The sequence below is a fragment of the Streptomyces sp. Ag109_O5-1 genome (assembly GCF_003814875.1).
GTDB lineage: Bacteria > Actinomycetota > Actinomycetes > Streptomycetales > Streptomycetaceae > Streptomyces > Streptomyces sasae.
In genome coordinates, this window is the sequence record NZ_RKQF01000001.1 from 1,247,795 (window position 1) to 1,304,815 (window position 57,021).

Annotated in this window: 51 protein-coding genes, 2 pseudogenes and 1 riboswitch (1 of these 54 running past the window's edge); of the genes and pseudogenes, 14 read left to right on the forward strand and 39 right to left on the reverse strand. The window is 71.1% G+C overall.

What is annotated here, in order from left to right; genetic code table 11:
- Both EDD90_RS05700 and EDD90_RS05705 read right to left on the reverse strand, forming a co-directional pair.
- Positions 1–912: a LysM peptidoglycan-binding domain-containing M23 family metallopeptidase gene (locus tag EDD90_RS05700; RefSeq protein ID WP_123972045.1), complete on the reverse strand. Its 912-nt coding sequence runs from the start codon at positions 910–912 to the stop codon at positions 1–3.
- A gap of 4 nt (positions 913–916) precedes the next feature.
- Positions 917–1,077: riboswitch (cyclic di-AMP (ydaO/yuaA leader) on the reverse strand.
- A 305-nt stretch (positions 1,078–1,382) separates the two neighbouring features.
- A complete protein-coding gene (locus tag EDD90_RS05705) occupies positions 1,383–3,455 on the reverse strand; it encodes an alpha-galactosidase (protein WP_123980934.1) in 2,073 nt (690 codons plus the stop codon).
- Positions 3,456–3,637: 182 nt separating this feature from the next.
- Here EDD90_RS05705 and EDD90_RS05710 point away from each other — a divergent pair, with 182 nt between their 5' ends.
- Complete coding sequence (locus EDD90_RS05710) at positions 3,638–4,435, forward strand: tyrosine-protein phosphatase (protein WP_123972046.1); 798 nt, start codon at positions 3,638–3,640, stop codon at positions 4,433–4,435.
- Positions 4,436–4,462: 27 nt separating this feature from the next.
- Here the strand turns inward: EDD90_RS05710 and EDD90_RS05715 are convergent, their stop codons facing one another.
- The 20 genes from EDD90_RS05715 to EDD90_RS05805 form a co-directional block, all read right to left on the reverse strand.
- The gene (locus EDD90_RS05715; RefSeq protein ID WP_123972047.1) at positions 4,463–4,585 is read right to left on the reverse strand and encodes a DUF6126 family protein; all 123 of its coding nucleotides are present in this window, start codon (positions 4,583–4,585) and stop codon (positions 4,463–4,465) included.
- Positions 4,582–5,205, reverse strand: a complete 624-nt coding sequence (locus EDD90_RS05720) for a helix-turn-helix domain-containing protein (protein ID WP_123972048.1) — start codon at positions 5,203–5,205, stop codon at positions 4,582–4,584. The genes EDD90_RS05715 and EDD90_RS05720 overlap by 4 nt, the downstream gene beginning before the upstream one ends.
- A gap of 256 nt (positions 5,206–5,461) precedes the next feature.
- Entirely contained in the window at positions 5,462–6,847 is a 1,386-nt protein-coding gene (locus tag EDD90_RS05725; protein ID WP_123972049.1) for an aspartate aminotransferase family protein, read from the reverse strand.
- Positions 6,844–8,880 carry a 1-deoxy-D-xylulose-5-phosphate synthase gene (gene dxs / locus EDD90_RS05730; RefSeq protein ID WP_123972050.1) on the reverse strand — a complete coding sequence of 679 codons (2,037 nt, stop codon included), beginning with the start codon at positions 8,878–8,880 and terminating at the stop codon, positions 6,844–6,846. The genes EDD90_RS05725 and dxs overlap by 4 nt, the downstream gene beginning before the upstream one ends.
- 27 nt (positions 8,881–8,907) lie before the next feature.
- Positions 8,908–10,065, reverse strand: a complete 1,158-nt coding sequence (gene ispG, locus EDD90_RS05735; RefSeq protein ID WP_123972051.1) for a flavodoxin-dependent (E)-4-hydroxy-3-methylbut-2-enyl-diphosphate synthase — start codon at positions 10,063–10,065, stop codon at positions 8,908–8,910.
- A gap of 4 nt (positions 10,066–10,069) precedes the next feature.
- Positions 10,070–11,092, reverse strand: coding sequence for an adenosyl-hopene transferase HpnH (gene hpnH, locus EDD90_RS05740; protein WP_123972052.1), 1,023 nt, complete (start codon positions 11,090–11,092; stop codon positions 10,070–10,072).
- A 5-nt stretch (positions 11,093–11,097) separates the two neighbouring features.
- Positions 11,098–11,739 carry a 1-hydroxy-2-methyl-2-butenyl 4-diphosphate reductase gene (locus EDD90_RS05745; protein ID WP_123972053.1) on the reverse strand — a complete coding sequence of 214 codons (642 nt, stop codon included), beginning with the start codon at positions 11,737–11,739 and terminating at the stop codon, positions 11,098–11,100.
- Position 11,740: 1 nt separating this feature from the next.
- A complete protein-coding gene (gene shc, locus EDD90_RS05750) occupies positions 11,741–13,732 on the reverse strand; it encodes a squalene--hopene cyclase (protein WP_123972054.1) in 1,992 nt (663 codons plus the stop codon).
- A gap of 117 nt (positions 13,733–13,849) precedes the next feature.
- On the reverse strand, positions 13,850–14,980 hold the full coding sequence (locus tag EDD90_RS05755; RefSeq protein WP_123972055.1) for a polyprenyl synthetase family protein: 1,131 nt from the start codon (positions 14,978–14,980) through the stop codon (positions 13,850–13,852).
- Entirely contained in the window at positions 14,977–16,449 is a 1,473-nt protein-coding gene (hpnE, locus tag EDD90_RS05760; RefSeq protein ID WP_123972056.1) for a hydroxysqualene dehydroxylase HpnE, read from the reverse strand. Before hpnE ends, EDD90_RS05755 begins: the two co-directional genes overlap by 4 nt.
- Positions 16,395–16,535 (reverse strand): DUF6380 family protein, encoded by a 141-nt coding sequence (locus EDD90_RS58875; protein ID WP_221305068.1) that lies wholly within the window; start codon positions 16,533–16,535, stop codon positions 16,395–16,397. Before EDD90_RS58875 ends, hpnE begins: the two co-directional genes overlap by 55 nt.
- A complete protein-coding gene (gene hpnD, locus EDD90_RS05765; protein WP_185148950.1) occupies positions 16,535–17,488 on the reverse strand; it encodes a presqualene diphosphate synthase HpnD in 954 nt (317 codons plus the stop codon). The genes EDD90_RS58875 and hpnD overlap by 1 nt, the downstream gene beginning before the upstream one ends.
- Positions 17,485–18,387, reverse strand: coding sequence for a squalene synthase HpnC (gene hpnC, locus EDD90_RS05770; protein ID WP_123972058.1), 903 nt, complete (start codon positions 18,385–18,387; stop codon positions 17,485–17,487). Before hpnC ends, hpnD begins: the two co-directional genes overlap by 4 nt.
- A gap of 382 nt (positions 18,388–18,769) precedes the next feature.
- Positions 18,770–19,549 (reverse strand): ABC transporter ATP-binding protein, encoded by a 780-nt coding sequence (locus tag EDD90_RS05775; RefSeq protein WP_123980936.1) that lies wholly within the window; start codon positions 19,547–19,549, stop codon positions 18,770–18,772.
- Between the two features lie 22 nt (positions 19,550–19,571).
- The gene (locus EDD90_RS05780; protein WP_123972059.1) at positions 19,572–20,501 is read right to left on the reverse strand and encodes an ABC transporter permease; all 930 of its coding nucleotides are present in this window, start codon (positions 20,499–20,501) and stop codon (positions 19,572–19,574) included.
- 164 nt (positions 20,502–20,665) lie between these two features.
- Positions 20,666–21,550, reverse strand: a complete 885-nt coding sequence (locus EDD90_RS05785; RefSeq protein WP_123972060.1) for a glycosyltransferase family 2 protein — start codon at positions 21,548–21,550, stop codon at positions 20,666–20,668.
- Positions 21,547–22,290, reverse strand: coding sequence for a CDP-alcohol phosphatidyltransferase family protein (locus EDD90_RS05790; RefSeq protein WP_123972061.1), 744 nt, complete (start codon positions 22,288–22,290; stop codon positions 21,547–21,549). Before EDD90_RS05790 ends, EDD90_RS05785 begins: the two co-directional genes overlap by 4 nt.
- A gap of 13 nt (positions 22,291–22,303) precedes the next feature.
- Positions 22,304–23,365: an iron-containing alcohol dehydrogenase family protein gene (locus EDD90_RS05795; RefSeq protein WP_123972062.1), complete on the reverse strand. Its 1,062-nt coding sequence runs from the start codon at positions 23,363–23,365 to the stop codon at positions 22,304–22,306.
- A complete protein-coding gene (locus tag EDD90_RS05800) occupies positions 23,353–24,105 on the reverse strand; it encodes a sugar phosphate nucleotidyltransferase (protein ID WP_123972063.1) in 753 nt (250 codons plus the stop codon). The genes EDD90_RS05795 and EDD90_RS05800 overlap by 13 nt, the downstream gene beginning before the upstream one ends.
- A complete protein-coding gene (locus tag EDD90_RS05805) occupies positions 24,102–25,868 on the reverse strand; it encodes a DUF5941 domain-containing protein (protein WP_123972064.1) in 1,767 nt (588 codons plus the stop codon). The genes EDD90_RS05800 and EDD90_RS05805 overlap by 4 nt, the downstream gene beginning before the upstream one ends.
- A gap of 437 nt (positions 25,869–26,305) precedes the next feature.
- Here EDD90_RS05805 and EDD90_RS05810 point away from each other — a divergent pair, with 437 nt between their 5' ends.
- Together EDD90_RS05810 and idi are read left to right on the forward strand one after the other, a co-directional pair.
- A complete protein-coding gene (locus tag EDD90_RS05810) occupies positions 26,306–27,247 on the forward strand; it encodes a cation diffusion facilitator family transporter (protein ID WP_123972065.1) in 942 nt (313 codons plus the stop codon).
- A 206-nt stretch (positions 27,248–27,453) separates the two neighbouring features.
- Positions 27,454–28,047 (forward strand): isopentenyl-diphosphate Delta-isomerase, encoded by a 594-nt coding sequence (gene idi / locus EDD90_RS05815; protein WP_123972066.1) that lies wholly within the window; start codon positions 27,454–27,456, stop codon positions 28,045–28,047.
- Between the two features lie 6 nt (positions 28,048–28,053).
- Here the strand turns inward: idi and EDD90_RS05820 are convergent, their stop codons facing one another.
- On the reverse strand, positions 28,054–28,545 hold the full coding sequence (locus tag EDD90_RS05820) for an ATP-binding protein (RefSeq protein WP_123980938.1): 492 nt from the start codon (positions 28,543–28,545) through the stop codon (positions 28,054–28,056).
- A 257-nt stretch (positions 28,546–28,802) separates the two neighbouring features.
- On the opposite strand from EDD90_RS05820, the gene EDD90_RS05825 reads away from it, so the two are divergent.
- Positions 28,803–29,558, forward strand: coding sequence for an enoyl-CoA hydratase/isomerase family protein (locus EDD90_RS05825; protein WP_123972067.1), 756 nt, complete (start codon positions 28,803–28,805; stop codon positions 29,556–29,558).
- Here EDD90_RS05825 and EDD90_RS05830 read toward each other — a convergent pair.
- Complete coding sequence (locus tag EDD90_RS05830) at positions 29,530–30,180, reverse strand: DJ-1/PfpI family protein (protein WP_123972068.1); 651 nt, start codon at positions 30,178–30,180, stop codon at positions 29,530–29,532. The two genes, EDD90_RS05825 and EDD90_RS05830, sit on opposite strands and share 29 nt — an antisense overlap.
- 7 nt (positions 30,181–30,187) lie before the next feature.
- Positions 30,188–31,159, reverse strand: a complete 972-nt coding sequence (locus EDD90_RS05835; protein WP_123972069.1) for a GlxA family transcriptional regulator — start codon at positions 31,157–31,159, stop codon at positions 30,188–30,190.
- Positions 31,160–31,284: 125 nt separating this feature from the next.
- Here EDD90_RS05835 and EDD90_RS05840 point away from each other — a divergent pair, with 125 nt between their 5' ends.
- The 4 genes from EDD90_RS05840 to EDD90_RS05855 all read left to right on the forward strand — a co-directional run bounded on the left by EDD90_RS05840 (position 31,285) and on the right by EDD90_RS05855 (position 36,439).
- Positions 31,285–32,154: an SCO6745 family protein gene (locus EDD90_RS05840; RefSeq protein WP_123972070.1), complete on the forward strand. Its 870-nt coding sequence runs from the start codon at positions 31,285–31,287 to the stop codon at positions 32,152–32,154.
- A gap of 648 nt (positions 32,155–32,802) precedes the next feature.
- On the forward strand, positions 32,803–35,184 hold the full coding sequence (locus EDD90_RS05845; RefSeq protein WP_123972071.1) for a Tex family protein: 2,382 nt from the start codon (positions 32,803–32,805) through the stop codon (positions 35,182–35,184).
- Between the two features lie 169 nt (positions 35,185–35,353).
- Positions 35,354–35,947, forward strand: coding sequence for a DinB family protein (locus EDD90_RS05850; RefSeq protein WP_123972072.1), 594 nt, complete (start codon positions 35,354–35,356; stop codon positions 35,945–35,947).
- Positions 35,948–36,022: 75 nt separating this feature from the next.
- Positions 36,023–36,439 (forward strand): hypothetical protein, encoded by a 417-nt coding sequence (locus tag EDD90_RS05855; RefSeq protein ID WP_123972073.1) that lies wholly within the window; start codon positions 36,023–36,025, stop codon positions 36,437–36,439.
- Positions 36,440–36,484: 45 nt separating this feature from the next.
- Here the strand turns inward: EDD90_RS05855 and EDD90_RS05860 are convergent, their stop codons facing one another.
- A complete protein-coding gene (locus EDD90_RS05860) occupies positions 36,485–37,054 on the reverse strand; it encodes a TIGR03086 family metal-binding protein (RefSeq protein ID WP_123972074.1) in 570 nt (189 codons plus the stop codon).
- Positions 37,055–37,161: 107 nt separating this feature from the next.
- On the opposite strand from EDD90_RS05860, the gene EDD90_RS05865 reads away from it, so the two are divergent.
- A complete protein-coding gene (locus EDD90_RS05865) occupies positions 37,162–37,476 on the forward strand; it encodes a helix-turn-helix transcriptional regulator (RefSeq protein ID WP_123972075.1) in 315 nt (104 codons plus the stop codon).
- Positions 37,473–37,910, forward strand: coding sequence for an SRPBCC domain-containing protein (locus tag EDD90_RS05870; protein ID WP_123972076.1), 438 nt, complete (start codon positions 37,473–37,475; stop codon positions 37,908–37,910). The genes EDD90_RS05865 and EDD90_RS05870 overlap by 4 nt, the downstream gene beginning before the upstream one ends.
- A 58-nt stretch (positions 37,911–37,968) precedes the next feature.
- Here EDD90_RS05870 and EDD90_RS05875 read toward each other — a convergent pair whose 3' ends face one another.
- The 4 genes from EDD90_RS05875 to EDD90_RS05890 form a co-directional block, all read right to left on the reverse strand.
- Positions 37,969–38,151: a lysylphosphatidylglycerol synthase domain-containing protein gene (locus EDD90_RS05875; protein WP_123972077.1), complete on the reverse strand. Its 183-nt coding sequence runs from the start codon at positions 38,149–38,151 to the stop codon at positions 37,969–37,971.
- Between the two features lie 300 nt (positions 38,152–38,451).
- Positions 38,452–38,928, reverse strand: a complete 477-nt coding sequence (locus EDD90_RS05880; RefSeq protein ID WP_123972078.1) for a DUF1003 domain-containing protein — start codon at positions 38,926–38,928, stop codon at positions 38,452–38,454.
- Positions 38,929–39,119: 191 nt separating this feature from the next.
- Positions 39,120–40,760, reverse strand: coding sequence for an ABC-F family ATP-binding cassette domain-containing protein (locus EDD90_RS05885; protein ID WP_123972079.1), 1,641 nt, complete (start codon positions 40,758–40,760; stop codon positions 39,120–39,122).
- Positions 40,761–40,795: 35 nt separating this feature from the next.
- Positions 40,796–41,818: an oxidoreductase gene (locus tag EDD90_RS05890; protein ID WP_123972080.1), complete on the reverse strand. Its 1,023-nt coding sequence runs from the start codon at positions 41,816–41,818 to the stop codon at positions 40,796–40,798.
- Between the two features lie 65 nt (positions 41,819–41,883).
- Here EDD90_RS05890 and EDD90_RS05895 point away from each other — a divergent pair, with 65 nt between their 5' ends.
- On the forward strand, positions 41,884–42,831 hold the full coding sequence (locus EDD90_RS05895; protein WP_185148951.1) for an FAD-dependent oxidoreductase: 948 nt from the start codon (positions 41,884–41,886) through the stop codon (positions 42,829–42,831).
- Positions 42,832–42,837: 6 nt separating this feature from the next.
- Here EDD90_RS05895 and EDD90_RS05900 read toward each other — a convergent pair whose 3' ends face one another.
- Complete coding sequence (locus EDD90_RS05900) at positions 42,838–44,793, reverse strand: Xaa-Pro dipeptidyl-peptidase (RefSeq protein WP_123972081.1); 1,956 nt, start codon at positions 44,791–44,793, stop codon at positions 42,838–42,840.
- 224 nt (positions 44,794–45,017) lie between these two features.
- Here EDD90_RS05900 and EDD90_RS05905 point away from each other — a divergent pair, with 224 nt between their 5' ends.
- Positions 45,018–46,487, forward strand: a complete 1,470-nt coding sequence (locus EDD90_RS05905; protein WP_123972082.1) for a M1 family metallopeptidase — start codon at positions 45,018–45,020, stop codon at positions 46,485–46,487.
- Between the two features lie 95 nt (positions 46,488–46,582).
- On the opposite strand, the gene EDD90_RS05910 is transcribed toward EDD90_RS05905, so the two are convergent.
- Both EDD90_RS05910 and EDD90_RS05915 read right to left on the reverse strand, forming a co-directional pair.
- Complete coding sequence (locus EDD90_RS05910; protein WP_123972083.1) at positions 46,583–47,083, reverse strand: macro domain-containing protein; 501 nt, start codon at positions 47,081–47,083, stop codon at positions 46,583–46,585.
- Between the two features lie 42 nt (positions 47,084–47,125).
- Positions 47,126–48,595, reverse strand: a complete 1,470-nt coding sequence (locus EDD90_RS05915) for an amino acid permease (protein WP_123972084.1) — start codon at positions 48,593–48,595, stop codon at positions 47,126–47,128.
- A gap of 264 nt (positions 48,596–48,859) precedes the next feature.
- On the opposite strand from EDD90_RS05915, the gene EDD90_RS05920 reads away from it, so the two are divergent.
- Positions 48,860–49,597 (forward strand): MerR family transcriptional regulator, encoded by a 738-nt coding sequence (locus EDD90_RS05920; protein WP_123972085.1) that lies wholly within the window; start codon positions 48,860–48,862, stop codon positions 49,595–49,597.
- Here EDD90_RS05920 and EDD90_RS05925 read toward each other — a convergent pair.
- From EDD90_RS05925 to EDD90_RS05950, 6 genes and pseudogenes are all read right to left on the reverse strand, one after another.
- Positions 49,562–50,115: pseudogene (locus EDD90_RS05925) on the reverse strand (SDR family NAD(P)-dependent oxidoreductase); the annotation flags it as partial. The gene EDD90_RS05920 and the pseudogene EDD90_RS05925 sit on opposite strands and share 36 nt — an antisense overlap.
- A gap of 162 nt (positions 50,116–50,277) precedes the next feature.
- Positions 50,278–50,598 (reverse strand): annotated as a pseudogene (locus EDD90_RS05930) (thiamine pyrophosphate-binding protein); the annotation flags it as partial.
- A 123-nt stretch (positions 50,599–50,721) separates the two neighbouring features.
- On the reverse strand, positions 50,722–52,917 hold the full coding sequence (locus EDD90_RS05935; protein ID WP_123972086.1) for a 3-hydroxyacyl-CoA dehydrogenase NAD-binding domain-containing protein: 2,196 nt from the start codon (positions 52,915–52,917) through the stop codon (positions 50,722–50,724).
- Between the two features lie 40 nt (positions 52,918–52,957).
- Positions 52,958–54,172 (reverse strand): acetyl-CoA C-acetyltransferase, encoded by a 1,215-nt coding sequence (locus EDD90_RS05940; RefSeq protein ID WP_123972087.1) that lies wholly within the window; start codon positions 54,170–54,172, stop codon positions 52,958–52,960.
- 39 nt (positions 54,173–54,211) lie between these two features.
- On the reverse strand, positions 54,212–55,225 hold the full coding sequence (locus tag EDD90_RS05945) for an LLM class F420-dependent oxidoreductase (RefSeq protein WP_123972088.1): 1,014 nt from the start codon (positions 55,223–55,225) through the stop codon (positions 54,212–54,214).
- Positions 55,225–56,376, reverse strand: coding sequence for a CaiB/BaiF CoA-transferase family protein (locus EDD90_RS05950; protein WP_185148952.1), 1,152 nt, complete (start codon positions 56,374–56,376; stop codon positions 55,225–55,227). Before EDD90_RS05950 ends, EDD90_RS05945 begins: the two co-directional genes overlap by 1 nt.
- A gap of 179 nt (positions 56,377–56,555) precedes the next feature.
- Between EDD90_RS05950 and EDD90_RS05955 the strand changes: the two genes are divergently transcribed.
- Positions 56,556–57,021, forward strand: the 5' portion of a protein-coding gene (locus tag EDD90_RS05955) for a trans-acting enoyl reductase family protein (protein WP_123972089.1). It continues 710 nt past the right edge of the window; 466 of the gene's 1,176 nt are visible here — the first part of the coding sequence; the start codon lies at positions 56,556–56,558; its stop codon lies off the right edge, out of view.

The following is a 57,021-nucleotide window of genomic DNA, read 5'->3' on the forward strand; positions in this document are numbered from 1 at the left end:
TCAGCCGACGGCGAGGCCCTTCGCGCGGAGGTAGGCGACCGGGTCCACGTCCGAGCCGTAGTCGGGGGTGGTCCGGATCTCGAAGTGGAGGTGCGGGCCGGTCACGTTGCCGGTGGCACCGGAGAGGCCGATCCGCTGGCCCGCGGTCACGGTCTGGCCGACCGAGACGGAGAGGGCGGAGAGGTGGCCGTACTGCGCGTAGTGGCCGTCGGCGAGCCTGATGACGACCTGGTTGCCGTAGGCGCCGCCCCAGCCGGCCGTGACGACCGTGCCCGCACCGACGGCCTTGACCGGGGTGCCGCTCGGGACGACGAAGTCGACGCCCGTGTGGTAGCCGCTGGACCACATGCTGCCGGCGACGTGGTAGCCGGTGCCGAGGGTGGCGCCGGAGACCGGAAGGGCGAAGCCGGCGGCGGTCGTGGCGGCCGAGGAGGACGACGAAGCGGCGCCGGACGACTGCGAGTCGGACTGTTCCCCGGAGCGGGAGTCCGAGGTCGAGGTGTCCGGCGTCACGGTGTGGCGGCCGCCGAGCGTGAGCTTGAGGCCGGGGTGGATCAGCGAGGGGTTGTCGCCGACGGCCTGCCGGTTGTCGGCGTAGAGCCGGTGCCAGCCACCGCTGACGTGCTGCTCGCGGGCGATCTTCGCAAGCCAGTCGCCGGAGACCACGGTGTAGCTGCGGTGCCCGGAATACGCGGCGGCGGACTTCTTCACAGCCGCCCTCTTCACAGCCGTCTTCTCGACGGTCGGAAGCGACTGCGCGGCCTTTTCGGACACGGACTGCACAGTGGCCGCATGAGCGCCGGTGGCCCCCATGAGCGGCAGAGCCAGCGCGGCGCCACCGGTTCCGGCGACGGCTATGGAGCGGGTGAAACGCTGGCTCTTGGGGCGGCGGTGCTTACCCTTCGCGGGCATGGCGCATTCCTCTCCGACGCCTGCGAGGTGAGCTGTCGGGTTCGGGCTGGAGCTGCCCGGCCACGCAAAAAGACGTGACTACACCCCTAGCCGTCCCGGGAACCGGAACAGGCGGTCTTACCTGGTGGGTCCCCCGCTCCTGCCGGGCACGGGTGAGTGTGTGGGGACTCCGGACGGCGGCAGGATTCGGCGTTCCGTCCGGATGTGCGGCGAACGTAAGCGAGCAGGACGCACGCGGACAAGGGACCGGTTCCCGCTGTCGGAGTTCCACTTGATCCGTTACGGGAATTCCCGGTCACCCTCCGTGAATTCCGCCCGCGCGCGTTTTTCGATTCCCCTGAAAAGCTCGCGAATTACGTGAACATGACGCGCGACGGACGGTCACGAATATGACGCTCCTCACGCACGTCACACCACGTCCCCTTATTTCAGGCCGAGTTGTACTGAAAGTGCTAATTAGGACAGAAGGGTCAGATACGACGAAGATGGATTACCTTCGCATCCAGGTCACCCTTCAGGCCGACCCGCAGCCCGTGGTGCAACAGCACGGCACCTCGGTGCACTTCGCCGGTTTCGCGGCATTCGTACGACGCTGCGGGGTCGAGGCCCTGCAGCCGCAGCGCCGGCACCGGCTCGCCGTAGCTCTGCGCCTGGAGCCAGGCGAGGACGACGGTCTCGTCGCCGAGCGTGTACTGCACGGCGCTGAGCCCGCCGGTCGGCGGCCGCAGCCGGAACTGGTCGCCGCGCTGCACCAGGGGCCGGATCTCCTTGTAGAGCTCCACCCAGCGGCCGGCCTCGGCGAGCTCCTCCTCGGTCCACTGCGAGAGGTCGCCGCCGACGCCGAGCGCACCCGCCATGGAGCTGACGAAACGGAAACGGAGCGAGCTGACCCGGCCGTTGAGCTGGTGGTTCGGGCTGTCGGTGACCCAGGCGGACATCACCCGGGCAGGGTGGATCTGGCTGAAGCCGTGCTGGATGGCGAGCCGGTCCAGCGGGTCGGTGTTGTCGGAGGTCCACACCTCGTCGGTACGGGTCATGATGCCGAGGTCGATCCGGCCGCCACCGCCGGAGCAGGACTCGATGGCCACGTTCGGGTGGGCCGCGCGGATCCGGTCGAGCAGGGCGTACAGTCCGCGTACGTGGTCGACCCAGAGGCGCTGCGGGTAGGGCTCGCCGGGCCAGCCCGCGTCGGTGAAGCAGCGGTTGAAGTCCCACTTGACGTAGTCGATCGGGGCGCTGGACAGCAGGGTGTCCAGCTGCCCCCAGAGGTACTCCTGGACGTCCTCGCGTGCGAGGTTGAGCACAAGCTGATTGCGGAGCTCCGTCCGCTTTCGCCCCTCTTGGTACTGGATCCAGTCGGGGTGCGCGCGGTACAGGTCGCTGTCCGCGTTGACCATCTCGGGCTCGACCCAGATGCCGAACTGCATGCCGAGGGCGTGCACATAGTCGGCCAGGGGCTTGAGGCCCTTCGGGAAGCGGTCCGGGTTGGGCGTCCAGTCGCCGAGGCCGGCGCGGTCGCTGGTGCGGGCGCCGAACCAGCCGTCGTCGACCACGAAGAGCTCGACACCGATGGCGGCGGCCCGCCGGGCGAGGGTGGCCTGCTGCTCCTCGGAGATGTCGAAGGTGGTGGCCTCCCAGGAGTTGAACAGCACCGGCCGGTCGCGGTCGGCGTCCGGGATGATGTACGCCCGCTGGTAGGCGTGCCAGGCGCGGCTGGCCCCGCCGAAGCCGCCGTCGCTCCACAGGCCCGCGAAGACCGGGCTGGTGTACGACTCCCCCTCGGCCAGCATCAGCAGGCCGGAGTCGTCGTAGCCGGCGCCGCCGGTGATCTGCACGCGCGCGTCCGGCAGCTGGGCGACGGCGATCCGCCAGGAGCCGGACCAGCCGAGGGCGCAGCCCCAGACCTCGCCGCGCTCCTCGGTGGCGTCCGTGTCGAGGGCGACCCAGGGCAGGTGCTGGTGGCCGGTGTGGCCGCGGCGGCTGCCGATGACCTTCTCGCCGTAGGTGAGCGGGGCCTGGGTGAGCCGGGACTCGGCGGCCCAGCGGCCGTGCAGCTGCGAGAGCCGCCAGCCCTCGCGGTCGGGCAGCGTCCAGGCGGCCGGGTCGGCACGCAGCAGCTCCACGCGCCCGTGCCCCTGGTTGTCGACGGTCACCCAGCGCTCGACCACGTCGTCGCGCATCCGGTAGTGCAGGGTGATGAGGATCCCGTCGTCCCGGAAACGCAGCCGGAGCTCGTCGTCCTGGGTCTCGTACGACTCGAAGGTCCACTCGGTGCCGCGGCGCTCCTCGGTACGCACGGACAGCGCGGGACGCACGAAGCGGGGACCGCCCTCGACGGGGTACTCCTCGCGGCCGTCCAGCGGGGACTCGAAGGGCCAGTAGCCGGGCAGCGCCTGAGTGCTGAGGGCCTCGGCGTCGGCGAGCCCGATTCTGGGCCCCCAGTGCAGGTGGAGCAGCTCGTCGGCCTCCGTGAGATGCAGCGCGTAGCTGCTCTCGGGGCCCGACAGGAGCCAGGTACGACCGTTTTCGGCGATGTCCACCATCGTCATCGTAGAAACCTCACACAGGGGCCAACAGATCCACTCAATCACCAACATCATCAAGGCCATGGGCCCCTGAGGCAACGCCTGTGGACAACTCATTGCCCCTGGAAACCGATGTCGTATGGTCGAGCCAGTGCCCGTCGACGAGCAGCGCCGACGGGGCCGGCCGGGAGGAGCCCCCCGTGACGCAGCAGGTCCCGTCGACCGAGCCCGAGCTGGCCGGTGTGCGCAACTTCCGTGACGTGGGCGGCCTGCCGACGGCGGACGGGCGGCGGGTGCGGCCGGGCGTGCTGTTCCGCAGCGGGCATCTCGCGCACGCGACGGAGCAGGACGCGGAGTTCCTCGCCTCCCTGGGCCTGCACACGATCTTCGACTTCCGCAACGCGGCCGACCAGAAGCTGGAGGGCCCGGACGTCGAGCTCCCCGGCGTGCGGAACATGAACCTGCCGCTGACCGACCCGGCGCACGGCGCCGAGTTCTGGAAGATGGTCCGCGAGGGTGACATCGAGCAGCTGCGCGGGCTCCTGGGCGACGGCAGGGCCGCGGACCGCATGGTCAACTCGTACCGCACGATCGTCAAGGAGCGCACCGACGAGCACTCGCGCGTGCTGCACGCGATCGCCGAGGACAGCGTCCCGGCGCTGATGCACTGCGCGGCCGGCAAGGACCGGGCGGGTATCTCCATAGCCGTGACGCTGCTCGCGGTGGGCGTGGACCGGGACGCGATCCTCGCCGACTACCTGGAGTCCAACGCCAAGCACCGCCGCTACAAGGTGCGGCGCAGCGGTAGCGGGGAGAGCGTGTACAGCCCCGAGGTGATGGAGCTGCTCAGCCCGCTCTTCGACGCCCGCGCGGAGTACCTGACGGCGGCCTTCGAGAGCATCGCGGGGACATGGGGCGACGTCGACACGTACCTGGAGCAGGGTCTCGGGCTCGCCCCCGAGACCCGGGAGCGGTTGCGCGAGCGCCTTCTCGACTGAGGCCGCGTCCGGGGCCGGGGCCCGGGCTCAGCCCTTGCCGCCGACGGCGAACAGCAGGTAGAGGAACGCGGCGAAGACGTGGCCGACGGCGATGTAGATGATCAGCCGGACCCACAGGGCCCGGGGGAACTTCTCCTCGATGTTGCTCACGGCATCTCTCCAGTGATCGGTCCCAGGCACAGCGCGGCCGTGGGACTCTGCAGCAGGGTGTGGACGAACAGGAGCTCGACCCCGTCGTGGTCCTCGGCGGCGAGGCGGTGCGGGGTCAGCGAATCGAAGTGCGCGCTGTCGCCGGGTGCGAGTACGTGCGTGGTGTCGCCGAGGCGCAGTCGCAGCCGTCCCTGCAGGACGTACAGCCACTCCTCTCCGGGATGCACGCGCACGATGTCGCCCTGTGAGCCGTGGGGCACCCGGACGCGCAGCGACTGCATCGCCCGGCCGGACGCACCGGCCTGCCAGTACGTCCAGCCGCCCGCCCGGGTCGGCTCCATGTCACCGGCGCGCACGATCGCGTCCCGGCCGGCGACGGTCTCCCCCAACAGGTCCGAGACCGTCGTACCGTAGACACGTGCGAGCGCGAGCAGCATCGGCAGCGAGGGCTGCCGCTGCCCGGTCTCCAGCCGGGACAGATGCGCGGGCGACAGCCCGGCGTCCCGCGCGGCGGCCTCCAGGGTGAGGCCGGCACGGCGGCGCAGGGAGCGCAGCTGCGGGGCGACGGCGGGCAGATCGTCGCCGGGACCGGCGGGGGGCGCCGGGTCTGAGGCGTTCATGGTTCTATTGAGCCGGGAAATTGCCTCAGCGGCAAATTTATTGCCTCGGAGACAAAAACGAGGGCGAGCCATCGTGGCAGCACTGTCCAGGGCGGCGGAGATCTGCCGCAGCCGGGTTCCCGTCCACTCGCGGGAGGACAGTGGCCGCGCCGTCTTCGAGATCTCCGAGACCGGCTAGGAGACCCCGCCCGCGCACCCGCCCGCCAAGAAGCCCGGCTTCGTGCGCCGTGCCCTCGGCGGCGGGCGGTAGGGGTCGTCAGCGGTTCGCCACCGCCTGTTTGATCAGGGTCTTGCCGAAGTCCCACATCAGGCCGCCGCCGCTGTGGGCGTCGTCCATCACGTCCGTGAAGGCGTCCACGAAGCGGTCGACGTCCGTGTCGTCGACGATCAGCGGCGGGATGAGCTTGATCACCTCCAGGTGGTCGCCGGAGACCTGGGTGAGGATCCGGTGGCGTTGCAGCAGCGGCACGACGACCATCTGGGCGAACAGGCCCTTGCGGGCGGCCTGGAGCATGGTCCAGCGGCTGCGCAGCTTGAGCGAGCTCGGCCTGCCGAACTCGATGCCGATCATCAGGCCCCGGCCGCGTACGTCGGCGAGCAGCTCGTACTTGTCGGTCAGCGCGCTGAGCCGGGACTTGAGCTGTTCCCCCACGGCCCGGGCGTTGGCGACGATCTGGTCGTTCTCCATGACGGAGAGGACGGCGAGGCCGGCCGCCATGGCCTGGGCGTTGGCGCCGAAGCTCGCCGAGTGGACCAGGACGCGGTCCATGGACGAGTAGACCTTCTTGAAGATCCAGTCCTTGCCGAGGGTGGCGCCGACCGGGACGTACCCGCCGGACAGCGCCTTCGCCACGCACACCAGGTCCGGCTCCACGCCCTCCTCGTGCTGGTAGGCGTAGAAGTCGCCGGTGCGGCCGAGGCCGGTCTGCACCTCGTCGGCGATGAGCAGCGCCTTGTGCCGGTGCAGCAGTTCCTGGGCGGCGCGCAGATAGCCGGGCGGGGCCTCGTGGACGCCCTTTCCCTGGATCGGCTCGACGATCAGGGCGGCGACATCGCCCTTCTTGAGCTCCCGGGCGAGCGCGTCCAGGTCGCCGAGGGGAACGGCCGTGTCGGGCAGGAGGGGGGCGAAGCCGTCCCGGAAGCCGTTCTCGCCGTTGACCGACAGCGAGCCCGTGGTCAGGCCGTGGAAGGCGTGGTCGCAGTAGAGGACGCGGGGTCGGCCGGTGGCGAAGCGGGCGAACTTCAGCGCCGTCTCGACCGACTCGGTACCGCTGTTGCCGAAGAACACCCGGTCCAGGTGCGGGCTGTGCGCGAGGAGCCGTTCGGCGAGCAGGCCGGGCAGCGGCTGGCAGTCGAAGCGGGTGAGGTCGGCGAGCTGCGCGTCCAGGACGTCGTGCAGGGCCCTGCGGACGACGGGGTGGTGGCGGCCCAGGCCCATCACCCCGAACCCGGCGAGCATGTCCAGGTAGTCGTTGCCGTCCGCGTCCCAGAAGTGGGCGCCCTCGGCCCGCTCGTAGACCTTGTCGAAGCCGATGGTGTGCAGCATGCGCGGGAGCTGGTGGTTGAGGTACTTCGCATGCAGCTCGTAGCGCTCGGCTCCGCGCTCGGCCAGCAGCGCGCCGAGGTCGAACTCCTCGCTCATTGTTTCTCCTTGCTGACGCCATCGGTGACAGCGCCCTCGGCTGTGGCGCCCCGCAGGGCGCTGGGGGTACCCCCGGCCGAAGGCTGGGGGAGGAACTGCGCGACCAGCCCGGACGGCGCCGCACCCGCCACACGACCCCCCGCGGCACCCCCCTCGGCGTCGGCCCCCCGCCCCGCGAGGCTCGCCCCGATGCGCCCCGCGATCTCCACCGGCGTCAGCCCGATGTCGGCCAGCACCTCCCCCCGCTTGGCATGCTCCAGGAACTGCTCCGGAATCCCGAACCGCCGTACCGGCACGTCCACTTCCGCGTCGCCGAGCGCCAGCGACACCGCCGCGCCGACGCCGGCCGCCCGGCTGTTGTCCTCGACCACGGCCACCAGCTCGTGCCGGGCGGCCAGGACGGGCAGCGCCGGGTCCACGGGCTTCACCCAACGGGGGTCCACGACGGTGCAGTCGATACCCCGAGCAGAGAGCAGCTCGGCGGCCTGGAGGCAGACCGGCGCCATCACCCCGACCGCGACCAGCAGCACCTGCGCGTCCGTGTCGCCACGCAGCACGTCCACCCCGCCGAACCGGTCGACCGCCGGGATCTCCGGCCCCACCGACTCCTTCGGGAAGCGCACCAGCGTCGGCGCGTCGTCGACGGCGACCGCCTCGCGCAGTTGGAGGCGCAGCTGTTCGGCGTCGCGTGGGGCGGCGATCCGGAGGCCGGGCACGACCTGGAGGAACGACATGTCCCACATGCCGTTGTGAGAGGCGCCGTCGACGCCCGTGACACCCGCCCGGTCCAGGACGAACGTCACCCCGCAGCGGTGCAGTGCCACGTCCATCAGCAACTGGTCGAAGGCACGGTTGAGGAACGTGGCGTAGACGGCGACGACGGGGTGCAGCCCCCCGGTCGCCAGGCCCGCCGCGGAGACCGCCGCGTGCTGTTCGGCGATGCCGACGTCCCAGACCCGGTCGGGGAAGCGCTCGGCGAACCTGCCGAGGCCGACCGGGTGCAGCATGGCCGCGGTGATCGCCACGACGTCGTCCCGCTCCTCGCCGATCCGGACGATCTCGTCGCCGAACACCGAGGTCCAGGAAGGGCCGTTGGACGGCGCGAGCGGCTCGCAGGTGAGCGGGTCCATCACGCCGACGGTGTGGAAGTGGTCCTCCTCGTGGGCGAGCGCGGGCTCGTAGCCGCGGCCCTTCTCGGTGAGGCAGTGCACGAGGACCGGCCCGTGGAAGCGTTTCGCGCGCCGCAGCGCCGACTCGACCGCCTTGATGTCGTGGCCGTCGATCGGGCCGACGTACTTGAGGCCCAGGTCCTCGAACATGCCCTGCGGGGCGAAGGCGTCCTTGAAGCCCTTCTTGGCGCCGTGCAGGGACTCGTAGATGGTGTTGCCGACGATCGGGGTGCGCAGGAGTACGTCCTTGCCCCAGGCCAGCACCTTCTCGTAGCTGTCGGTCGTCCGCAGGGTCGCCAGATGGTTGGCGAGGCCGCCGATGGTGGGGGCGTAGGACCGCTCGTTGTCGTTGACGACGATGATCAGCGGCCGGTCCTTGGCGGCCGCGATGTTGTTGAGCGCCTCCCAGGCCATTCCGCCGGTCAGCGCGCCGTCGCCGATGACCGCGACGACATGGCCCTTCTCCCCCTGCACCTGGCGGGCCTTGGCGAGGCCGTCGGCCCAGCCGAGCGCGGTGGAGGCGTGGCTGTTCTCGATGACGTCGTGCTCGGACTCCTCGCGCGAGGGGTATCCGGACAGGCCGCCCTTGCCGCGCAGCTTGGAGAAGTCCTGACGGCCGGTCAGCAGCTTGTGGACATAGCTCTGGTGGCCGGTGTCCCAGAGGATGCGGTCCACCGGGGACTCGAAGACCCGGTGCAGTGCGACGGTCAACTCGACGACACCCAGGTTGGGGCCGAGGTGACCGCCGGTCCTGGCGACCGCGTGCACCAGGAACTCGCGTATTTCTTCGGACAGTTCACCGAGTTCCGCCTCGGACAGCGCCTTCAGGTCGCGTGGTCCCCGGATCTTCTCCAGAATCGTCACGCTCGGCCCCCTCTCGGTCCGTGCTGTTCAGCTCACGGTGACGGCGGGTGCTCCGGACCCGGCGCCGTCCTGCTCCATCTGCTCGGCGATCTTCATCGCTTCCTCGATGAGGGTCTCCACGATCTTCGACTCGGGCACGGTCTTGACGACCTCGCCCTTGACGAAGATCTGGCCCTTGCCGTTGCCGGAAGCGACCCCCAGGTCGGCCTCCCGTGCTTCGCCGGGGCCGTTGACCACGCATCCCATGACGGCGACGCGGAGCGGCACCTCCATGCCCTCCAGGCCTGCCGTCACCTCGTCCGCCAGCTTGTAGACGTCGACCTGGGCCCGCCCGCAGGACGGGCAGGAGACGATCTCCAGGCGCCGCTGCCGCAGGTTCAGCGACTCCAGGATCTGGATGCCGACCTTGACCTCCTCGGCGGGCGGGGCGGACAGCGAGACCCGGATGGTGTCGCCGATGCCCTGCGAGAGCAGCGCGCCGAAGGCCACCGCCGACTTGACCGTGCCCTGGAAGGCCGGGCCCGCCTCGGTGACGCCGAGGTGCAGCGGGTAGTCGCACTGGGCGGCGAGCTGCCGGTACGCCTCGATCATCACGACCGGGTCGTTGTGCTTGACCGATATCTTGATGTCCCGGAAGTCGTGCTCCTCGAAGAGCGAGGCCTCCCACAGAGCGCTCTCGACGAGCGCCTCCGGGGTGGCCTTGCCGTACTTCTCCAGGAGCCGCCGGTCGAGCGAGCCCGCGTTGACCCCGATGCGGATCGGGGTGCCGTGGTCCTTGGCGGCTCGTGCGATCTCCCGCACCTGGTCGTCGAACTTCTTGATGTTGCCGGGGTTCACGCGAACCGCCGCGCAGCCGGCCTCGATCGCCGCGAACACGTACTTCGGCTGGAAGTGGATGTCCGCGATCACCGGGATCTGGGACTTGCGCGCGATGGTCGCCAGGGCGTCCGCGTCGTCCTGCGTGGGGCAGGCGACCCGGACGATCTGGCAGCCGGACGCGGTGAGTTCGGCGATCTGCTGGAGGGTGGCACCGATGTCCGAGGTGCGGGTGGTGGTCATCGACTGCACGGACACCGGGGCGCCGCCGCCGACCGGCACCGGTCCGACCTGGATCTGCCGGGACGGGCGCCGCTCGGCGACGGGGCGGGCCGGGACCCCGGGGAGGCCCAGGGAGATGGCGGTCATGCCGTCACTCCCGGTTCCCGGAGACCGTCTCGCGCATGGCGCGCAGCGACTCCTTGAGCGACCCCATGGTGGCGAGGACGGCGGTGGGCTCGTAGCCGCAGTGCGCCATGCAGTTGGCGCAGCGCGGGTCCTTGCCACGGCCGTACTTGTCCCAGTCGGTCTTCTCGATGAGTTCGCGGTACGTCGGCACGTACCCGTCGCTCATCAGGTAGCAGGGGCGCTGCCAGCCGAAGAGCGAGTAGTTGGGGATCGCCCAGGCCGTGCACGGGAAGTCGACCTTGCCCTCCAGGAAGTCCAGGAAGAGCGGGGAGTGGTTGAGCCGCCACTTCTTCCGGTTGCCGCCGGCGAAGGCCTTCTTGAACAGCTCGCGAGTCTGCTCCACGCCCAGGAAGTGCTCCTGGTCGGGTGCCTTCTCGTAGGCGTAGGCGGGCGAGATCATCATCTCGTCGACCTTGAGGTCGTCGTTGAGGAAGTTGAGCACCTCGACGATGGTCTGCGGGGTGTCCGTGTTGAAGAAGGTCGAGTTGGTGGTCACCCGGAAGCCGCGCCGCTTGGCCTCCTTGATGGCCGCCACCGCCTCGTCGAACACGCCTTCCTTCGCAACGGACTCGTCGTGCCGCTCGCGCAGTCCGTCGATGTGCACCGCGAAGGCGAAGTAGGGCGAGGGCGTGAACTTGTCCATCTTCTTGCGCAGCAGCATGGCGTTGGTGCAGAGGAAGACGTACTTCCGCTTCGCCACCAACTGCCGCACGATCTCGTCGATCTGAGGGTGCATCAGGGGTTCGCCGCCCGCGATGGACACCATCGGCGCACCGGACTCCAGCACCGCCCCGACGGCCTGCGCGACGGGCATACGCTGCTTCAGCACTCCGGCGGGGTGCTGGATCTTCCCGCAGCCCTCGCATTTCAGGTTGCACGCGAAGAGCGGTTCCAGCTCCACGATCAGCGGGAACTTGTCCCGCTTGCGAAGCTTCTGTTCAGCCAAGTAGGTAGCGACCTTGATCGACTGGCGCAGCGGCATGGCCATCTGGCTCACCTCCGAGGGAGCAGCAAAGAACGGTGCCATTCGAAGAAAGCTGGAAGAACGGATCGAAGTACGCGGAAAGCCGATATTCCACCGCGCACCGTGCCGATCCGGACGAGTTCATGTTCAGGAGCGTCCACGACCACCCGTACAGCCGCAACAGGGCGCTCGCCCGTGCGTACGGCGCTCAGGAGCGTGGCCGCCGACTCCATGTCGACCGCGATTGCGCCGGTCGCGAGCAGATCTGATCGTTCGTGACCTCGGACGACGTGATCGGAGCCGGTGAGGGGACCGGTGTGGACGGTGCGGCCGGGCAGGGTCCGCACCAGTTCCTTGACGAGGAGTTCGGTGCCGACGCAGGGCACGTTGCCGCGCGGGTCCCGGGTCTCCTCGGCGACCACCAGGTCGCCGGGGTGCATCCCGGGGGCGAGTCCGGCACAGAAGCCGGTGGCCAGCACGGCGGCAGCGGCGAGCGCCGGATCGGCGAGGACCCGGGTGACGGACCGTTCCGCCGCCTTGGGCCCCATGCCCGTACGCAGTACGGTGACCGGCCCGTCCGCGCCCCCGCGTTCGCCGGCGCGCAGGGCGAGGTGCTCGATGCCGAGCGCGCAGGCGATCAGCAGCGGGGCCGGAGCGGGCGTGGTGCTCAATTCAGCTCCTCTCGGCCTTGGGCGTGGGCTCGCCGTGGACGTAGCGGCCGAGCGCGGTGAGCGGGAAGACCTGCCGGTAGAGGTGGTAGTTGATGGAGAAGTCCCAGGGGAAGCCGGTGCCGGTGAAGTACGGCTCGTCCCAGGAGCCGTCCTCGGCCTGCGTATCGGCGAGCCACTGCACACCCCGCTCGACGGCCTTGGAGTCCTTCTCCCTCGCCGCCAGGAGCGCCATCAGCGCCCACGCCGTCTGGGAGGCGGTGGAGGCACCGCGACCGCTCCATTCGCCGACGTGCTTGTAGGAGCGCAGGTCCTCGCCCCAGCCGCCGTCGTCGTTCTGGACGTTCTCCAGCCAGGTCACCGCGCGCCGGATCGCCGGGTGCGAGGCGGGCAGTCCGGCCGCGGTGAGGGCGGGTACCACGGATCCGGTGCCGTAGACGTAGTTGACGCCCCAGCGCCCGAACCAGGAGCCGTTCGGCTCCTGTTCGGCGAGCAGCCACTCGATGCCGCGCCGGGTGCGCGGGTCGTGGGACATGCCCTCGAAGGCGAGCATCTCCACGACGTGCGCGGTGACGTCGGCCGAGGGCGGGTCGATGACCTCGCCGAAGTCGCAGAACGGCAGCCGGTTGGGGAACGGGCTGGTGTTGTCGACGTCGAAGGCGCCCCAGGCCCCGTTCTTCGACTGCATACCGAGGTTCCAGCGCACCCCGCGCCCGATGGCATTCTCCATGCGCTCGGGGTCGTGGTGCCTGACCCGGCGCAGCGCGAGGACGACCTCAGCGGTGTCGTCGATGTCGGGGTAGTTGTCGTTGTGGAACTCGAACGCCCAGCCTCCCGGCGGGAGTTGGGGGCGCTTCACGGCCCAGTCGCCGGGCCGGACGACCTGCTCACCGAGCATCCAGTCGGCGGCTTTGACGAGTTGCGGGTGGTCGGCGGGCAGCCCGGCGTCGGCCAGCGCGATGGTCGCCAGGCAGGTGTCCCACACGGGCGACTGGCAGGCCTCGATCATCCGGGCGCCGTCCTCGCGCCACACGGCGTAACGATCCAGCGACTCGAGCCCGGCGCGCAGCACGGGGTGTTCGAGGTCGTAGCCCAGCAGGTACAGGGCGATCACCGAGTAGACGGCCGGGGGCTGGATACCGCCCCAGGCGCCGTCGTTCTCCTGGCGTTCGACGATCCAGCGGGCGGCCGAGTTCAGGGCGGAGCCGCGCAGCCGGCGCAGCGCGACCTTGCGGTAGCCGCGGACGACCTTGTCGAGGCGCTGGAAGACGCCCTCCCAGCTGGCCACCGGGGCGAGGGGCTGCGGCGGGTTGGGGTCGGCCGGGTCGGTGTGGAGCTCGTCCAGCGGGAAGGGAGCGGGGCGCACCGGGCGTTTGGCCGAGACGACGGTGAGCGGCACGATCGTCTGCCGGGCCCACTGGCCGAAGTTGTAGATGCTGAGCGGGAACCACTTGGGGAAGTACAAAAGTTCCGGGGGGAGTTCGGGCAGGTCCTCCCACTTCCACCAGCCGAACAGGGCCAGCCAGATCCGGGTGAACACCCGGGCCGAGGCGATCCCGCCGCGCTCGCGGATCCAGGCCGACGCCTTCGCCATGTGGGGTGCGTCCGGGGCGTCCCCGGCCAGCCGCAGGGCGACGTACGCCTCGATGGTGGCGGAGAGTTCGCCCGGGCCGCCGTAGAAGGTGGCCCAGGTGCCGTCCTCGCGCTGCTCGCCGCGGATGAAGAGCGCGGCGGCGGCCGTCGTCGACTCGTCGCGGATGCCCAGAAACTGACGGAGCAGCAGATCCTCGGCGTCCATGGTGACGTTGGTCTCCAGGACGCCCTTCCACCAGCCCTGCGCGTCCTGGCGGGCCAGCAGATGGTCGGTGGCGCGCCGCACGGCGCGTTCGGCGGCTTCTTGTACCCCGGCCGTCCCGGGCGTGGTGTGGTCGGTGGTGGCCGAGTCGGCCCGGGGCGGAACGGTGGCCCCGGTGCTTCCGTCGGTCGTCGCTGTCATGGCTTCCCCTTCGTGCAGTCGTACGAAATCGTTCTGCTGTGGGTCCGCCGTCGGCCGGTGCTGGCTGCGCGCTCGCACCGGCCGGCGACTACGCGAGGGCTATTCGACCGATAGTGATCATCTCTTTCGTACGACGACGAAGTCGGCGAGCGCCGTGAACCGCGCCCTCACCGGGTCGGGCATGTCGACGGCGTGCAGGGCCTCGACGGCGATGGCGTGCTGACGGCGGGCCTCCTCGGCGGTCCACTCCCGGCCGCCGGCCTCCTCGATCAGGGCGGCGCGGGCGGCGAACTCCTCCTCGGAGAAGTTCTCGAAGTCGCTGCTCTTGGCGTCGGCGGCGAGGATCTCGCCGAGCCGCTCGGAGGCGGACCCGCCCGCCGCGAGCGCGGCGACGACCGGCAGGGACTTCTTGCGCTGGCGCAGGTCGCTCCAGGTCTGCTTGCCGGTGGCGTCCGGGTCGCCCCAGATGCCGAGCAGGTCGTCGACGGCCTGGAAGGCGAGGCCGAGGTGGTAGCCGTACTTCTCCAGGGTGTCGGCGGTGCGGTCGTCGGCGCCGCCGAGCACCGCGCCGATGGAGCTGGAGGCGGCGAGCAGGGCGCCGGTCTTGTTGCCCTCCATCTCCAGGCACTCCTCGACGCTGACCCGATCGCGGTGTTCGTAGGAGATGTCCTGGGCCTGGCCGTCGATCAGGGCGCGGGTGGCGGTGGTGAGCCGCCGGGTGGCGCGGCCGGCCTCGACGGTGCCGAGTTCGAGGAGGATCTCGTTGGCGAGGGCGAACAGGGCGTCGCCGACCAGGATGGCCTGGGCGGGTCCGTGCACCTTCCAGACGGTGTCACGGTGGCGGCGCTGTTCGTCGCCGTCCATCAGGTCGTCGTGCAGCAGGGAGAAGTTGTGGACGAGTTCGACGGCGACGGCGCCGGGGATGCCGACCTCGGGGGCGGCACCGGTGACCTCGGCCGAGAGCACGGCGAGAGCGGGGCGCACCGCTTTTCCGCCGTCGCCGTCGGCGGGGTTGCCCTCGGCGTCGATCCAGCCGAAGTGGTAGGCGGCAACGGTGTCCATGGGAGGTGCCAGGCGGTCGACGGCCGCCCGCAGTACCGGTGTGGCAAGGGTCCGGCCGCGCTCCAGGAGCGCGGTCACGTCCACCGCGTCGGCAGCCGTCTCGGCCGGGGGCACAGTGGGCACAGTTTCTCCTCTTGTTGCGGTACCGGGGGTGCGGGGGCCTGCCGCCTGCTGATCGAGCGTCACGCCGCCTCCTCGAACTCGAAGAGGTGACGGGGGCGGGGCCGGCCCAGGGTGCCCAGCGCGGCGTCCGCCGCGCTCACACCGCTGCGGACCGCACTCTCCATGGTCGCGGGCCACCCGGTGGCGGTCCACGCTCCGGCCAGGTACAGGCCGGGGGCCTTGGTGCGGGCGCCGGGCCGCAGCCGCCCGACGCCGGGGGTGGGGGCGAACGTCGCGGTGCGCTCCCGGGTCACGAAGAAGTCCTTCACCTCGGCGCCGCGCGCGGCGGGCAGCAGCCGCTCCAGCTCGGGCAGATACCGCTCGCGCAGTTCGGCCACGGGTGCGTCGATCTCGTCCTGGGCGGCGGACTGGGAGAGCGCGAGGTACTGGCCCTCGCGCAGCCCGGAGGCGTGGGTGCGGTCGAACACCCACTGGACCGGGGTGCCGAGGGCCGCGAAGAACGGCTTGGTGAGCACCGTACGGTCGTAGACCACATGGACGTTGAGGATCGGCGCGGTGCCGATGTCCAGCAGGTTCTCCGGGGCGTCCAGGGCGCCGGCGGGCAGCAGGTCGTGGGCCTCGCGCTGGGCGACGGCGAGCACGACGGCGTCGGCGGTGAGCGTCTCGCCGGGAACCTGAACGTTCCAGCTCCCGTTCTCGTTAGTGGAGACGGAGGTGACGCGTGTACGGACCTCGGTACGCACGCCCGCGGAGTCGAGCGCCTTGCGGGCGAGCCGGTCGTGCAGTTCGCCCAGCGGCACATGGGCCCAGCCGATGTCGGCCGCGCCCGGGTCGGACAGCAGACCGGTCTTGAACACCATCGCGGCGAGCCCCAGCGAGGCGTCGCCCGCGACCGCGTTGAGGGTGGCGACCCCGACCAGGTCCCACAGGGCCTCGACGGCACGCGCCGACTGGCCGTGGGCGGCCAGCCAGCTGCCGAAGTCCTGTGCGTCCAGGCTCGGATCGGCGAGGTCGAGCCCCCTGAGCGCGAGCGCGGCACGCCCGATCTTGGCCCGCTCGGCGAGCGAGAGGTGCGGATAGACGGCCAGGCTGCGCCCCAGATGCAGGGGCACGGGCAGCGGGTCGCGGCGAAGCCTGCCCAGGCGCCGTCCCTCCGGCTTGGCGAGATCGAGCACGGGCACGTCGAGGCGGTTCTGCAGCGGTGCCAGCTCCGCGCCCTCGATGCGGTCGAGGAACCAGCGGTAGGCGGTGCAGCAACGCAGGTACACGTGCTGGCCGTTGTCCACGGTCAGGTCGCCGCGCTGGAAGGAGAAGGCGAGCCCGCCGAGCCGCGGCCTGCCTTCGAGAAGGGTGACGCGGACCCCCGCGTCGGCGAGCGCGAGCGCGGCAGTGATGCCGGCCAGGCCGCCACCGATCACCACGGCCGTGCGCCCGGACGGGATGTCGTCGTGCGTCCGTTCGGATCGCGTGCCGTCGGTCATCGTGCGCCCTCCCCTGCCTGCCCGCCGCCCCTGTGGAACGGGGCACGGCAGACCGTCGCAGTCAGGGACGCCGGCCCGCCGCGGAGGGTTGCCTGCCGTTTTTCTCCGGCGGAGTCACCTTGGCCCACATTGTCCATCAGGCGCGCCTCCTGACGGTCAGCCGGGAGGTGTGCCGACGGGTGTCGATGCCGGACAGGCCGCGTGCGGCGACGTACGCCTTCTCGCGTCCGGGCAGCGAGACCCGGCCGCGCAGCACCGCCTCCGGTTCGCGCTCGATGCGGTCGAGCAGACGGCGGTAGATGCCGGCCATGGCGGCGACGCAGGCGCCGCTGCGCCGGTCGAGCATGGGCAGCAGCCGGTAGCCCTCGGCGAAAAGGGCACGGGCGCGCCGCACTTCGAAGTGCACCAGACCCGCGAAGTCGGAGCCCTCCGGCGGGGTCGACCCATGGAAACCGCCCGCACAGCCGAACTTGGCGAGGTCGTCGGAGGGCAGATAGGTACGGCCGTTCCCGGCGTCCTCGCGGACGTCCCTGAGGATGTTGGTGAGCTGGAGCGCGAGCCCGAGCGTGTCGGCATACTCCGGCGCGCGCTCGGCGCCGCGCGCCCCCGGTTCCGTGCCGAACACACCGAGCGAGAGCCGGCCGATGGCACCGGCCACACAGCGGCAGTAGACCTTGAGGTCGTCCCAGGTCTCGTAGGTCTCGCCGCGTACGTCCATCAGCACGCCGTCGATCAGCTCGTCCAGGCCGCCCAGCGGGATCGGGAAGGCCTGAGCGGCGTGCGCGAGGGCGACCGCGACCGGGTCGGTGTCGTCCTCGGCGACCGCACCGTCCTGGACCCGGGCGAGCAGCGCCCGGGTGTCCTCCAGGCGGGCCACCTTCACGTCGTCGGCCAGCGCGCCGTCGCCGATGTCGTCGACGCGCCGGGAGAAGGCGTAGAGCGCCGACATGGCGCGTCGCTTGGGCGCCGGCAGCAGCCTGATGCCGTAGGCGAAGTTCCGTGCCTGCTGTCCGGTGACGGTCTCGCAGTAGCTGTAGGCGGCGAGTACCGGTGCGGACACAGGTGTGGGAGAGTCCACGGTCCGGATCACCCCTCTCCTCGCAGAGTCACGCCCGCCTCACGCAGCAACCGGCCCTTGCCGGGCTTGGGCGGGCCTGGAAGTACGTCGTATTCGGCGGCGGCGATCGCATGGACCGCCGCCCTTCCCCCCGCCACGAACCCCGCGAGCAGCAACTTCAACCTGCCGTGGACGCTACCCACAAGGGGGGCGCCTTCATTCAGGAGATCACGGGCGCGTTGTGCTTCATATGCAACCAGTGCACGCACCGAAGCGCCCGCGGTTTTCCTGGCGAGATCCGCCTCCTGGACGTGAAAGCGCTTCATGTCCTCGGCGGGCAGATAGATCCGGTCGCGGCCGAGGTCCTCGGCCACGTCCTGGAGGTGTTCGACGATCTGGAGCGCCGTGCAGATCGCGTCGGAGAGGCGGATCCGCTCGGGGGTCGAGGTGCCGGTGACGGCGAGGACCAGGCGGCCGACGGGGTTGGCGGACAGCTCGCAGTAGGCGAGCAGGTCGTCGTAGGTCTCGTACCGCTTGACGAGCTGGTCCTGGCGGTTGGCGGCGATCAGCCCGAGGAACGGCTCGGGGGTCAGCACCCGGCGGCGGACCGTGGGCTGCAGACGGCGCAGCAGGGGGTGGTGCGGGGTGGCGTCGAAGACCCGGCGCAGGTCGGCCTCGAAGGCGTCGAGGAGGACCAGGCGGTCCTCGGCCTCCGCGTCGGACACCCCGAGCAGCCGGGCGTCGGCGCCGCCGGGGGCCAGGTCGCCGTCGCCGATGTCGTCGACGAGGCGGGCGAAGCCGTACACCGCCATCAGGTCGTCACGCCAGGCCTTCGGCAGGAAGAAGGGTGCCACCGGGAAGTTCTCGTCGGCGGCCTTGTCCAGGGTGCCGCGCTCCGGGTCGCCGACGGGCGCCGAGGTGGTCGCCGTCACCGTTCGCTGCCCGGGGCGGGGACGGCGCGGCCTGCGTTGAGCTGGGGAGTTTCCGTAGCCATTGCCGTCACATCTCCCGTTCTACACTGCCGACCCAATACACACTATTTCGGACACGCCGCCCTGCAATCCACGGGGCGGCCCGGCAGAGGGTGTCGCGCATTATCGCCCCACTTGCCGCTTTCCGGGACCGGTACAGCTTACGTTGTACAACGCATCGAGGTTCGTCGGGGTGTCCCGCAGATCACAACAACACACCGATTGGCGTCAAGATTCCTAAGGCGAGGCGGAGTTGACGTTTCCTTTGCAGACGCGGGGTCCCGCCGAAAAAGTTGCGGCGGGACCCCGGACAATAACGGCTGCTCGCCCGTGAACGCGCGAGCTACTTCCCCGTGAACTTCTCGTACTCCTTGAGCACCTCTTCGGTCGGGCCGTCCATGCGCAGTTCGCCGCGCTCCAGCCACAGCACGCGTTCGCAGGTGTCGCGGATCGAGTTGTTGTTGTGGCTGACCAGGAACACCGTGCCCGCGTGCTCGCGCAGTTCGCGGATACGGGCCTCGGAGCGCCTGCGGAAGGCCGCGTCACCGGTGGCCAGCGCCTCGTCGATCATGAGGACGTCATGGTCCTTGGCGGCGGCGATGGAGAAGCGGAGCCGGGCGCCCATGCCGGAGGAGTAGGTGCGCATGGGCAGGGTGATGAAGTCGCCCTTCTCGTTGATCCCGGAGAAGTCGACGATCTGCTGGTAGCGGGCCTTGATCTGCTCGCGGGACATCCCCATGGCGAGACCGCCCAGGATGACGTTCTTCTCGCCGGTGAGGTCGTTCATCAGGGCCGCGTTGACGCCGAGCAGCGAGGGCTGGCCGTTGGTGTAGACCCTGCCCTTCTCGGCGGGGAGCAGGCCGGCGATGGCGCGCAGCAGGGTGGACTTGCCGGAGCCGTTGGAACCGATCAGGCCGATGGCCTCGCCGCGGTAGGCGACGAAGGAGACACCCCGGACCGCGTGCACCTTGCGGATGCCGCGCTCGTCGCCGCGCCTGACGATCCGGCTGAGGGCGGAGGTCGCGCTGCCCTTGCCGGTCTTGGCGCCGTTGACGCGGTAGACGATGTGCACGTCCTCCGCGATGACGGTGGGGATGCGCTCCCCCATGGACTGCTCTCCCATCGTCTGCTCCCCTATGGTCTGCTCAGCCACGGCCGTACCGCTCCTCGGCCTTCCAGAAGTACACGAAACCGCCGACGAAGATCACCAGGGCCCAGGCGAGGGCGACGGCCCAGACGTGCGGCGGAAGGTTCGAGGCGCCGTAGCCGTCGATCAGCGCGTAGCGCATCAGGTCCATGTAGACGGTGGCGGGGTTCACCTGCAGCAGCAGACGGGCCCACTCCGGCCGGCCCTCCATCATCTTGGTGATCGAGAACATCACGCCGGACATGTACATCCAGGTGCGCAGGATGAACGGCAGCAGCTGGGCGAGGTCCGGCGTCTTGGCGCCCATCCGGGCCACGATCAGGGCCAGCCCGGTGTTGAACAGGAACAGCAGGAACAGGATCGGGACGACCAGCACCCAGGACAGGCCCGGACGGCTGCCGAAGCCGACCACCACGGCGATCATGACGATCATCGAGAACAGCAGCTGCTGGAGCTGCTGGAGCGCGAAGGAGATCGGCAGCGAGGCGCGCGGGAAGTGCAGCGCGCGCACCAAACCGAGGTTTCCGGAGATCGCGCGGACGCCCGTCATGATCGAGCTCTGCGTGAAGGTGAAGGTGAAGACGCCGGTGACCAGGAACGGGATGTAGACGTCCTGGGACATGCCGCGGCTGGCGTGCAGGATGACACCGAAGATGAAGTAGTACACGGCCGCGTTCAGCAGCGGTGTGGCCACCTGCCACAGCTGGCCGAGCTTGGCCTGGCTGTACTGGGCGGTGAGCTTCGCCTGGGAGAAGGCCAGGATGAAGTGGCGCCGCCCCCAGAGCTGGCGTACGTACTCGACGAGCGAGGGCCGGGCGCCGCTCACCGCGAGCCCGTACCTGGCGGCGAGCTGCGCCGCCGTGAGGCCCTCGTCGGGCGACGGCACCGCGCTCAGCGCGATACCGCCGTCATGCGTTGTCTCACTCAAGGATGGAAGCCTTCGTCCTCGGATCCGTCTTCGGATTCGTCTTACGTTGGTCTTGCGATCGTCTTACGGAATTGTGCTACAGGGCGCGACACGTATCCGCCGGGGGATACGTTTTCGGGGGGTCGCCGCGCGCCTTCGCGCGCGGCCGGACACCTTCGAGCCTGTCAGATCACGGGGGGACGGCCCAGTCGCGTGAGCTTCCACACGGTCCGCCAGCGCATGGGGCGGCGGGGTCCGCACGGGGTGGTCCAGCCCTCACGGAAGCCGGCGAACCAGGCGTGCAGGGCCGGCCGGGAGGGGCGCCGGACCAGGGTCAGCAGCATCCACACCCCGAGGTAGACGGGGACCAGGGGGGCGGGCAGGTTGCGGCGGGCCAGCCAGACCCGGTTGCGGGCGACCATCCGGTGGTAGACCGCGTGCCGGGAAGGGGCGGTCGTGGGGTGGAACAGAACCATGTCGGAGCGGTAGTCGATCATCCAGCCGGCGTCGAGTGCGCGCCAGGCCAGGTCGGTCTCCTCATGGGCGTAGAAGAACTCGTCCGGCAGGCCGCCGACCTCGGCGAGGACCTGGGTGCGGACGGCGTTGGCACCGCCGAGGAAGGTGGTGACCCGGGAGGAGCGCATCGGGTCGGAGGCCCGCAGCCTCGGCACGTGCCGGCGCTGGGTCTCGCCGGTGTCCGGGTCGGCGATGCGGAAGCTGATGATGCCGAGCTGCGGGTCGGTGGCGAAGGCCGCGCGGCACAGCTCGGCGGTGTCGTGCTCGGGGAGCAGACCGTCGTCGTCGAGGAAGAGCAATATGTCGACATCGCGGCCGCTGGGGCCGAATGCCTCTATGCCGACGTTGCGGCCGCCGGGGATCCCGAGGTTCTCGGGCAGCTCCAGGGTGCGGACGCCCTCGGGGACGTCCGGGACGGGCGAGCCGTTGCCGACGACGACCACCTCGACCCGCTCGCCGTCCTGCTTGGCGACCGAGTCGAGGAGGGCGCGCAGCTCATCGGGGCGGTTGCCCATGGTGATGACGACCGCGCCGACCTTCAGCCCGGCGCTCACCGCAGCCTGCTCGACGCGAGGACGGAGACCAGGTGCAGCAGGGTCTGCAGCAGCGCGATGCCGGCGAGCACCGCGGTGCCGAGCCTGGTCCAGAAGAGGTCGCCGTGGAAGTGGTCGGCGACGGCGAGGGCCAGGATCAGCAGCGAGGCCTCGATGCCGAGGATCAGCCGGTGGAACTTGAACGCGGCGGCGGCCCGGCGGGCCAGCGCCATCCCGGAGGACCGCATCTCGGCGGCGGCCTCCTTGACCACGGGCAGCCCGGCCTGGTGGCGGGCGACGCCGACCAGGTCGGTCTCGGCCTTGATCAGGATCGCGCCGAGCGCGGCCAGGGTGCCGAGGAAGGCCCACAGCCAGTCGATACGGCCGCTGCCGAACAGGTCGGCGGCGCGCAGCCCGAGCCCGACCAGGACGGCCGCGTCGGTCAGGTAGGCGCCGACCCGGTCGAGGTAGACCCCGCCCAGCGAGTACTGCTGCTTCCAGCGGGCCACCTCGCCGTCGACGCAGTCCAGCAGCAGGTACATCTGGACGCACACCACGCCGAGGACGGCGCCCCAGACGCCCGGCACCATCAGGGCCGGGCAGGCGAGTACGCCGAACACGGTCATCAGGTACGTGAGCTGGTTGGGCGTGACCCTGGTGTTCACCAGGTAGCGGTCTACCCGCAGGGACACCTCACGCATGTAGAGGCGTCCCATCCAGTGCTCACCGCTGCGCCGGTCCTTGACCCCAGCGGGGTGCACGACCGGACGGAGTTCAGCTACCGATGGCCTTGACATAGTCGACGTAGAGGTCCTTGATCTGGTGGGTCTTGAGTTCGAGGTGTTCGAGGATGGTGTAGCGGCCGGGCCGGGTCTCCGGGGCGAACTCGACGACCCGGACGAACTCGTCCACGGTGAAGCCGATCTCCTCCGGCAGCACCGGCAGTCCGTGCCGGCGCAGCACATCGGCCATGAACGCGGACTCCTCGTGGGCTCCGCGCAGATACATCGCGAAGGCCGCGCCGAGCCCGCACTGCTCGCCATGGCTGGCGGCACGCCTCGGGAACAGCAGGTCGAAGGCGTGGTTGATCTCGTGGCAGGCGCCGGAGGACGGGCGGGAGTCGCCCGACACCGACATGGCGATACCGCTGAGCACCAGGGCCTCGGCGAGGACCTGGAGGAAGTCGTTGTCGCCGATGCCGCCGGGGTGGCGCAGTACCGCCTCGCCGGCCTGCCGGGCCATGGCGGCCGCCAGACCGTCGATCTTCTCGCCGTTGACGCGGTGGGACAGCTCCCAGTCCGCGATCGCCGAGATGTTGGAGACGGCGTCACCGATGCCGGAGCGCACGAAGCGCGCCGGGGCCTCCCGGATCACGTCGAGGTCGATCACGACCGCGATCGGGTTCGGCACGCCGTAGGAGCCGCGGCCCGCGTCGTTGTCGAGGGTGGCGACCGGCGAGCACAGGCCGTCGTGGGCGAGGTTCGTCGGTACCGCGACCAGCGGCAGGCCGACCCGTGCGGCGGCGAACTTCGCACAGTCGATGATCTTGCCGCCGCCGAGGCCGACCACCGCGTCGTAGTGACCGGCCTTGATGTCACCGGCCAGCCGGATCGCGTCGTCGAGGGTGCCGCCGCCGACCTCGTACCAGGTGGCGCCGGGCAGGCTCGGCGAGACACGCTCGCGCAGCTTCGAGCCGGAGCCGCCGCTGACGGCGACGGCGAGCCGGCCCGAGTGCGAGATGCGTTCGTCGGCGAGCACGCTCGCGAGGTCGTCGAGGGCACCCGGGCGGATGTCCACGACGACCGGCGAGGGGATCAGCCGGGTCAGTACTGGCACGCGATCTCCCGTCCCCTGGCGAGATCGTCGTGGTTGTCGATCTCGACCCACCGGAGGTCGCCGATCGGCGCGACGTCGATCCGGAAGCCGCGGTTGACCAGCTCCTGGTAGCCGTGCTCGTAGAACTGCTGCGGGTCGGTCTCCCAGACCGTCTTCAGCGCGTCGGCGAGTTCGGGGGCCGCGTCGCCCTCGATGAGGGTGACGCCGATGTACTCGCCGGTGGCCTCGGCGGGGTCCATCAGCTTGGTGATCTTCGTCATGCCCTTGGCGGGGTCGACGACGACCTTCATCTCCTCGTCGGCCAGGGACTTCACGGTGTCGAGCGCGAGAATGATCTTCTTGCCGTCGCCGCGCGCGGCGAGCAGCGTCTTCTCGACGGAGACCGGGTGCACGGTGTCGCCGTTGGCGAGGATCACGCCGTCCTTGAGGGCGTCACGGCCGCACCACAGGGAGTAGGCGTTGTTCCACTCCTCGGCCTTGTCGTTGTCGATGAGGGTGAGCTTGAGGCCGTACTTGGCCTCCAGGGCCGCCTGGCGTTCGTAGACGGCCTCCTTGCGGTAGCCGACGATGATCGCGACCTCGGTCAGGCCGATCTCGGCGAAGTTGCCGAGGGTCAGGTCGAGAACGGTGATCGAGTCCTCTATACCGGCGGGCCCCACCGGCACCAGCGCCTTGGGCAGGCTGTCGGTGTAGGGGCGCAGACGCCGTCCGGCGCCGGCCGCCAGCACGAGGCCGATCATGCGGGTTCTCCTTCGTCGTGTACGGCGGGCGCCCCTGCGGACACCCAGAAGCGGATGCTCTCGACGAGCACCAGCCCGGCCACGGCCACGGCGAGGACCGTGAGCGCGGCCTTGAACTGCGCGGCGGTGAGCAGCGCGGCCAGGACGGTGACGACCAGCGTCCGCCCTTCCTGCCCCCCGATGGCACGTACCAGCCAGGCGGGCGGCGCCCCGGCGTTGCCGCGGATGCGGTACACCGTGTCGTAGTGATGGTAGGCGACGGCGGCCACCAGGCCGAAAGCCGCAGGAAGGGCTCCGTTTACCCCGGCTTTGCTTGCGAGGACGAGGACGGTGCCGTACTCGGCGGCTCGGAAGAGGGGCGGGACCAGCCAGTCGAGGGCGCCCTTGAGCGGGGCGGCGAGGGCCCGGCCGGAGGCGACGGCGTAGAGGAATGCGCCCGCGACCGGCGCCCAGGTCACCCCGGAGAAGAGGGAGACGGTGAGAACCGCCACTCCGGCGAGCGCCAGCAGGAGCGGGGAGCCGAGCGGGGCGCGCCTGGTGCGGGACACGAATCCCGCGAGGGGGCCGTTGTCGGCCAGGTCCGCCAGCGCCTGCGCCGCCCGGTCGGTGCGCCTCGCCTTGCGGGTCAGGGACCGCAGGACCCGCCCGGCCGTGGTGTACGTCGCGGCGAAGGCACAGCCGATCAGCAGCACGTAGAAGGTGATCCGCGGAGTGGTGGCCGCCGTGAGGACGGCTATGAGTGCCCACCGTTCGCCGATGGGCAGCACTATCATCCGGCGCACCCAGACCGTCCAGCCGACGCTGTCGAGCTTGTCGGAGAGGGCGGCGGTGGGGCTGGTGTTGGCGGTGGCGTCGTGGTTGGCCTCGTTGAAGGAGAAGTCGACCACGTGCCGGCAGGTCTGCAGGATCATCGCGCCGAGAGCGAGGGCCCATACGTCGTCGCCGCCGCGGGCCGCGCCGAGGGCGAGGCCGGCGTAGTAGGCGTACTCCTTGGCCCGGTCGAAGGTGGCGTCCAGCCAGGCGCCGAGCGTGGAGTACTGCAGGGAGTAGCGGGCGAGCTGGCCGTCCGTGCAGTCCAGGACGAACGAGCAGATCAGCAGCACGCCGGCGGCGACGAACCCGGCGCGGGTGCCGGTGGCCGCGCAGCTCGCCGCGATCAGGGCGGTGAGCAGGGAGGCGGTGGTGACCTGGTTGGGGGTCAGTCCGCGCCGGGCGCACCAGCGGGCGATGTAGCGCGAGTACGGGCTGATGAAGAAGGTGGTGAAGAACCCGTCACGGGACTTCACTGCGGACTTCAGGCGCACGGCCTCGTCGTCGACGGCCGCGACGGCCTGCCGCGCCTCGTTGCGGGCCTGCGGGTCGGCGGGCACGGCGGCGACGAGGCTGCCCAGCTCGGGGCGGTGGACGTCGGCGTCCAGGGCGGTGACGAGGCCGTCGACCGCGAGGTCGGTGCCGCCGCCGGCGGAGGCCTCCCGGGCCAGCGCCCGGCTCAGGGCCTGGCGGCCGGCCGGCTGGGCGGTGACGGCGCCCGGGATCGCGGCGAGCGGGAAGCGCGGGTCGGTCAGACCGAGGCGCAGGGCGTGCAGATGGCCGACGAAGCGGGCGTCGACGACGGCCACCCGCCGGTCGGCGGGCACCGCCGCGAGGAGGTTCCCGGTGTCGGCGGCGTCGAAGGCCGTGAGCACCTCGAAGCCGAGCGCCCGCAGATCGCTCTCCAGTGGCGATCCGGGGACCGGCTGACCGGTGACGATGGCGGTCGACAACCGAAACTCACTCCCTGGGTGCGGCGCACGGGCGCCGGTTTCTCCTGCGTGATGGGGCGCGATGTGCCTGGTGGCCCCCGGGCGGCATTCGGCAGAGGTTAGCGGATGGTGAGGATTGCTTGTTCACCGGCCGTTTACGGCACGGTCGACCCACCCTGCCTTGGCCTTTGCCGAGATCATCATCCGTGATCCGGGCCCCGCCCCACAAACCCGCATCCACAGAGCGGACATCGGGGACACGGGGCGTCGGCGCACGACGGGTGCGAGCCGACCACCCGGGATGCACCCTCACTCACACGGGGTAACTGAGGCTGCCCTGACCTGGGCTTCGTTTCCGCAGGTCAAGGCACATGACAACGGTGTTCAGTGCCGCGTTGCCGGATACCCCCCACCCGTAGTTCACTGTGATCCCGGGCGGAACACAGGAGGCGTATCTCATGGGGGCAGGGCACGACCACGGCCACACGCACAGCCACGCGCCGCCCACCGGCACGGCCGCGCTGGCGTACCGCGGGCGGCTCCGGGTGGCGCTCGCCATCACCCTCGGGGTGATGGTGGTCGAGATCACCGGCGGGCTGCTGGCCGACTCGCTGGCGCTGATCGCGGACGCGGCCCACATGGCGACGGACGCGCTGGGCCTCGGCATGGCCCTGCTGGCGATCCACTTCGCCAACCGGCCGGCGAGCACCAACCGCACCTTCGGCTTCGCCCGCGCCGAGATCCTGGCCGCCCTGGCCAACTGCATGCTGCTGCTCGTGGTCGGCGGCTATGTGCTCTACGAGGCGATCCAGCGGTTCCTCACGCCCGCGGACACCCGGGGCGGCCTGATGATCGTGTTCGGTCTGATCGGTCTGGTCGCCAACATGATCTCGCTCACGCTGCTGGTGCGCGGCCAGGCGGAGAGCCTGAACGTGCGCGCCGCCTTCCTGGAGGTGGCGGCCGATGCGCTGGGCTCGCTGGCCGTGCTGATCTCGGCCACGGTGATCCTGACCACCGGCTGGCAGGCGGCCGACCCGATCGCCTCGCTGGTCATCGGCCTGATGATCGTGCCGAGGACGCTGAAGCTGCTGCGGGAGACCCTGGACGTCCTGCTGGAGTCGGCGCCCAAGGACGTCGACATGGCGGAGGTGCGGACGCACATCCTGGCGCTGGACGGCGTCCAGGACGTGCACGATCTGCACGCCTGGACGATCACCTCGGGGATGCCGGTGCTGTCGGCGCACGTGGTGGTCCGCTCGGACGTGCTGAACGCCATCGGCCACGAGAAGATGCTGCACGAGCTGCAGGGCTGCCTGGGGCATCACTTCGACGTGGAGCACTGCACCTTCCAGCTGGAGCCGAGCGGCCACGCGGAGCACGAGGCCCGGCTCTGCCACTGACCGCGCCCCGTCCCTGGCCTGGAACGCATCGGTCCGGACTCCCCCGGCGTCCTTGTGTTCGAGGCCCCCGGACGGTTCCCGGCCGCACCCGTAGGGCACGATCAACTACCGGGTCCCCCCTTCCGGCGTGCCCGTGCCGGGAAGTGCCGGGAGTGTCGGATTCGTACGGCAGACTTGGGGTGCGAAGACCGAGGCGAAGGATGGGTATGCCGATCACACCTGCCACCGCGACGCAGAGCACGTCGGAGGGCACCGCAGACGCGATTTTGCTTGAACTCGTCGACGAGAAGGGTGTGACCATCGGCACCGCGGAGAAGCTGGCCGCCCATCAGCCACCCGGGCAGCTGCACCGGGCGTTCTCCGTCTTCCTCTTCGACGAACAGGGCAGACTGCTGCTCCAGCAGCGGGCGCTGGGCAAGTACCACTCCCCCGGTGTGTGGTCCAACACCTGCTGCGGCCACCCCTACCCCGGCGAGGCCCCCTTCGCGGCGGCGGCCCGCCGCACCTTCGAGGAGCTGGGGGTCTCCCCGTCGCTGCTCGCCGAGGCGGGCACGGTGCGCTACAACCACCCGGACCCGGCCTCCGGCCTGGTCGAGCAGGAGTTCAACCACCTGTTCGTCGGCATGGTGCAGGCGCCCCTCGCACCCGACGCGGACGAGGTCGAGGCGACCGCCTTCGTGACGGCCGCCGAGCTGACCGAGCGGCACGCCCGGGACACCTTCTCGTCCTGGTTCATGACCGTGCTGGACGCGGCCCGCCCGGCGGTCAGGGAGCTGACTGGCCCGTCCGCGGGCTGGTGAGTCAGCTCACGGCAGCGCCGCGGGTTTGAGCGGCAGGGCGGCCCAGATCACCTTGCCGCCGCTCGACGTGTGCTCCACGTCCACGACTCCGCCCGCCTCCCGGGCCACCTCCCGGACCAGCAGCAGCCCCCGGCCGCCGAGCTGCGCGTGGTCGGCCTCCAGGGCGGTCGGGCGGTAGGGGTGGTTGTCCTCCACCGACACCCGCACCCACTCGGCGCCGACGGCGACCTCCACGGCGAGCATCGGCGACAGCAGCGCCGCGTGCTTGACCGCGTTGGTGACCAGTTCGGAGACGATCAGCAACAGCCCGTACACCAGGTCCTCCGAGACCGGGACACCCTGGCGCTGGAGCAGGTCCCGTACGGCGCGGCGCGCCTGCGGGACCGAGGCATCCACGGCGGCGGCGGTGAACCGCCAGACTCCTTCGTACGGCAGCGGATCCGGCGGCGCGCCGCCCGCCTCTGGACGCGGGTCGTGCCCACGCCCGTGGTTCTCCATCGTCCGGTCGCCACCCTCGCGCTCGATTGTCACCACACGTCGAGTGTTGGTAACGACCGGCTCCGCACCGGATGACTGACCAGAAGTCAGCAACTATCGAGCGGTTCTGACCATTGGCGTATGACAACGTCAGTTGAGGGACGCATCCTGCCCCCGTCCATGCCGACTTCGCGAACTATTCGGGTTGTACGGGTATGAGAACTTTCCCGGGGACGCGGTGGCGGCCCCGCAGCGCGGGCGTCGATACGATCCCGCACATGGAGCCCCGCCTCGACCACCAGGTCAAAGACGCCGTTGCCACCGTAGTCATCAGCAACCCGGCCAAACGCAACGCGATGACCGCGGCGATGTGGCGGGCCCTCCCGCCCCTCCTCGACGATCTGTCGGCCGACCCCGCCGTGCGGGCCCTCGTGCTGACCGGCGAAGGCGGCACCTTCTGCGCCGGCGCCGACATCTCCACCCTCCAGGGCTCCCCCGCCGACGCACAGGGCCTCGCGGTCGCCGCCGAGGAGGCCCTCGCCGCGTTCCCCAAGCCGACCCTCGCGGCGGTGCGCGGTCACTGCGTCGGCGGCGGCTCACAGCTCGCCGCGGCCTGCGATCTGCGGTTCGCGCAGGAGGGCGCGCTGTTCGGGGTGACACCGGCCAGGCTCGGCATCGTGTATCCGGCTTCCTCCACCCGCCGCCTGGTCTCCCTCGTCGGTCCGGCGACCACCAAGTACCTGCTCTTCTCCGCCGAGCTGATCGACGCGGAGCGGGCGCTGCGCACCGGTCTGGTCGACGAGGTGCTGCCCGAGGGCGACCTGGACGGGCGGGTGGCCGAGTTCACCGCGACCCTGGTGGCACGCTCGCAGCTGACGCAGGCCGCCGCGAAGGAGTTCGCGAACGGCCGCACCGACCGGGACGACCACTGGACGGAGCAGGCGCACGGCAGCGGCGACACCGCCGAGGGCGTCGCCGCCTTCCTGGAGCGCCGTCAGGCGCGGTTCACGTGGTCTCTCCCCGGCCGAGGATGAACCGGCTCCTCGAGCGGAGCAGCTCGACGACCTCGGCGGGCGCCTTCTCCGGCGCCCCCGCGTCGTAGGGCGGCTGCGGGTCGTACTCGATCCCGAGCTGCACGGTCTGGGCGACGGCGTCCGAGGAGATCCGGCCGAGCAGGGTGAGCCCCATGTCGATACCGGAGGAGACGCCGGCCGCGGTGACGTACTTGCCGTCGGTCACCACCCGCTCCCCCGTCGCCTCGACGCCGTACTTCCGCAGTTCGTCGAGGGCCAGCCAGTGCGAGGTCGCGCGGCGCCCTTTGAGCAGGCCCGCGGCGGCGAGCAGCAGGGACCCGGTGCACACGGACGTCGTCCAGGTGCTGGTGGCGTCGGCGGCGCGGATCCAGTCCAGAAGCGCCGTGTTCTCCATCTGCGGGGTCTGGCCGGGGCCGCCGGGGACGACCACGACGTCGGGGCTCGGCACCTCGGCCAGGGTCCGGTCGGCGACCAGGGCGAGGGTTCCTCTGTCGGTACGGACCGGGCCGGCCCGCTCGGCGACGAAGACGACCTCGGAGTCCGGGAGCCGCCCCAGGGTCTCGTACGGCCCCACGGCGTCGAGGGCGGTGAAACGGTCGAAGAGGACGATCGCGAGCTGCATGGCTCTCCTAACCGGGTTGAACGACTCTTGCCGGGCGGAACCTGCGCCGGTACTCGGCGGGGCTCGTCCCGAGGGCCTTGAGGAAGGCGCGGCGCATCGCCTCGGGGGTGCCGTAGCCGCTGGCGCGGGAGACCTCCTCGACGCCGTCGCCGGTGTCCTCCAGGAGCCGGCGGGCGTGTTCGAGGCGGACCCGGTCGACGTACCGGCCGGGGGTCGTCCCGGTCTCGGCCTGGAAGGCGCGGGCGAAGTGGCGGGGCGAGAGCGCGGCCCGGACGGCCAGGGCCTCGACGCCGAGGTCGCCGTCCGGGTGCTCGGTGATCCACTGCTGGACATCCCGGAGCGGCTCGCGCTGTGCCGTCTGCGCGGCGAGCTGAGCGCTGAACTGAGCCTGGTTGCCGGGTCTCCGCAGGAACACCACCAGGTGCCGGGCGACGGCGAGCGCGGCGTCCCGGCCCAGGTCCTCCTCGACGAGGGCGAGGGAGAGGTCGATGCCGGAGGTGACGCCGGCCGAGGTGGAGACATGGCCGTCCCGGACGTAGATCGGGTCGGGGTCGACGTCGACGGCCGGGTGGTCGCGGGCCAGCTTGTCGCAGTACGCCCAGTGGGTGGTCACCCGGTGGCCGTCGAGCAGGCCGGCGGCGGCGAGCAGGATGGCTCCGGTGCAGACGGAGACGAGCCGCCCGGCGTGCGGCCCGTGCGCGCGCAGCCACTCCACCAGCTCCGGGTCGGCTCGCCGGGTCCCCTGTCCGCCGGGGACCAGGAGCGTGTACGGGTCGGACGCCTCCTCGCTCAGGGCCGCGTCCGGTACGACGGTGAGCCCGCTGGAGGTGCGCACGGCGGCGCCGTCCAGGGAGGCCGTCCGGATGCGGTAGCTGCCCGGGGTGTGTTTCTCGGCGCCCGTGAAGACCTCCACGGGGCCGGTGACGTCGAGGCTCTGGACGCCGTCGAAGAGGACGACGAGGACGGTTCGCTGCGCCATGCCATCGATTGTCGGCGCGTGTGGGGATGGCCACAATGACGAGCTCCCCACCTTTTCTGCCATGACCTCCGCCATGACGGACCGGGCGCTGGAGTCCGTACCGACCAGTCAGTAGCCTGCTCGCCATGACTACCGCCGCCCTGGAGCCGCGCGCCGCCCGCCGCTGCCACACCATGCTCAACTCGCTGCACGCGACCCACTACTTCAGCCCCGAACTGAGCGAGGAGCTCGGTGCGCTGGGGATCACGCACCGGCGGGCCGCCAACTTCGCGGTGCGGGCCGCCGCATTGGGGCCGGTCGGAGCCGGCACGGTGACGGCGACGTTCTACAACTACAAGCACGAGCTGGTGGCCCGGCATGTGCCGGCCGTCTGGGAGATCGCGTCCCCGCAGGACGTCCTCGCCGCACGCGCGCGTGCCGTGGACGCGTCGATGCGGCGGCTGCTCGGCGCGGACACGGTCGCCTCGGGCGAGATGGCCGAGGCGGCACGGCTCGCACTGCGGGCCACCGAGGCCTGCTCCCGCTCCGGCCGCCCGCTGTACTCGGCCCACGCGGACCTTCCGGTGCCGGAGGAGCCGCACCTCGCCTACTGGTACGCGGGCACGCTGCTGCGCGAGCACCGCGGCGACGGGCATCTCGCGTCGCTGCTCGCGGCCGGTCTCGACGGGCTGGAGGCGGTGGTGACGCACACGGCGACCGGCAAGGGCATGGCCCCGAAGTGGGTGTTCGCCACGCGCGGCTGGAGCCAGGACGACTGGGACGCGGCGGTACAGCGGCTGCGCGAGCGCGGCCTGCTCGACGCGGCGGGCGAGCTGACCGGGGCGGGGGTGGCCCTGCGGGCGGAGATCGAGGCGGAGACCGACCGGCTGGACCGGGCGCCGTACGAGCACCTCGGAGCCGACGGGGTGGCGCGGCTGACCGAGCTGGCGGCCGGTTTCGCGGGGACCGTGGTGGCGGCGGGCGCGTTCCCGGCAGATCTGATCGGAAGGAGCTGACGGGCCTGCCCACGACCGGCCGCCGGTGTCGCAGAACGGCGGCCTGAGCCCGGTTCGGCACCGCCGGATACGGCCGTGGGGGCTGAGCGCCGTCGCGGCGGATTCAGAAGAGGCGCATTCGAAAGAGATTCGGATTCCGAGGGGCGCACGGCTCGGAGACCACGCATCGCCGTGGCGTGGCGAGCCCGGGCCGCCGTGGCAGGGCCAGCGCGCACGGCCGCGGCATGGCGAGCCTGCGCCGCCGTGGTGCGGCAGACATGGGGCGTTGCGGCATGGCCGACGCGGGGCGTTGCGTCGTGGCGGAGGCGGGCGGACGCGACATGGCGGAGGCGGGTGCACGCCGCATGACCGACGCGACATGGCGGACGCGGGCGCACGCGGCATGGCGGACGCGGCATGGCGGACGCGGGCCGGCGTGAAATGGCGGGTGCGGGCGAGATGCAGTAGCGAAGAGCCGTGGGCGGGCGGCACCGAACGTCTGGGGTCGCACAGTGGTGCGGACCTGGGACCAAGTGCCGTCGCATCCCCGTGGGCACACAGCACCGCAGCCCCGCGGTCGTGTCGCGGGAATGGCGCCCTGCGGCCCGGTTGTCGGTGTCACCTGCCACAATTGCCGCGCAACCTCAGTGGAGAAGGCGGTACGGGATCGTGACGACACCCGGGTCCTCAGTAGGGTCCATCGAAGGCAGGATCGCCGAGGAGCTCGGCGTACGGGAGCGGCAGGTCAAGGCTGCCGTGGAGCTGCTCGACGGCGGTTCGACGGTGCCCTTCATCGCCCGCTACCGCAAGGAAGCGACCGAGATGCTCGACGACGCGCAACTGCGCACTCTCGAGGAGCGGCTGCGCTATCTGCGGGAGCTGGAGGAGCGGCGGTCGGCGATCCTGGAGTCGGTGCGCGAGCAGGGCAAGCTCACCGCCGAGTTGGAGGCGCAGATCCGGGGCGCCGAGACCAAGGCGCGGCTCGAGGACATCTACCTGCCGTACAAGCCGAAGCGGCGGACCAAGGCGCAGATCGCGCGGGAGGCCGGCCTGGAGCCGCTGGCCGAGGGGCTGCTCGGGGATCCGGGGGTGGAGCCGCTGGCGGCGGCCGCCGCCTTCGTCGACGCCGACAAGGGGGTCGCCGATCCGCAGGCCGCCCTGGACGGCGCCCGCGCGATCCTCACCGAGCGGTTCTCCGAGGACGCCGACCTGATCGGTGAGCTGCGCGAGCGCATGTGGGTGCGCGGCCGGCTCGCCGCGAAGGTGCGGGACGGCAAGGAGGAGGCGGGTGCCAAGTTCGCCGACTACTTCGACTTCGCCGAGCCCTTCACCGACCTCCCTTCGCACCGCATCCTGGCGATGCTGCGCGGCGAGAAGGAGGAGGTCCTCGACCTGGTCCTGGAGCCGGAGGAGGCGACCGAGGGGCCGTCCTCGTTCGAGGGCATCGTCGCCCACAAGTTCGCGATCACCGACCGCGGGCGCCCCGCCGACAAGTGGCTCTCGGACACGGTCCGCTGGGCCTGGCGCACCCGGATCCTCGTCCACCTCGGGATCGACCTGCGGCTGCGGCTGCGCACCGCCGCCGAGGACGAGGCTGTCAACGTCTTCGCGGCGAACCTGCGCGACCTGCTCCTCGCCGCCCCGGCCGGCACCCGCGCCACGCTGGGACTGGACCCCGGTTTCCGTACGGGCGTGAAGGTCGCCGTGGTCGACGCCACCGGCAAGGTCGTCGCCACCGACGTCATCTACCCGCACGTCCCGGCGAACAAGTGGGACGAGGCGATCGCCAAGCTCGCCCGCCTCGCCAAGGAGCACGCGGTCGACCTGGTCGCGATCGGCAACGGCACGGCGTCCCGCGAGACCGACAAGCTCGCCGGTGAACTCATCACCAAGCACCCGGAGTTGAAGCTCACCAAGGTGATGGTGTCCGAGGCCGGCGCCTCCGTGTACTCGGCTTCCGCCTTCGCCTCCCAGGAACTGCCCGACATGGACGTGTCGCTGCGCGGCGCCGTGTCGATCGCCCGCCGGCTCCAGGACCCCCTCGCGGAGCTGGTGAAGATCGACCCCAAGTCGATCGGTGTCGGCCAGTACCAGCACGACCTGTCCGAGGTGAAGCTGTCGCGTTCGCTGGACGCGGTGGTCGAGGACTGTGTGAACGGTGTCGGGGTGGACGTCAACACCGCCTCCGCGCCGCTGCTCGCACGGGTCTCCGGCATCACCTCCGGCCTCGCCGAGAACATCGTGGCCCATCGCGACGCCAACGGCCCGTTCACCTCCCGCGGCCAGCTCAAGAACGTGGCACGGCTCGGCCCCAAGGCCTACGAGCAGTGCGCGGGCTTCCTCCGCATCCGCGGCGGTGACGACCCGCTGGACGCGTCGAGCGTCCACCCGGAGGCGTACCCCGTCGTACGGCGGATGGTGAAGACGTCGGGCCAGGAAGTGGCCGCGCTCATCGGCAACACGGGCGTGCTGCGCTCGCTGAGGCCGGCGGAGTTCGTGGACGAGACGTTCGGTCTGCCGACCGTCGGCGACATCCTCAAGGAGCTGGAGAAGCCGGGCCGCGACCCGCGTCCGGCGTTCAAGACGGCCACGTTCAGGGAGGGCGTCGAGAAGATCTCCGACCTGGCCCCCGGGATGGTGCTGGAGGGCGTCGTGACGAACGTGGCGGCCTTCGGAGCGTTCATCGACGTCGGTGTCCACCAGGACGGTCTGGCGCATGTCTCCGCGCTGTCGAAGACGTTCGTGAAGGATCCGCGGGATGTGGTGAAGCCCGGCGACATCGTGAAGGTGAAGGTCCTCGACGTCGACATCCCGCGCAAGCGCATCTCGCTGACGCTCCGTCTGGACGACGAGGCGGAAGCGCCGGCCTCCGGCGGGGAGCGCCGACCGCAGCGGGGTGGCGGCGGACGTCCGCCTCAGCAGCGGCAGCAACAGCGCCAGGGCGGGGGCGGGGGCTCTCGTCAGGGGGCGGCGCCGGCGCCGGCCAACAGTGCGATGGCTGACGCGTTGCGCCGGGCGGGGCTGCTGGATCCGAAGAACGGCAAGAGGTGACGGGTTCGGCGGCAGCCGTGGGGTTGTGAGGTGGCGGGGAACTGCAGGGCCGTTGTGGCTGGTCGCGCAGTTCCTCCCCCAGCGCCCCTGGGTTCCTGGCCGGGCCCGGCGTTGTCCCGCACCCCGGATTTCCGTGGACTCAAGATCCGTCGGTCCGGAGACTGGGCCCATGACGCCATCCGACTTCAAGGCCGACCTTCGGACCTATCTCCAGGACGCCCGTGACGTCCTGCTGTGGAAGCTGGAAGGGCTGTCCGAGTACGACATACGCCGGCCCCTGACTCCCACGGGTACCAATCTGCTGGGCCTCGTCAAGCATCTCGCCGGTGCCGAGGCCTGGTACTTCGGGGCGGCCTTCGGGCGGCCCTTCGCCGAGGCGCCGGCGTTGTGGTTCACCGGTGACGCCGAACCCAACGGGGACCTGTGGGCGCGAGCCGACGAGACGCGTGCGGCGATCGTGGACGTGTACCGGCGGGCCTGCGCCCACTCCGACGAGACGATCGCGGCCCTGCCCCTCGACGCGGTCGGCCACCTGCCCGTCGACCCGCCGAAGGAGATCACCCTCCACCGCGTCCTCACGCACATGGTCGCCGAGAGCCAGCGGCACGCCGGTCACGCCGACATCGTCCGTGAGCTCGTCGACGGGGTGACAGGTCAGCGGCCCGACGGCATCAACATGGCGCCCGGCGACGCGAATGCCTGGGCGGAGCATCGGAACCGGGTGGAGCGGGCGGCCGAGGAGGCCGGGCGGGGCGACAGGTGAACGGAAGACGAAACGGGCTTGTCGGCTCACCGTCGTAGCTGTGCGTCCGCCGTGATCATGCGTAGCGTCCGTGTCATGCACATACGGGGTGGGATTCAGGTTCTGGTGGCCGGGCTGCTGATGGCCGCAACCGTGGCCTGCGATGCGGGGGTTCACTATTCCGTCCCCGATACGCGGGCCGGCCACGAGACGAGCGCACGGCCCAGCGGTGCGGCAACGCCGACCTCCGCAGCCCGGCACCCCGCCGGGACCACCGCCGCCGAGCCGCCGGCTTCGAGCCTGTCGGCCATCCCCTCTGGCACCCGGTCTCGCACCGCCACCTCGGCACCTGGCCCGCCCGACTGCACGGCGCGCGACCTGGTGGCCTCGGAGGGCTACGGGGTCGGCATACGGGTGCCCGGTGACTCCAGGCCGCCGGCCCTGGCACCCGCGAAGACCATCGCCCCGTGTGACCAGGAAGTGGAAGTCACCCCCTTCGATGTCACCGCCTGACCCGCAGCATCCCCCGTCACCGCGTGAGCCGGCGTTCCCGGCCGGTCAGCCGTTCCACTCCGGATCCCGTCCGCTGACGCCCAGTGCCCGCTGGAAGGCCGGGGCGTCAGCCGGTACCGCGACGGGCGGGCCGTAGCCGCCGTTGCCCCGGACCTGTTCGGCGATCTGCTCGACCGCGTCGAGCACGAGCCGCCCGGTGTCCTCGCCGAGCGAGAACGGCAGGCCCGTCGCGCGGGCCAGGTCCCAGCCGTGCACGGCGAGTTCCTGCAAGGTGATCGAGGCCACGACGACGGCCGGCATCTCCCACTCGCCGAACTGTGCGGTCCCCTCGTAGACGGCGGCGTCCGACCAGACGTCCGCGGTCCGGCCCAACGCGTCGACAAGGGCGCTCGGCGACCCGGCCGGCGCATGGTCGGACGGGGCTTGCCTGCGGGCGGCCCGTTCGGCGGTCAGCAGCGTGCTGTTGAGGTGGTCGACCAGGTCGGCGACGGTGAACTTCGCGCAGGGAGTGGGTTCCCTGAGCAGTTCTTCGCGGACCCCGGCGACCGTGGCGGTGACGGCGTCGGCACACTCCCGGATGCCGGACCTCAGGGCGTCGTACTGGGTGGTGTTCATGTCTGTCTCCTCAACGGGTGAAGGCCGTCGACCCGACCTTCATTTTAGCCCACACTAAAATGACTCACGCACACAGGCAAATTCAAGTGGCGACTAAAATGACTTTCATGGATGCGGTACGGGTGGTCGCCGAGCCCCGGCGGCGCGAGATCCTGCGGCTGGTGTGGGACGCCGAGCTGTCCGCCGGTGAGATCGCCGAGCGGTTCGACGTCACGTTCGGCGCGGTGTCGCAGCACCTCAGGGTGTTGCGCGACTCCGGCCTGGTCACCCTGCGGCAGGACGGCAAGAAACGGTTCTACCGGGCCGACCGGGAGGCGCTGGGACCGCTGGCCGCCTATCTGCAGTCCATGTGGGAGACCAAGCTGGACACGCTGGCCGAACTCGCGGAGGCGGCGGAGCGCGCGGAAGGGACGGACTCGTGAACGACAACGCGGTCACCGTGGAGCGGACCATCGCCGCCCGCCCGGAGACGGTGTTCTCCTTCTTCACCGACCGGGACAGGTGGCTGTCCTGGATGGGTGAGGACGGCGAGTTCAGCTTCGAGCCCGGGGGCGCCTATCGCACCAGGGTCACCGGCGAGCACGTCGCGGAGGGCCGCTTCGTCGAGATCGACCCGCCCAAGCGGCTGGTGTTCACCTGGGGCTGGGTGGCGGACGAGATGCCCGTGCCGCCCGGTTCCACCACGGTCGAGATCACCCTGGAGCCGGTCGACGGGGGCACCCTCCTGCGGCTCGTCCACCGTGGCCTGCCCTCCCAGGAGGCATGTGACGCGCACCGGGAGGGCTGGACGCACTACACGGACCGGCTGGCCACGGTGGCGGCGGGCGGCGATCCCGGCCCCGACGACCGGACGTGAGTCGCCGCCCCTCGCTATCGCTGAGGCCGCCGCCCCAGGGGTGTCACACGTAGCCGCGTCACTGTACGAAGCCGAGGGCGGCCGCGCCCAGCGGCACGTTCAGCCAGAACGTGAGCAGCCGGTAGACCAGGACCGCCGAGGTGGCGGCGCCGGCCGGCACGCCGAGCGCGGTCAGGCCCGCGATGAGGCCCGCTTCGAGCGCGCCCAGCCCGCCGGGGACCGGGGCCGCGTTGGCGAGCAGCCGGGGCGTTGGCGAGCTGCGGCAGCACGAGGTGGAGCACCAGGAAGGCGCCCGCCAGGCCCAGGAAGCTCTTCCAGGTGAACCGGGCGAGCGGGGCCGGCTTGGCGGCCGGTACGTCGCAGGCCGTGCGCACCTCGGCGGCGAGGTCGTGCATGAGGTTCGGCCGGCCGCCGGGGCGCAGGGCGGGGCGCCGGGTGCCCGCCGCGGCCTCCCGGGTGCGGGCCTGGTCGTGGCGGGCGACCTCGCGGCGGGCGGAGCCCGGGCCGATCAGGGCGAGCGGTTGCAGGTACGGCAGGCGGATCACGTCTCCTTGGCAGGCTGGGGGCTGCCGTTCATCCGGGCGCGGTTCTCCGCGAGCAGTTCCTGGACGCGGCGCTCGACCTCCACGGGGTCGACGCCGAGGGCCCGGCCCATGTGGATGGACCACACCTCCGAGCGCACATTGGTCTCGAAGTCCAGGTCGGCGCGGACGTTCTCGCGGGCGGCCTGCCGGTTCTGACTGACCATCACGAAGGTCGACAGGAAGATCGCCTCCAGGCTGACGATCATGGTGAGCAGTCCGAAGGGGTACGGGTCCCAGACCGCGCCCGGGCCGAACACGCCCTCGTTGCAGACGATCCAGACCGTGAACCACAGGGCGTGCAGGTACACGAACGTCATGGTCCCGGAGAAGGCGGTGATCGCGTCCGCGATGCGGTCCTGGGTTCCGCGCAGCTGTGCGAGGACGTCTTGTTCGTTCACGATCCGAAGGGTCGGCCGCTTCGGCGATGTGCTCATGGCCACTCTCCTGGCAGGTGTCCAACGATGATCGCAGCGTACGTCTGGTGGGCCGACGGCACCTGAGAGGGTGCCTCACAAGGCCGTCGGGCGGGTGCGGCGCCTTCGGTGCCGGTCGCGCAGTTCCTCCCCCAGCCTTCGGCCGGGGGTACCCCCAGCGCCCCTGGAGGGGCGCTTCCCAACAGGGGGTTTCAGCGTTCCGTCACCTTGCCCGCCGCTACTTCCAGGCGGCGGGTGACCCGGACCGCGTCCAGCATGCGGCGGTCGTGGGTCACCAGGAGGAGCGTGCCCTCGTAGGTGTCGAGGGCGGACTCCAACTGCTCGATCGCGGGCAGGTCGAGGTGGTTCGTCGGCTCGTCCAGGACCAGGAGGTTGACGCCCCGGCCCTGGAGCAACGCGAGGGCCGCGCGGGTGCGTTCGCCCGGGGAGAGCGTGGTCGCCGACCGGAGTACGTGGTCCTGCTTGAGACCGAACTTGGCGAGCAGGGTGCGGACTTCGACCGGTTCGGTGTCCGGGACGGCCGCGCAGAACGCGTCCAGCAGGGACTCGGTGCCGTGGAAGAGCTTGCGTGCCTGGTCGACCTCGCCGACCACCACGCCCGGACCGAGCGCGGCGTGCCCGGAGTCCAGCTCCACCCGGCCCAGCATCGCGGCGAGCAGCGTCGACTTGCCCGCCCCGTTCGCTCCGGTGACCGCGACCCGGTCCGCCCAGTCGATCTGCAGGGACACCGGGCCGAAGGTGAAGTCCCCGCGCCGTACCTCCGCGTCCCGCAAGGCGGCGACCACGGCGCCGGAGCGCGGGGCGGCCGCGATCTCCATGCGCAGCTCCCACTCCTTGCGGGGCTCCTCGACGACGTCCAGGCGTTCGATCATGCGCTGGGTCTGGCGGGCCTTGGCGGCCTGCTTCTCGCTGGCCTCGCTGCGGAACTTGCGGCCGATCTTGTCGTTGTCGTTGGACGCCTTGCGCCGGGCGTTCTTGACGCCCTTGTCCATCCAGGAGCGCTGCATCTGCGCGCGGTCCTGGAGGGCGGCGCGTTTGTCGGCGTACTCCTCGTAGTCGTCGCGGGCGTGCCGGCGGGCCACGTCCCGTTCCTCCAGGTAGGCCTCGTAGCCGCCGCCGTAGAGGTTGATCTGCCCCTGGGCGAGGTCGAGTTCGAGGACCTTGGTGACGGTGCGGGTGAGGAACTCGCGGTCGTGGCTGACGACGACCGTGCCGGCGCGCAGACCGGTCACGAAGCGTTCGAGGCGTTCCAGGCCGTCCAGGTCGAGGTCGTTGGTGGGCTCGTCGAGGAGGAAGACGTCGTAGCGGGACAGCAGCAGCGACGCGAGGCCGGCGCGGGCGGCCTGGCCGCCGGAGAGGGAGGTCATCGGCTGGTCGAGGTCCACGGCCAGGCCCAGGGAGTCGGCGGTTTCCTCCGCGCGCTCCTCCAGGTCGGCGCCGCCCAGGTCGAGCCAGCGCTCCAGGCTGACGGCGTAGGCGTCGTCGGCGCCCGGTGCCTCGTCGACCAGGGCCTGGGTCGCCTCGTCCATCACGCGCTGGGCCTCGGCGACGCCGGTGCGCCGGGCGAGGAACTCGCGGACGGTCTCCCCCGGCCGCCGCTCCGGCTCCTGGGGCAGATGGCCGACAGTCGCGGTCGGCGGGGAGAGCCGCAGTTCGCCCTGCTCGGGGGCGGTGAGTCCGGCGAGCAGCCGGAGCAGCGTGGACTTGCCCGCGCCGTTGGCACCGACGAGACCGATCACGTCTCCGGGCGCGACGACGAGGTCGAGCCCGGAGAAGAGCGAGCGGTCGCCGTGCCCGGCGGCGAGGTTCTTTACGACGAGGGTGGCAGTCATCAGAACGCCGATCCTAATGTCCGCGCGCCCGGAGGTCAGCGCGTCACCGCCTCCACCAGCACGCTTCCGGAGGTCCGGGCGACCACGAAGGACCCGCCCCTGGCCGCCTTGCCGTCCAGGGGGATGTGGTGGTGACCGGGTTCCAGGACGCCGTCGAAGAGCTCATGGGTGCGGGGGCGGGAGAGGAGGTCGAGACGGTACGCCGTGACGCGGACCCGGCAGGGCGAGCTGATCTCGATGCCGGCCGCGCCGTCGGCGGCGACCAGTCCGGTCAGCCTGCGCTGTGGGAGCGGGCTGCGGTCGAGGGCGTGTTCGACCTGGGCGACGAGGAGGGGGACGATCGGGGCGAGCCCGTCGACGTAGGGGACCTCAAGGCCCGCCTGTTCGAACGCCCGGCGTACGGTGGCCCGCTCGGCCTCGCCGGCGGTGGGGCCGAAGGCGACGGCGCCGTAGCCGCGCAGCTCCTCGGCGGGCACGCCCTCGGTGTCGCGGGCGATGTCGGCGCCGATGCCGATGGTCCGCAGGGCGGCGGCCAGTCTGGCGAGGAGGGCGACGCGGGCGCCGATGAGCAGGACGCGGCGGCCGGGCGCCGGTCCGCTGTCTTCGAGGAGGGCGCCGAGGGCGGCGCGGTACTCGGTGCCGTGGAAGCGGAACGGTCCGATGCCGTGGTAGCCGTTGAGTTCCAGGTCGGCGTGGTCGGCGGTCTGCCAGGCGAAGTCCCGCCAGATGTAGTCGTCACCGTCCTGCTCGATGACCGCGGTGACCGCACCGCAGGCCAGGTCCTCGCACTCGGGGCAGCCGTAGATCACGTAGCGGTCGCCGGGCAGCGGTGCGCCGGACTCCAGTAAGAGGCTGCGGACCTGGGCGGTGAAGATCGCGGGCGGGACGTCGGAGGCGAGCGGGGAGACGGCGTCCAGGTCGGAGAGCTGGAACAGCAGCGGGTGTCCGTCGACGATGAAGTCCACGAAGTCCCGGTGGATCCGGTAGCCGCCGTCGGCGAGAACGCCGCCGGCGCGCATCGCCGGGGCCAGGCCGAAGGTCGCGTATGCGGCAGACATGCTGTGAGTATCCCCAGATCGGGACGATCTGAGCGCGGCATGACATATTCCGCTAGCGTCCCTGCATGAACCGTGAGCTGAGTGACGAGGTGATCGTGGTCGGCGCCGGGGTCGTCGGGCTGACCACGGCGGTGGTGCTGGCCGAGGCCGGGCGCCGGGTGCGGGTGTGGGCGCGGGAGACCGGCGGGCGTACGACCTCGGCGGTCGCCGGTGCACTGTGGTGGCCGTACCGCATCGAGCCGGAGGCGCTGGCCGGGAAATGGGCACTCGCCTCCCTTGTCGTGTACGAGGAACTGGCGGACCGGCCGGAGCAGACGGGCGTACGCCTGGTCGAGGGCGTACACGGCGGTCTGCGGCTGGACACGCTGGGTCCGTGGGCGGCCCGGGTGCCGGGGCTGGCCGAGACGGACGAAGGTCTGTCGGCGCGGCTGCCGTTGATCGACATGCCGGTCCATCTGGCCTGGCTGCGGGAGCGGTTGGGCAGGGCGGGCGGGACGGTCGAGGAGCGGGTGGTGACCGGGCTGGCCGAGGTGCCCGCGCCCGTCGTGGTCAACTGCACGGGGCTCGGAGCCCGTTCACTGGTTCCGGATCCGGCGGTGCGTCCGGTGCGCGGGCAGCTGGTCGTGGTGGAGAACCCGGGGATCACCACCTGGTACACGTCCGAGGACGAGGCCGAGGGGGGCGCCTCCGCGTATTTCTTCCCGCAGCCCGGCGGTCTGCTGCTCGGGGGTACGGCGGAGGAGGACGCCTGGTCCCCGGAACCGGATCCGGACATCGCGGCGGGGATCGTGGCGCGGTGTGCGGCGGTCCGGCCGGAGATCGCCGGGGCGCGGGTGCTGGAGCACCGGGTGGGGCTGCGGCCGTACCGGAGCGCCGTCCGGCTGGCGCGCGAACTCCGGCCGGACGGGCGGGTGCTGGTGCACAACTACGGGCACGGCGGGGCCGGGGTCACGGTGGCCTGGGGATGTGCCCGGGAGGCGGCCGGGCTGGTGGATGCCGGCCCGGCCGCCTGAGGGGGATCAGCTCGCGGGGATGCGCTGGACGGTGCGCGGGGTGCGGACACCGTCCAGGGTGTTCGCCCGGGGAGCGGTCCAGGTGCTGCCGGAGGTGGCGCGTTCGAACGCGGCCGCGCCGCCGACCAGCGGGACCCTGGCCGCCGTGGCGGACAGGTCCAGGGTGAGCGTCGGAGTACTGGACGGCGGATCGATGAGGTCCTTGTCCGTGCCCGCAACGATCAGCGCCAGCCGGTGGCCCTTGGGTACGACGTGGTCGGCGGCCGCCAGGTCGAGGGTGATCGTGTAGGCCTTGCCCGGGGTGAGCGGAACGCCCTTGCCGGGGTCGGCGTAGGTGCCGAGGTCGGCCCAGCCGCGGCTGAACACCGTGTAGTCGACGGTCTTGGTCTTGGCCTGCGTCTCCTTGAAGCAGGCGCTGTCACCCGCCGTGCTCTCGCCCCAGCAGGTGCGGTCGGTGAGGGTGGTGATGCCCTCGGCGTCGTCGGCGTAGTCGCGGATGGTGTCCGGGCCGAGGTCGACCAGGACGGCGGTCAGGTGGGCCGTCGAGGTGGTCGGGGTGGCGGTGACGGTGACCTTGGCGGAGCCGGACAGGCGCAGGTCGTGGGTGAGCGGCGCGGTGAGGAAGCCGGCCTTGTCCGGTGTGGAGGCGGCGATCTGGGCAGCCCAGTCGGTCTCGCTCTGCTTCGGGTCGTCGGTGAAGGCCTCGGTGCCGGAGGTGCGGCGCAGGCCGAGGGAGCCGACGCCGGGCAGGGGGCCGGCGGCCGGGCGCAGGGTGGTGGTCTGCGTGCCGCGCGGCGGCCAGACCGACGAGGTCACCCACTGGTCGGGGTGGCGTTCGATGTCGGCCATCGGCTCGCGGTCGATGCCGTTGTCGTAGCCGAGGAGTTCATGGTCGAACCAGCGGTGCAGGGTGTCGACCCAGGCGCCGCGCCGGTAGTCGAAGGGGTCGACGTGCCCGGTCTGGGAGAGCCAGATCTTGCGCTGCACACCGTTCTTCGCGAGGGCGTCCCACCACTGGCCGAAGTGCTTGGTGCGGACGTTGAGGTCCTGCATGCCGTGCACGAGGAACACGCTGGCGCGGACCTTGGAGGCGTCCTTCACGTAGTCGCGCTCGGTCCACAGGCCGGTCCAGTCCCCGCTGCGCGGAGCGCCGTCGATGAGCTTCTGCTGCACGGCCTTGCACCTGGCCTGGGCCGCGTCGCTCTCCACGGCGCCCGCCAGCCAGTCCGGCCCCGAGTCGTACAGCGGGGCGCCCTGGGCGAAGTAGTAGTCGTACCACGAGGAGATCGCGCTGATCGGGACGATCGTCTTCAGGCCCTTGACGCCGGTGGCGGCTACGCCGTTGGCGATGGTGCCGTCCCAGCTCTTGCCGATCATGCCGGTCCTGCCGTTGGTCCAGGTCGCCTTGACGGTGGTGGTGCCGGTGCGGCTGCTGTAGGCCTTGGCACGCCCGTTCAGCCAGTCGACCACGGCCTTTGCGGACTGGATGTCGGAGCGGCCGCCGACGTCGACGCAGCCGTCGGAGCGGTTGGTGCCGGCCAGGTCGACGCCGACGAAGGCGTAGCCGCGGGGCACGAAGTAGTTGTCGTAGAACAGCGGCATCTGGACAACGTTGCCGCGCGCGTCGTACGTCTTCAGCTGGCTCTCGTTGCCGCGGCCGCAGCACGAGTAGTAGGGGCTGGCGTCCATGATGACCGGCACCTTGCGGCCCTGCGCCGCGGGTTCGGCGGGCCGGACGATGTCGGCGGCGACCCGGTCGGTCTTCCCGTCGCCGTCGGAGTCGAGCCCGGTGTCCACCCAGACGGCCTCGCGGATGGCGTTCGCGTACGAGTAGACCGGTCGGCTCTCGCGCGGGGCGCCGGCGGCCTGGGCCACGGCGGGGGTGAGGAAGGCGGCGATCAGGGTGGCGACGGCCGCGAGGGCGAACGGTCTCCAGATCGTGAAGCGCGTACGTTTCGGCATGCGGCGGACGCTACCTCGGTCAACTCCTGTGCAGAAGGGGGCATCTGAGGGACCGGCAGAGCTGATTGCGGCCGAATGGCGATCGTGTGACAGCAGGGGCCATGGACAGGCCAGGGAGCACAGGGACTGAATAGGCTGCGAACAGTTTCGTGCTCCATCGACTTGGCGTCCCCGCCCCGGTGTGGCGGGTGCGCGCCTCGGCCCCCTACCGACTTGGAGTTCTCGTGCACCGCAGAATCCTCGCGCCGGGTGTCTTCGCGGCGGCCTCCCTCCTGCTGGCGATCCCGGCATCGGCCGCGAGCTACAGCCCCGGCGCGCCGGGCATCGGTGACCCCTACTACCCGTACTACGGCAACGGCGGGTACGACGTCTCCCACTACGACCTGCGGCTGCAGTACCAGCCGGCCACCGACGAGCTGGCGGGCACGGCGACGATCCTGGCGCGGACCACGCAGGACCTGTCCAGCTTCGACCTGGACTTCCTGCTGGACGTGAGCGAGGTGCGGGTCAACGGCGCGCAGGCGGCCTTCGCCACGTCCGGTCAGCACGAGCTGGTGATCACACCGAAGACCCCGCTCGCGAAGGACACGCCGGTCACCGTCGTCGTCCGCTACAGCGGGGTGCCGTCGACAAAGAGCGCGTACGGCTTCAACACCTGGCACCGCACACCCGACGGGGCGGTCGCGGCGGACGAGCCCGAGTCCGCCTGGTGGTGGTTCCCGAGCAACGACCATCCCTTGGACAAGGCCACGTACGACGTCTCGGTGGCCGTCCCCGACGGCACCCAGGTCATCTCCAACGGCCTGCTCCAGTCGACGAGTTCGAAGCTCGGCTGGACCCGCTACAACTGGCGGCAGAACAAGCCGCAGGCGACGTATCTGGCCACTTTGGCGGTCGGGAAGTTCGACATCACGACGAGTACCTCCGAGGGCGGGGTGCCGGTCGTCAACGCCTACAGCAAGGACCTCGGCGACAACGACGGGGCGGCCCGCGCGAGCGTGGAGCGGACCGGGGAACTCGTCGACTGGCTCTCCGGCTACTTCGGGCCGTACCCCTTCAGCTCGGCCGGCGGGTATGTGCCCAACACCACCACCGGGTACGCGCTGGAGACGCAGACCCGCGTCTATTACAGCCCGAAGCAGTTCGCGAACGGCTCCAACACCTCCGTGGTCGTGCACGAGCTGGCCCACCAGTGGTACGGCGACGATGTCTCCCTCAAGGGCTGGAAGGACATCTGGATCAACGAGGGGTTCGCCCGGTACGCGCAGTGGTTGTGGTCCGAGCACGAGGGCGAGGGCACGACGCAGGAGCTCGCCGACTACGTGTACGCGTCGCATCCGGCCGACGACGCGTTCTGGACGGTCAAGCCGGGGGATCCGGGTCCGGACGACCAGTTCGACATCGCCGTGTACGACCGGGGGGCGCTGGCCGTGCAGGCGCTGCGGAACGCGGTCGGCGACGACGCGTTCTTCGCGATCCTGAAGGGGTGGCCGAAGGAGCACGCGTACGGGAACGCTTCCGTTGCCGACTTCGAGGCGTATGCGGAGCGGGTGTCGGGGAAGTCGTTGGGCTCGTTGTTCGATGCGTGGCTGTTTGAGCCGACGAAGCCGGCGACGCCGGCGTTGAAGGCCGTGGGGGCCGTTGTTCAGCCGAAGTCCTGGAAGCAGATCGAGGCTACGAACTACGTGCACTAAGGGGTTGCCGGGTTCGGTCGTGTGGGGGCTGCGGGTCCGTTGTGGCTGGTCGCGCCCACGCGGCGGAGCCGCAAATTGAACGCAGCCCCGCGCCCCTAACGGGGCGCTTCGGTGCCGTGGTCGTAGACGGTGACCGGGATTTTGCGGGACACCAGGCGCTCGTTGATCAGCGGCTCGATGCGCGACCACTTGCCCCCGGCCAGTCCGCAGCCTATCCGCGGCATGTGGACCGACGCGCCGAGTTCGAGGGCCTTGTCGGCCAGGCCGGCCAGCGCTGTGTCGATGGCCTCGTAGCGGACCGGCACGCCCTTGCTGCCCGTCCTGGTCCCGCGCTGGCCGATCATGTTGGCCACCCATATGTACCGGTCGACGCGGATCAGCTGGGTCGCGCCCAGGGCGAAGTCGTTGTTGGCGCGGTCGCGGTGCCAGGCGCGGTACTCCCTCTCCGGCTCCGGCCAGCGGCGCGACAGCGCCAGGACGAAACCCTTTCCCCAGCCCCCCAGGTCGTTGCAGACATGGGCGATCACCTTGACGCCCTTGCCCGACGGCGCGGTGGCGTCACCCCGGATGTAAGTGATCTCCGAACTCTCCGACATGACGCCACCGTAGGCGATGCCACTGACAGTGGCGCTGACCTGCTACTCCGTCAGCTGGGAGAGTTCCTGGTCGGCCGTCGCGGAGACCCTGCGGCGGACACCGAACCAGCCGGCCACGAGCAGGGCCGCGATCACGGGGATGAGCAGCAGGGTCTTGCGGCCGACCTCCGGGTCGTTCCACATCATGCCGAGGCAGACCAACAGGAAGGTGACCGTGGCGATCTCGGTGTACGGGCTGAAGCGGAGGCGGAACGCGGGGCGCTCCAGCAGGCCCGCCCTCGCGCGCCGGACGAAGATCAGGTGGCAGAGCATGATGATCACCCAGGTGCTGATGATGCCGAGGGAGGCGACGTTCAGCACGATCTCGAACGCCTGGCTCGGCATCAGGTAGTTCAGGCCGACACCGAGCACGCAGACCGCGCAGGTCAGCAGGATGCCGCCGTAGGGGACCTGGCTGCGGTTCATCCGGGCCGTGAACTTCGGGGCGGAGCCCGCCGTCGCCATCGAGCGCAGGATGCGGCCCGTGGAGTACAGGCCGGAGTTCAGGGAGGACATGGCGGCGGTGAGGACGACCAGGTTCATCACGTCACCGGCACCCGAGACGCCGATCTTGGAGAGGACCGTGACGAAGGGGCTCTCGTCGGCCGAGTAGACCGAGCCGGGGAGGAGCAGGGCCAGCAGGACGACCGAGCCGACGTAGAACAGGCCGACACGCCACATGATCGAGTTCACCGCGCGCGGGACGACCTTCTCCGGCTCGGCGGTCTCGCCGGCCGCGACGCCAACCAGTTCCAGGGCCGCGTACGCGAAGATCACGCCCTGCATGACGAGGACGACCGGCATCAGGCCGTGCGGGAAGACGCCGCCGTGGTCGGCGATCGCGCTCAGGCCCGGGGTGTGGCCGTCGACCCTGTGCTGGGTGGCCAGCAGGAAGATGCCGATCAGCATGAAGCCGACCAGGGTCGCGACCTTGATGATCGCGAACCAGAACTCCATCTCGCCGAAGATCTTCACCGAGATCAGGTTCACCGCCAGGACCACGGCCAGGGCGACCAGCGCCAGCGTCCACTGGGGGATGCTGGTGAACATGGACCAGTAGTGCGTGTAGAGCGCGATCGCGGTGATGTCGGCGATGCCGGTGGTCGACCAGTTCAGGAAGTACATCCAGCCGGCGACGTAGGCGCCCTTCTCGCCGAGGAACTCGCGCGCGTACGACACGAAGGAACCGGAGGAGGGCCGGTACAGGACCAGCTCGCCGAGGGCGCGGACCACGAAGAAGGCGAAGATTCCGCAGACCAGGTAGGCGAGGGCGAGTGCCGGGCCGGCGTTGTGGAGGCGTCCGCCGGCTCCCAGGAAGAGGCCGGTGCCGATCGCGCCGCCGATGGCGATCATGTTGACGTGGCGGGCCTTGAGGTCCTTGCTGTAGCCGGCGTCGCCCGCGTCCGCGGGCGCCTGGGCCGCGTCGGTCCGGGTGGCGACGGCCTGTGCCGTGTTCACGGCGTCCTTGCTCACAGGTGGTTCCACTCTCTGGTGCGCCCGAGCGGGTCGCGCTCGGGTGTCCGGACGTACTCGGTCGGCGCGCTCGGTGGTGGGCACAGACCAAGGCCCCACCTTCCCCCGCTGACCAGGGAGTATGCGATGGCACAGGTCACAGAGCGGCACTTCTCACAAGGTCATGACCGTGATATCCGGGTGAACATCTGTCGAACAGATGCCCAGCCGTCTCGGGTGAGCCGCAGGTGTCACAGTGCCGGTGTGACAGCGATACTGCTGCGCATGACGACCGACACCGACAGTGGTTCCGGGGAGCCGGCGCTCACGATCGACGAACTGGCCGCGCGGGCGGGCACCACGGTCCGCACGGTCCGGTTCTACGGCACCAAGGGGCTGCTCCCGCCGCCGGTGATCGGCCCGCGCCGGGTCGGCCACTACGGGCCGGAGCACCTGGCCCGGCTGGCGCTCATCGAGGAACTCCAGCACCAGGGCATGACGCTGGCGGCAATCGAGCGCTATCTGGACCGGCTGCCGCCCGGCCTCAGCGACCATGACCTGGCGATCCACCGGGCCGTGGTCGCCTCCTGGGCGCCGGACGCCGAGGAGACGGTGACGGCGCAGGAGCTGCGGCGGCGGGCCGGGCGGCCGCTGGACGGGGAGGACGTCGAGCGGCTCGTCGCCATGGACGTCGTACGGCCCGAAGGCGACGCCTACCGCATCGACCCCGGCCTGCTCCGGCTCGCCGTGCAGCTCCTCGACGTACCGCTGTCCGAGAAGGCGATCCTCGCGGCGCGCACGGTGCTGACCGAGCACTCGCGGGCCGCCGCCCACGAGCTGTCGCAGCTGTTCCGGACCGAGGTGGCGGAGCGGGCCGAGGAGGACGTGAAGTCCCTGTCCGCACACATGCAGCCGCTGATCGTGCAGGCCCTGCTGACGACCTTCCAGCGCTCCCTGAGGGCGGAGGTCCACCAATGGCTCCCGGAATCATGCCCGGAGTCGGAGGAAGGCCGACCCTCCTGACACGTTGAGCGTCTGCCCGGTCAGGAAGCCGCTGCCCTCGTCCACCACGTACAGCAGGGTGGAGACCTGGTCGGCCGTCTCCTGGGTGCGCGGCACGACCTGCTGGGAGCGGCCGAGGTCGAAGCCGCCGTCCGCGCCGACCGTGCGCTCGGCGGTGGCGGTGCGCACCATGCTGGGCGCGATCGCGTTGACGGTGATGCCGTACGGCCCGAGGGCCGCGGCCAGCGCGCGGGTGAAGCCGATCAGGCCGGTCTTCGAGGCGACGTAGGGGACCATGTCGGGTGGTGCGGTGAACACGGCCGCCGACGCGATGTTGACGATGCGGCCCCATCCGGCCGCCCTGAGATGAGGCAGCGCGGCCCGGGTCACCAGGAAGGGCGCCTCCAGGTTGACGCGCATGACCCGCCGCCAGTCCTCGGCGGTCGTCTCCTCGAAGGGCGCGCCGGGTAGACGCCCGCGTTGTTGACGACGACGTGCAGGGTGCCGAACGCGTCGGTCACATGCCGCAGTGCTGCCCGAGGCCCTGTGCCGCTCCGGCCACCAGTGCGGTCCGCGTCTGCATGCGGTGAGTGTGGGGAGGCCAGCGGCAGGTCGCGGGCATGCTGGAGGTCGTACACCGCTTTCGCCGCCGGGCGGGCGAGGCCGGTCAGGTCGCCGGAGAGCATGGGGTCCTGCTGGAGGTGGCGGCGGTCCTGCTGGCCCGCCGTGACCACCAGCGGGGTGCGGGAGCGGCGCGCGTTGGGCAGGCCGATGAGACCGTTGGCCAGGCCCGCGGCGATGTGCAGGCTGACGAAGGCGGGGCGGCCGGTGCCGCGGGCGTAGCCGTCGGCCATCGAGACGACCGCGCCCTCGTGCACGCCGGGGACGTACTCGGGGGTGTCGGCGGCCTCCGGCAGGGGGGCCAGGAACGGCAGTTCGGTCGTGCCGGGGTTGCCGAAGATCCGGTCCACGCCCTCGCTGCGCAGGATCTCCAGCAGGGCGAGGGCGGGGCGGTATCCCATGGGGACTCCTCCGGGGGGCGGGACCGGGACCGGTTCGGTCAGCGTCCGGTTCCGCCTCCCCCGGGAGCAAGCCCGGCGTGTCGCTCAACGACACAGGCCGGTCGGCCGGGTGACGCGCTCGGCTCAGCGCGCGTCGGTGAAGGTCTCCCCCTTCTCCGCCTTCTCGACCAGCAGCGCGGGCGGGGTGAACCGCTCGCCGTAGGTCTCCGCGAGCTCACGCGCGCGTGCCACGAAGCCGGGCAGCCCGGCCTCCGCCCCGCCGTAGGCGTCGTAGCCGTTGACGTACTGGAGCACACCGCCGGTCCAGCCGGGGAACCCGATGCCGAAGATCGATCCGATGTTGGCGTCGGCGACCGAGGTCAGGACGCCCTCCTCCAGGAGGCGCACGGTGTCCAGCGCCTCGGAGAAGAGCATCCGCTCCTGCATGTCCCGGAACGGGATCTCGTGGCCGGGCTCGGTGAAGTGCTCGCGCAGGCCGGGCCACAGGGCGGCGCGGCTGCCGTCCTCGGCGTAGTCGTAGAAGCCGGCTCCGCCGCTGCGCCCGGGCCGCCCGAACTCGTCGACCATGCGGTCGATGACGGCCTCTGCCGGGTGCGCCTGCCAGGTGCCGCCGGCCTCCTCGACGGCCAGCTTGGACTCCCGGCGGATCTTCTGCGGCAGGGTGAGCGTCAGCTCGTCCATCAGGGAGAGCACCTTGGCCGGGTAGCCGGCCTGGGCCGCCGCCTGCTCGACCGAGGCGGGCTCGATGCCCTCGCCGACCATGGCGACGCCCTCGTTGATGAAGTGGCCGATCACCCGGGAGGTGAAGAAGCCGCGCGAGTCGTTGACGACGATCGGCGTCTTGTTGATCTGCCGGACCAGGTCGAAGGCGCGGGCGAGGGCCTCGTCGCCGGTGCGCTCGCCCTTGATGATCTCGACGAGCGGCATCTTGTCGACGGGCGAGAAGAAGTGCAGTCCGATGAAGTCGGTCTGCCGCTCGACGCCCTCGGCGAGGGCGGTGATGGGCAGGGTGGAGGTGTTGGAGCAGAGCAGCGCGTCGGGGGCGACGACGGACTCGATCTCCTGGAAGACCTTGTGCTTGAGGGCGGTGTCCTCGAAGACGGCCTCGATGACGGCGTCGCAGCCGGCCAGGTCCTGCGGGTCCCCGGTGGGCGTGATCCGGGCGAGCAGCGCGTCGGCCTTCTCCTGGCTGGTACGGCCCTTGGCCACGGCCTTGGCGCACAGCTTCTCGGAGTAGCCCTTGCCCTTCTGGGCGGCCTCGGCCGAGACGTCCTTGAGGACGACGTCGATGCCCGCGCGGGCGCACGAGTAGGCGATGCCGGCGCCCATCATGCCCGCGCCGAGGACGGCGACCTTGGTGACCTTGCGGGGCTCGACGCCCTTGGGGCGGTTGGCGCCGGAGTTGACGGCCTGGAGGTCGAAGAAGAACGCCTGGATCATGTTCTTCGAGATCTGCCCGGCGGCCAGCTCCACGAAGTAGCGGGCCTCGATGACCTGGGCGGTCTCGAAGTCGACCTGGCTGCCCTCGACAGCGGCGGCGAGGATGCGGCGCGGCGCCGGGTAGGGGGCGTTGTTGGTCTGCTTGCGCAGGGTGGCCGGGAACGCGGGCAGGTTGGCGGCGAACTTGGGGTTGGCGGGCGTGCCGCCGGGGATCCGGTAGCCCGGCTTGTCCCAGGGCTGCTGCGACTCGGGGTTGGCGTCGATGAACGCGCGGGCCTTGGCCAGCAGTTCGTCCGGGGTCGCGGCGACCTCGTGGATCAGGCCGTTCTGCAGCGCGCGCGTGGCGTTGTACTGAGTGCCCTGGAGGAGGACCTTCAGCAGGGCGTCGGCGATGCCGAGGAGACGTACGGTGCGGACGACTCCGCCGCCGCCGGGGAGCAGGCCGAGGGTGACCTCGGGGCAGCCGATCTTGGTGCCGGGGGTGTCGAGGGCGACCCGGTGGTGGCAGGCGAGGGCGAGCTCGTAACCACCGCCCAGGGCCGCGCCGTTGATGGCGGCGACGACGGGCTTGCCGAGGGTCTCGATGCGGCGCAGGTTGCGCTTGATGGCGAGGCCGCCGTCGAAGAGGTCCTGGGCGGTCTCGGGGGTGACCCGGATGAGGTCGCGCAGGTCGCCGCCGGCGAAGAAGGTCTTCTTGGCGGAGGTGAAGATGACGCCCCGGACCGAGTCCTTCTCGGCCTCCAGGCGGTCGGCGATGGCGGCGATGGACTCGACGAAGGCCGCGTTCATGGTGTTGGCGGACTGGTTGGGATCGTCGAGGACGAGAGTGACGACACCGGTGTCGTCCTGTTCCCAGCGGATGGTGGTGCTCTCGGTCATGGCTCGTGTCTCCGTGAAGTCTCTTGGTTCCGCGGGGATTTCAGACGCGCTCGACGATGGTGGCGATGCCCATGCCGCCGCCCACGCACAGCGTGGCGAGGCCGTAGCGCTTGTCCTGGCGCTCCAGTTCGTCGACGAGCGAGCCGAGGATCATCGCGCCGGTGGCGCCGAGGGGGTGGCCGAGGGCGATGGCGCCGCCGTTGACGTTGACCTTGTCCAGGGACAGGCCCATGTCCTTCACGAAGCGCAGCACGACCGCCGCGAACGCCTCGTTGATCTCGACGAGGTCGATGTCGTCGATGGTCAGACCGGCCTTGGCGAGGGCCTTGCGGGTGGCGGGGGCGGGGCCGGTGAGCATGATGGTCGGCTCGGAGCCGGAGACGGCGGCCGAGACGATCCGCGCGCGGGGGGTGAGGCCGTAGCGCTCACCGATCTCCTTGGAGCCGATGGCGACCAGGGAGGCGCCGTCGACGATGCCGGAGGAGTTGCCCGCGTGGTGGACGTGGTCGATCTTCTCGACCCAGTGGTACTTCTGCAGGGCGACCGCGTCGAACCCGCCCAGTTCGCCGATGTCGGCGAAGGACGGCTTGAGCTTGGCGAGCGAGTCGGCGGTGGTGCCGGGGCGCAGGTGCTCGTCGTGGTCGAGGACGGTGAGGCCGGCGCGGTCCTTCACGGGGACCACGGAGCGGTCGAAGCGGCCCTCCTTGACGGCCGTCGCCGCGCGCTCCTGGGAGAGCGCGGCGTACTCGTCGACGTCACGCCGGGAGAAGCCCTCGATGGTGGCGATCAGGTCGGCGCCGATGCCCTGCGGCACGAAGTTGACGGCCAGGTTGGTCATCGGGTCGTTGAACCAGGCGCCGCCGTCCGAGGCCATCGGCACTCGGGACATCGACTCGACGCCACCGGCGAGGACCAGGTCCTCGAAGCCGGAACGGACCTTGGCGGCGGCCATGTTGACGGCTTCCAGGCCGGACGCACAGAAGCGGTTCTCCTGGACGCCGGCCACCGTGTCGGGCAGTCCGGCGGCGATCGCGGCGATCCGCGCGATGTCGGAGCCCTGGTCGCCGACCGGGCCGACCACGCCGAGAACGATGTCGTCGATGGCGGCCGGGTCGAGGTCCGGGAAACGGCCCTGGGTCTCGTGGATGAGACCGACGACCAGGTCGATGGGCTTCGTGCCGTGCAGGGCGCCGTTCGCCTTGCCGCGGCCGCGCGGGGTGCGGATCGCGTCGTACACGTACGCTTCGGTGCTCACTGACAAGCCTTTCAACGAGGGTTTTTACGCGGTAGGGGGTCAGAGCCAGTTCTTGACGGTCTCGACCAGGCGGGCCGGGTCCGGGCCGACGGGGGTGATGTCGAGCATGGTCACGCCAGCCTCGCGGTAGGCCTCGATGCGGTCGCGGACGTAGCCCTCGGGGCCGCACAGGGATATGAGCTCGCAGAACTCGTCGGGTACGGCCGCCTCGGCCTCCTTCTTGCGGCCGGAGAGGTACAGCTCCTGGATGAGCCGGGCCTCCTTCTCGTAGCCGTAGGCGACGGCGAGGTCGTTGTAGAAGTTCTTGCCGGGGGCGCCCATGCCTCCGACGTACAGGGCGATCTTGGGGCGGACCAGGTCGCGGGCGGCGGCCGCGTCGTCGCCGATGGCGAGCGGGCCGCCCGCGACGATCCCCAGCGGTCCGAGGGCCGGGTCACGGCGGGCGGCGCCCTCCGCCAGCGGGGTCCCCCAGACCTCATGGGCCCGCTCGGGGATGAAGAAGATGGGCAGCCAGCCGTCGGCGATCTCGGCGGTCATCCGGACGTTGGCCGGGCCCAGCGAGGCGACGTAGAGCGGGACCTCGGCGCGCACCGGCTTGGTGAGGATCTTCAGGGGCTTGCCGAGGCCGCCGGGGCGGGGCATGTCGGTGATGCCGTGGTGGTCGATGACCTCGCGGCGCAGGATGCGCCGGGTCAGCTCGATCGTCTCGCGGGTACGGCCGAGCGGCTTGTCGTACGCCTTCCCGTGCCAGCCCTCGACGACCTGCGGGCCGGAGGCGCCCAGCCCGATGATCGCGCGGCCGCCGGAGACCATGTCGAGACCGGCGGCCGTCTGGGCGATCAGGGCGGGGGTGCGGGAGTAGACGTTGAGGATCGCGGAGCCGATCTTCATCCGCTCGGTACGGGCGGCCAGGTAGCCCATGAGGGTGGGCGAGTCGAAGCCGTAGGCCTCGGCGACCCAGACCGCGTCGAGGCCCGCCGGTTCCAGTGCGGCCGCCCGGTCGGCCGCGGCCCGCGGGTCGCCCGCGTAGTCGAGGAAGGTGGAGAGCTCCATCAGGTGGGGTCCTTGTCGTGGTCGTCGAGCAGTGCGGGTACGTCCCAGTCGCGGGCCACGCCGGTGGTGTCCGCGCCCGGCTGCGCGGGGGCGGTGCGCACGGCCGTGGGGGTCGCGGAGAAGCGGGGGGCGGGGGCGGGCTGGGTGATGCCGCCGTGGTCGGTGAAGGTGCCGCGGGCGGCCAGATGGGGGTGGTGCGGGGCCTCCCGGAGGGACAGCACAGGGGCCACGCAGGCGTCGGAGCCCTCGAAGACGGCCGTCCACTCGGCCCGGGTGCGGGACTTGAAGCGGGCAGCGACCCGCTCGCGCAGCTCGCCCCAGCGGGTCCAGTCCTTGCGGGCGTCGGCCAGGTCGTCGAGGTCGCCCAGCAGCTGAAGGAACTCTGCGTAGAACTGCGGCTCCAGGGCGCCGACCGCCATGTAGCCGCCGTCGGCGGTCTCGTAGGTGCCGTAGTACGGACAGCCGCCGTCCAGCAGGTTGGCGGCGCGCCGGTCGTGCCAGCCGCCTGCGGCGACCATGCCGTGGATCATCGCGGCCAGGTGCGCGGTGCCGTCCACGATGGCGGCGTCCACGACCTGGCCGGTGCCGGTCGCGCGCGCGTGGTGGAGCGCGGCGAGGACGCCGACGACGAGGTAGAGGGAGCCGCCCGCGTAGTCCCCGAGGAGGTTGGCGGGGACGGCCGGGGGTTCGTCGGGGCGGCCGATCATGCCGAGGGTGCCGGTGAGGGCGATGTAGGCGATGTCGTGGCCTGCGCGGTGCGCGAGGGGCCCCTCCTGGCCCCAGCCGGTCATCCGGCCGTAGACCAGGCGGGGGTTGCGGGCGTGGCAGTCCTCGGGGCCGACGCCGAGGCGCTCGGCGACGCCGGGGCGGTAGCCCTCGATCAGGATGTCGGCGCGTTCGGCGAGGTCGAGGACGCGGGCGGGACCGTCCGGGGACTTCAGGTCGACGAGCACGGAGCGCTTGTTGCGGTTGGTGACGTCGTACGCCGGGTCGATCGCGAGTCCGTGGCCGCCGGGCCGGTCGACGCGGACCACGTCGGCGCCCAGGTCGGCGAGGAGCATCGCGGCGAACGGGCCCGGTCCGATACCGGCCAGCTCGACCACGCGCACACCGGAGAGCGGGCCGTGTCCTGGCGTCCCTGCCGTGGTCATGCCGCCCCCAGTCATGTGACACAACTGATGTAACACCAACGATGTTAAGAACACGTTCCACTGGACACAAGAGTAGACGAGCAAGCGCTTAGTCAAGATACCCGGTGGGGGTGCGTCCGCACTCCTCACGCTAGCCTCAGCCACCGACAACGGCGCGGGTTGCAGGACCGAGAGGTGTCATGAGCAGGCTGAGAACGGACCGTCCGTACGACATCGTGCTTTTCGGAGCCACCGGCTTCGTCGGCGCGCTCACCGCCGAGTACCTCGCCGAGCACGCTCCCGAGGGCCTGCGCTGGGCGATCGCGGCCCGGGACGCGCGCAGGCTCGAAGAGCTGCGCGAGCGGCTGCCGGGCGGCGCGGAGGTCGGGCTGCTGCGCGCCGACGTCGCGGAGCCCGCCACGGTCCGCGCCCTTGCCGAGCACGCGCGCGTGGTGGCCACGACGGTCGGCCCCTACGGCCGTTACGGCGAGGACCTGGTCGCGGCCTGCGCGGACACCGGGGCGGACTATCTGGACCTGTGCGGTGAGCCCGAGTTCGTGGACCTGACGTACGTGCGGCACGACGCACGCGCGCGTGAGACGGGCGCCCGCCTGGTGCACGCGTGCGGCTTCGACTCGATCCCGCACGACCTGGGCGCCTACTTCA

Bases quoted from the DNA above. Each gene is read 5' to 3' on its own strand.
- EDD90_RS05935 (WP_123972086.1), bottom strand. From the start codon at position 52,917: ATGACCGAGAGCACCACCATCCGCTGGGAACAGGACGACACCGGTGTC.
- EDD90_RS05835 (WP_123972069.1), bottom strand. From the start codon at position 31,159: ATGGCGCAGCGAACCGTCCTCGTCGTCCTCTTCGACGGCGTCCAGAGC.
- EDD90_RS05720 (WP_123972048.1), bottom strand. From the start codon at position 5,205: ATGAACGCCTCAGACCCGGCGCCCCCCGCCGGTCCCGGCGACGATCTG.
- EDD90_RS05945 (WP_123972088.1), bottom strand. From the start codon at position 55,225: ATGGAGCTCTCCACCTTCCTCGACTACGCGGGCGACCCGCGGGCCGCG.
- EDD90_RS05890 (WP_123972080.1), bottom strand. From the start codon at position 41,818: ATGTCTGCCGCATACGCGACCTTCGGCCTGGCCCCGGCGATGCGCGCC.
- EDD90_RS58875 (WP_221305068.1), bottom strand. From the start codon at position 16,535: ATGGACAATGTGGGCCAAGGTGACTCCGCCGGAGAAAAACGGCAGGCA.
- EDD90_RS05850 (WP_123972072.1), top strand. From the start codon at position 35,354: ATGACGCCATCCGACTTCAAGGCCGACCTTCGGACCTATCTCCAGGAC.
- EDD90_RS05840 (WP_123972070.1), top strand. From the start codon at position 31,285: ATGACTACCGCCGCCCTGGAGCCGCGCGCCGCCCGCCGCTGCCACACC.
- EDD90_RS05895 (WP_185148951.1), top strand. From the start codon at position 41,884: ATGAACCGTGAGCTGAGTGACGAGGTGATCGTGGTCGGCGCCGGGGTC.
- EDD90_RS05885 (WP_123972079.1), bottom strand. From the start codon at position 40,760: ATGACTGCCACCCTCGTCGTAAAGAACCTCGCCGCCGGGCACGGCGAC.
- EDD90_RS05830 (WP_123972068.1), bottom strand. From the start codon at position 30,180: ATGCAGCTCGCGATCGTCCTCTTCGACCGTTTCACCGCCCTCGACGCC.
- EDD90_RS05725 (WP_123972049.1), bottom strand. From the start codon at position 6,847: ATGAGCGAGGAGTTCGACCTCGGCGCGCTGCTGGCCGAGCGCGGAGCC.
- EDD90_RS05920 (WP_123972085.1), top strand. From the start codon at position 48,860: ATGACGACCGACACCGACAGTGGTTCCGGGGAGCCGGCGCTCACGATC.
- EDD90_RS05825 (WP_123972067.1), top strand. From the start codon at position 28,803: ATGGAGCCCCGCCTCGACCACCAGGTCAAAGACGCCGTTGCCACCGTA.
- idi (WP_123972066.1), top strand. From the start codon at position 27,454: ATGCCGATCACACCTGCCACCGCGACGCAGAGCACGTCGGAGGGCACC.
- EDD90_RS05880 (WP_123972078.1), bottom strand. From the start codon at position 38,928: ATGAGCACATCGCCGAAGCGGCCGACCCTTCGGATCGTGAACGAACAA.
- ispG (WP_123972051.1), bottom strand. From the start codon at position 10,065: ATGACCGCCATCTCCCTGGGCCTCCCCGGGGTCCCGGCCCGCCCCGTC.
- EDD90_RS05700 (WP_123972045.1), bottom strand. From the start codon at position 912: ATGCCCGCGAAGGGTAAGCACCGCCGCCCCAAGAGCCAGCGTTTCACC.
- EDD90_RS05705 (WP_123980934.1), bottom strand. From the start codon at position 3,455: ATGGTGGACATCGCCGAAAACGGTCGTACCTGGCTCCTGTCGGGCCCC.
- EDD90_RS05860 (WP_123972074.1), bottom strand. From the start codon at position 37,054: ATGAACACCACCCAGTACGACGCCCTGAGGTCCGGCATCCGGGAGTGT.
- EDD90_RS05775 (WP_123980936.1), bottom strand. From the start codon at position 19,549: ATGGGAGAGCAGTCCATGGGGGAGCGCATCCCCACCGTCATCGCGGAG.
- EDD90_RS05820 (WP_123980938.1), bottom strand. From the start codon at position 28,545: ATGGAGAACCACGGGCGTGGGCACGACCCGCGTCCAGAGGCGGGCGGC.
- EDD90_RS05800 (WP_123972063.1), bottom strand. From the start codon at position 24,105: ATGATCGGCCTCGTGCTGGCGGCCGGCGCCGGACGGCGTCTGCGCCCC.
- hpnH (WP_123972052.1), bottom strand. From the start codon at position 11,092: ATGGCCATGCCGCTGCGCCAGTCGATCAAGGTCGCTACCTACTTGGCT.
- EDD90_RS05910 (WP_123972083.1), bottom strand. From the start codon at position 47,083: ATGTCGGAGAGTTCGGAGATCACTTACATCCGGGGTGACGCCACCGCG.
- EDD90_RS05810 (WP_123972065.1), top strand. From the start codon at position 26,306: ATGGGGGCAGGGCACGACCACGGCCACACGCACAGCCACGCGCCGCCC.
- EDD90_RS05865 (WP_123972075.1), top strand. From the start codon at position 37,162: ATGGATGCGGTACGGGTGGTCGCCGAGCCCCGGCGGCGCGAGATCCTG.
- EDD90_RS05950 (WP_185148952.1), bottom strand. From the start codon at position 56,376: ATGACCACGGCAGGGACGCCAGGACACGGCCCGCTCTCCGGTGTGCGC.
- shc (WP_123972054.1), bottom strand. From the start codon at position 13,732: ATGACAGCGACGACCGACGGAAGCACCGGGGCCACCGTTCCGCCCCGG.
- EDD90_RS05855 (WP_123972073.1), top strand. From the start codon at position 36,023: ATGCACATACGGGGTGGGATTCAGGTTCTGGTGGCCGGGCTGCTGATG.
- EDD90_RS05900 (WP_123972081.1), bottom strand. From the start codon at position 44,793: ATGCCGAAACGTACGCGCTTCACGATCTGGAGACCGTTCGCCCTCGCG.